Source organism: Bacillus litorisediminis, from assembly GCF_022808645.1.
Classification (GTDB): Bacteria; Bacillota; Bacilli; order Bacillales; family JC228; genus Bacillus_BF; species Bacillus_BF litorisediminis.
Window position 1 is genome coordinate 1 of sequence record NZ_JAKZKT010000020.1, and the last position, 57,671, is coordinate 57,671.

Sequence of the window (57,671 nt, forward strand, 5' to 3'; positions counted from 1 at the left end):
ACAAGAACTAAAGGATTTTTATCAACTGGTTGAGGCTTCTGAAATTCCAGAAATGAAAAAGGCCATTCAAACCATTCAAAACTGGCAAACCGAAATTCTTAATAGTTTTGCATATAACTTTTCCAATGGTTTTTTGGAAGGGATCAATAACTCAACCAAAGTATTAAAACGAAACGCATTTGGCTTTAGAAGCTTTAAACGCTTTAGAGCCAAAATATTACTTTCACATCAATATAAAGGAATTGGGGTTCACATTGGTTAAGGGTGACGACAATTAGTCATCACCCCAACATTTGACGGAGAACCATAATAATAGGGTCATCCTTCCATCTTTAAGCTCACTACCGGTTTTGCCTGTTTCGTCTTTGTTAAAGTAAAAAATGCAATCGACCCAAGAAATGAAGTAATAAATAGCGTTGCCCCCATCGGAACAGCCGTTGTCTCATCAAGACCAACTAGAGGAGCGACTAGGGAACCTAGTGATAAAGGGAGTAAACCTAACACAGCGCTAGCACTTCCAGCCCGATGCCCTTGGTTTTTCATCGCAAGCGTGAAAGAACTGGTGACAATCATTCCCATTGACGTCATATAAATAAAAATCAGGATGACAAGTGTGGCTAGCGGTCCTTTAATAATCGTCATGATCAGAAGGATAGAAGTTGCACTGACAGCAATTAGGACTGCTGTCCGAAGCAAGCTCCTTTCTTCAAAAATTCCGCTAAAACGACCAATGATGAAGCTTCCAGAAATAATAGCCAGACCGTTAATTCCAAATAGAATACTAAATACTTGAGGAGACACCTCATAAATACCTTGATATACGAAAGGAGTACCTGCTACATATGCAAAACTCCCTCCATGGATAAATCCTACCGTCAAGGCGTATCCCATAAAAGAACGATCCTTTAACAGACTTCCTATCGTACGAACAGAGTGCCCAAACGAGCTTGGAATCCGTTTTTCCGGAGGCAATGTTTCCTTTAATCTCATTGCAATATTGATCACGATAAGAAAACCAAGTGCACACAAAAAATAAAAAATCGTATGCCAGCTGGCAAATGGTAATAACAAAATGGCACCGCCAGTCATTGGCGCAATCATGGGAGCCGTTGCATTAATCACCATTAAAAGGGCAAAAAATTTGGTCAGTTCTTTTCCGCTGAACACATCACGCACTACAGCACGAGAGAGAACAATCCCTGCAGAAGCAGTAAATCCTTGCAAAAATCTTCCTATTATCAACATCGTTATATTCGGAGCCAGTGCACAAAAAAGTGATGATAGCGCAAATAAGAAAATCGATATTAATAATGGTTTTCTCCTTCCATGTGCATCACTGATTGGTCCAATAATTAGCTGACCGACTGCAAGGCCAACTAAACATGCAGTTAAACTAAGCTGTACAAGTGAAGCACTCGCCTCTAATTCAGCAGCAATATCGGGGAAGCTCGGTAAATACATGTCAATATTAAATGGACCTAAAATTCCCAGTGAGCTGAGTAGAAAAGCCAATGCCAGACGTTCTTTTCCTGTTGGGTTGTGAAGCATGAATCTCCATCACCTTTCTTCTACTAAACTCTTATCTTTACAATACCAACAAAACAGATTCTCACAGTATACCATAAGTAACATTTTTTTCATGCGAAATTTTTTCCTGAGTGAAAGAATAAAAGACAAACCCATTTGAGTTTGTCTTTCACTAAATCTAACTCTGATATATAATAGCCAACTTTTATATAAAGAAGTGTTATTTTACAAGACTTTCTTCTTGTTCTTCTACTTTTACACTCCAGCCAAATGGATCTGGTATATTTCCCCATTGAATGCCAGTTATTGTATGGTATAACTTCCGAGAAACTTCCCCGATTTTACCGCCATTTATAACAAGTTTCTCGTTGTTCCAATATAATTCCCCGACAGGAGAGATGACGGCAGCAGTACCCGTACCAAATGCTTCTTCCAGTAAGCCATCTTGATAGGCCTGGTAGATTTCTTCAATGGAAACTCTTTTTTCTTTCATCGGAAGGCCCCAATGTTTCACTAGCTCAATGACAGATTTTCTTGTGATTCCCTCCAAAATACTGCCATTGAGTTCAGGAGTTACTACTTCACCATTGATTTTGAAGAAGATATTCATACTTCCTACTTCTTCAATATATTTATGTTCTTTTCCGTCTAACCAAAGGACCTGGGAATACCCTGCTTTTTCTGCTTCTTCTTGGGCAATTAAGCTGGCTGCATAGTTACCTGCTGTTTTCGCATTACCAGTCCCGCCTTTAACGGCACGGACGTAGTGTTGTTCTACCGCAATTTTAACCGGATTGATGCCTTCTGCATAATAATTTCCAACAGGTGACATGATGATGATAAATTGATAGTTCTTAGATGCGGCCACTCCTAAATAAGGTTCAGTCGCAATAATAAACGGACGAATATATAGGGATGTCCCCTCTACATTTGGAACCCAATCACGATCTATTGCAACCAATTGCTTAAGGGCTGTTAAGGCAAGTTCTTCGTCAATTTGAGGGATGCATAATCGTTTGTTGGAGCGGTTCAAACGTTTCATATTCTCGTCCGGTCTAAATAAAAGTACTTCATTTTCTTTTGTTAAATAAGCTTTCATTCCTTCAAAAACCGTTTGACCGTAATGAAAAACGATAGCTGCCGGATCTAGTGTAAGAGGCTGATAAGGAACAATTCTAGCGTCATGCCAGCCTTTTCCTTCTGTGTAATCCATCACAAACATATGGTCAGTAAAATGCCTGCCGAATGGAAGGTTTGCAAAATCCGGTTTTTGCTTTTTAGCTGACGTTAATTCCATTTTAATTTGATTTGCGCTCATGTCCATTCTCCCTGTCTAACCATCATTTTTTCAGTCTGGGCAAAAGATGATTATTGATAATTTCTTAACAAAGACAGGATTATCGTGCCTGGATAGATCCTTTGATCTTTCAAAGCGATAAAACTTTTCCTTGTTAAAGTTTCATAATATTTTTAAATATTATGAACCTCTAATTGGAAAATGTCAATATGAACTAAGTAGGTATTCATACATTTATCAACAAAATAATGTCAGAGTAAATAAGAGTAGTAGCGAAACTTCTTATCCATTTTAAACCCTTGTTTTTCCCAAAAATGCCATGCTCTTTCATTGGTATGCTCTACTGACAGCTCTATACCTTTAGATTTTGTCAGCAATGCGAATTCTTTTACTTTGGCAAAAAGCTGTTTTCCAATACCTTTATTACGGTACCCTTCAGCAATGTAAAAGTCGTTTAATAACCAAACACGCTGTAAGCTTAATGAAGAAAAAATAGGAAACAGTTGGGCAAATCCAATAACTTTATCTTCCTGCTCAGCAATAAAAATGACCGATTGTAAGTTTTGAAATCTGTCAAATAAAAACTGCTCTGCTTTTACAGGATTTTTCGGTTGGTGAAAATACTCGCGGTATGAATCAAATAATGGAACTATTTTTGGTAAATCTTCAATAGCAGCTTGTCTAATCAGTAGTTCGTTACTCATGTATTTCCCTCATTTTCTAAAAAAGAATCTGATATATTTTCTAAATTCTATCATGATTGGCAATTTATTAACTGAGTTTTCTAAATAAAAATGCGTCTCTAGTTAAATAGAAACGCAAAAAATGTCCATCGGCTTACTCACTAAAGTTTACTGTAAATGTTTAGGCGGATTTTTTTTATGGGTTTGATTTTGAACCTCTGCAAAGATGTCCTCTTGGCTTTCTGGCTTATAAGGTTTATTTATCAAATTTAATATTTCATTGATCCGCGTAAGCTGTGTATTACTTGGGATTAAATTGACGATCGCTTGTTTAAATTCCTCAAAATCCTGTTTTGTAACGGGCTTAACTTCATCCTTTAATTCGTAGCCCAGCTGACCATTCGGTTCTAAGGTAGCCCATTTTACATCACTAATTTTTGAGACACTGTTTTGCCTGAGTTTCATTTCAAGCTGGTCAACCGATAACCGCATCTTTTTTAGATTTTTTTCATTTAATTGTCCGTTCTCAATCACAACCTTTGCTTTACCTGTAATCAGCTTTTCAAACCTGTCAGACTTCATCTGAATCAATTCTATGAAGAGTAAGGTTAAAACAAGAACTGCCCCTACCATAAAAGCAGTCCAAATATCCTGTCCCGATACTGGCTGTATAAGAAGAGTACCAATTGCAATCATAATCACGGTTTCTGCTAGCGTCATTTGTGAAATTGTTTTTCTGCCGGCAATCCGTAAAAGAACAGTTCCCGCAATAACAATTAAAATAGCTTTCCATATATAATTCCATTCCATTTTGATAACCACCCTTCACTAAAAAGAGTCATTGATATTTTTACCAATAATCTTTCCCATATCCTTCCGCTTTACTAAAAGGTTAAAAATAAGGGAGAAGGGAAAATTATACTTCAAAGATTTCGAAACTTACATTTTCTTATTGAAAGGTGAAGGACAGGACATGAAATGGGTCATTAAAACAGAACATGTAAACGATGAAAAAAGAGTAATTGGATTGGAAGTGGAAGATGAAGATGGGACTTTTGATGCTAATATAAGGTGGGACGGTTCGATGGAAATTCATATACGTTCCAAGACTGAAGAAGGCAATGAATTATGTGATACTATCCATACGTCAGACATTGATGGATTAATTGCGAAGCTGGAGGGATTAAAGCAGGTTTGCGTCGATTACTTTGATAACGGGAATCAGGGAAAATATTGAAAGGTCCGAAGCTTAGCTTTTTGATAAGCTTTGGACCTTTTCCATTATTCATATATTTCATCTGCGTTTTTGTAGCGCATTTTTTCCGCGTGGATTGTTCCCTCTTGATGATTTCCCCTATTTTGTTCGACAATATCTCTTTCTGTTGAGCCTTCCCTGCCATCTGTTGCTTTTTTCTGATTAAGATGATCATTTACAGTCATATTTCACCTCTTCATGATATTCCAATATTTTTTATTAGATTTCCCAGAGTATCAGCTTCTATCCGACTTAGAATGTATCAACCATTTTATGTGGGTTTATACACTTTTAATACAAAGTCCGAATACCCTAGGTAATGACACAGAAGATTTGATGTCAGAAAGAAGGGATCGATATGATTATGCTATCGGGAAATATTTTTCATAACAGTGGCTTATGGCCAGCTGGAAGTATAGAGAGTATCATCCTTCAGCGGATGCAGCAAGATATGAGGGTCTATCCCTTTCAATCGGTAAATGAATTACGGTTTGAACTGGAAATGCGAAAAAATATCATTTTAAGCGCTCGAGCCATGAGTCAGGGCCGTTCACAGTTTGTACCCTTTTCTAAGTCCTATTGTAACCCCCGTTATTGGCAATTAACACATATGGGCGGTTTTCGGCTGAAGCCTGGCGTCAGACCATCTGTTGCCATTGAGGATATCTTTAAAAACAGTTCTTCATACGGATTTGAATGTGCAACAGCGATCATGATTATTTTTTATCATGCTGTACTTAAAACGATTGGCAGGAATTTGTTTGATCGATATTTCGCAAACCTTTATTTGTACAGCTGGGTAGAAGATCAAGATCTCGGACTTCGAACCTATTATACTTATCATTTTATACCTGGAGATGTAGTTTACTTTGAGAACCCTGAATTCCATCCAGAAACCCCTTGGTGGAGAGGAGAGAGTGCAGTGGTTCTTGAAAATGGCACCTTTTTTGGGCATGGAGTAGGAATTGGAACTGCAGAACAAATGATAGAGCATCTTAATAAAGCAAGAGCACCATGGAGTACGATACCGCCTTTTTTAAGAAACTCTGTTTTAAGGCCATCCTTTAAACATTTGTATAGGATTGCGATGCAACGGCAAGGCTCAGCGGTATATAAAAAGCATCCGATTGTGATACACCATAACGAAAGCTCGATTTCCTATGAGCGCCATTTATTCCATTTAAAAAATGCATCCAGTCAAATACCTTTTTTTAGCCCAATTTATTAACAAAAAAGAGACTGTAAACAAAATTGTTCTCTAACAAATTTGCCTACAGTCTCTATTTTTCTATTTATTTCCCTGAAAAAATACCAATTAGCTCATTTATACCTAATACCGCGAATAGTACTAGACACCCAATTAATACGATATTAGCCATTGCTTTATTTCGGTAATCAGGCAGAACACTTTTTGAATTAAGCAACAGGAGCAATGAAAGGGCTAAGAACGGCATAAATAGTGCACCTAGAGCTCCATAAAGAATAACAAGTTCGACCGGTTTGCCTAAGAACAATAAGAGTATTGGCGGGAACGTTAGCCATGCAAGATAGAAACGGTAAGCCGGTTCTTTTTCAGAAACGTATTGAACCACACCCTCTTCTTTCTTCTTGCGAATGGTTTTAATAAAGTCCGCAAAAAGGTAAGGCACTCCGTTCCAAACACCTAATAGTGAGGTGTATGCTGCAGACCAGAATGCGATTAAAAACATCCAGCGCATAGGCTGACCGAAGTCTTCGCCTAGCATGTTGGACAAGTCAATCAAGCCTTGGTCACCACGGATGCTGACTCCGCTTCCTGCAAGATACTGAGCCCCAATAATTAGCCCAGCCATCGTAAAGATCGCTGTAAGTGTATAAGCTACTTTTGAGTCAAGTCTCATGGTAGTTACCCATTCTTTTCCTTTCCAGCCTTTTTCACTTAGCCAGTAGCCGTAAGAAGCCATTGTAATGGTTCCTCCAACACCGCCAATCAAACCAAGCATAAGGAAGAAGGAGCCTTCTGGAACACGCGGAACAAAACCGCTTGCAAAATCACCGAAGCTTGGGAGGAAAAGTAGAGCCGTACCGATAATCGTGATAAACATGACACCAATAAGAACAGACATTACTCGTTCAAATAATAGATAGCGTCCTGTCCAAACGAGCAAGAAGCCTACGACGGCATGAATGATTGCCCAAGCCCACAGCGGCATAATAGGGAACATCGCATGCATTGCCATTCCTGATGTGGAGGCTGCAGTCGCACCATAAACGAACCCCCAAATGATCGAATAGATTCCAAAATAACCCGTTGCCCATTTACCGAGCTTGTGCCAGCCATCTAACATCGTTTTACCTGTCGCCAGGTACCATCTTCCCACACCTTCATTAAGAAAATATTTAAGGATTGCACCAACTACAATGGCCCAGACAAATGTCATCCCAAAGGATGTTCCAATAACGAGTGACGTTACCAAATCTGCTGTGCCCACTCCTGTAGCCGCAACAACAAGTCCCGGACCCATATGCTTAAGCTTTTCTTTCCATGTCGTAGGGGGCAACTGTAACGGTTTTTGATTAAATTCTGTTTTCATTACTTGAACCTCCGTTCATAGATTGTTGATCATACTGATTCCAGCAAGATGGCCATTCCTTGACCGCCGCCAACACATAATGTCGCGATTCCAAATTGTACTTGTCTGCTGTTCATTTCATGCACCAATTTTGTTATAATAACGGATCCTGTTGCACCAAGCGGATGTCCCAGTGCGATTGCACCACCATTTACGTTAACTTTATCCGTGTCCATCTTCAATTCGCGAATAACTGCAAGTGATTGTGATGCAAACGCTTCATTTAGCTCGACTAATCCAATATCACTTACTAACAGTCCTGTCTTTTCTAATAATTTCGTAACGGCTGGCACAGGACCTATTCCCATATAACGAGGATCAACACCTGCGGTTGCCCAACTCTTAATTTTAACGAGCGGTTTAAGACCTAGCTGAAGAGCTTTTTCTTTTGTCATCATAACGACAGCACTTGCCCCGTCATTTCGTCCGCAGGCATTTCCAGCTGTAACCGTTCCATCTATTTTAAATACAGGTTTTAAGTTTGCCAGTTTCTCTAATGATGTTTCTCGCAAATGTTCATCTTTTGAAAAAACAACGGTTTCTTTTTTCGACTTCACTTCAACCGGTACAATTTGTGAGTCAAATTTCCCTGTTTCCCACGCATGTTTCGCTCGGCTTTGACTCTCATACGCAAAAGCATCCTGGTCACTGCGGGAGACCCCATATTTTTCAGCGACATTTTCAGCTGTCATTCCCATCCCTAAATCCTTGCCATACATTTCAAATGGCTGCTGTCCGTTTTCAAAGTTAGAGTCAACCAGGTAAGGATTTCCTTCTCCAAAACGGGAATTTCGCAGATATATAGGAGCCCTGCTCATATTTTCTGTACCGCCTGCAATCACAATTTCATCAGGATGAAAGGCTAAGTGCTGAACTCCAGAAACAATCGACTGCATTCCCGATGCACAAAGGCGATTGACCGTATAGGCCGCAGCCGTTTCAGAAATGCCAGCGCGCAAGGCTGCGACCCTAGCCACATTCGATGATTCAGTCGACTGCCGTACTTCGCCAAAAATGACTTCGTTTATCTGATCAACAGAAAGTCCGGTTTGCTGCAAAGCATCCTTTATGACTATTGCTGCCAAATCTCCAGAATTTAGATCCTTTAATGTTCCTCCAAAACGCCCGATGGGAGTCCTTCTGGCACTTACAATGACAAATTCATGCTCCATGAAGAACTTCTCCTTTCGATTCATCGATTTGGTATTTCGAAAGATTAGGTGAGACCGTATATTCAGCCGGTGTGATTTCTTTCAATTTTTCTAACGTCATATCTTCTGCTATTTCTTCAAGAACCATTTTGCCGTCAATAAAACGAAATACAGCATGTTCTGTAATAATGGTGCTAACCACATTCTTGGCTGTAATCGGGTAGTCACATCTTCTGACTAGTTTCGGATCACCATTTTTGGCACAATGTTGTGTAGTCACTATAACTTCTTTGGCACCGGCAACAAGATCCATCGCTCCTCCAACACCAAGAATATCTTTTCCCGGTACAGCCCAATTCGCAATATCGCCATTTTCAGCAACCTGCAAGGCACCCAAAATCGCAATATCAACATGCCCTCCCCGAATCATTCCAAATGATTCGGAAGAGGAGAAATAAGATGAACCTACATTGGCTGTAACAGGAAGTTTCCCGGCATTAATAATTTCCGGGTCTGCTTCCCCTTCAGCGGGACTTGGGCCAACACCAAGCAAGCCATTTTCAGAATGTAAAAATACTTCCTTATCACTTGGCAGGAAATCAGCTACTAATGTAGGGATCCCGATTCCTAAATTCACAATCGCCCCTTCTTTAATTTCCATCGCAGCACGGGCTGCAATTTTTTGCTTGCTATTCATTACTCATTCCCTCCTTTTACAATCAAATCAACAAATAAATGAGGGACCACAATATGTTCCGGATCTAATTCACCGACTTCAACAATATCTTCCGCTTCCACTATTGTCAGTTTGGCTGCCTTTGCCATATCAGGGTTAAAATTACGGGCTGTTTTTGAAAAGACTAGATTTCCGAGTTTATCAGCCTTCTTTGCTTTAATTAGAGCTACGTCCGGTATGAGCGGTAATTCAAAGATATACTCTTCACCGTTTAGGATCCGAGTTTCCTTATTTTCTGCCAGCAGGGTTCCGGCAGCCGTTTTTGTATAGAAACCGCCAATCCCTGCTCCGCCTGCACGAAGTCGCTCAGCCAGTGTTCCTTGGGGGACCAATTCAACTTCAAGCCTTCCTTCATTCACATAATGAACAGCATCAATATTACTGGTAAAGTACGATCCAATCGCTTTTGCAATTTTATTCTGAAGCAGGATCTTGCCCAGACCTCTTCCTCCAGGCTCACCCAGATTATTACTAATTACTGTTAAATCACGAACATTATGGTTTCCAAGAGCCTCTAGCAATCCGAGCGGGCAACCGACTAATCCAAATCCTCCGACTGCTATTGTTTGACCATCCTTTATATGAGAAATGGCTTCCTTTGCAGATACGATTTTATTCAACGTACATTCTCTCCTTCCTCATGTAAAGTAAGATACTATGACCTTGAAACCCCTTACATTTTTCTATAAAAAATATTGCACTCATTAAACGAAAGGTGTACACTATGCGTATAGTTATACGGATAATGAAATTGTGGTTTTATTATAATAGCAATCTTTTAAACAATCAACTTAATTGTGTTATTTTTTTGAAAATAATTAAAAGGAGAATGCATGAATGAAAAATGAGAGGGAATCAAATTATTTTGTCAATTCGGTTGCTAAGGGGTTTGAAGTGCTGAAGGCGTTCGATTCAAGCTCTTCCTATTTATCATTAAGTGATTTGGAGAGAAAAACAGGGATTAACAAAGCAACCGTCAGACGGTTTGCCTTAACCCTTGCCGATTTAGGATATTTAAGGGTACACCCTGACTATAAATTTTCATTGAGTCCAAAGGTATTGGATTTAGGTGCTAACTATCTCGAATCCTTATATCTTCCTGATCTGGCCCACCCCATCCTTGTAAAAATTGCATCAGAAGTAAAGGAATCCACCAATCTGGCGATTTTGGACCATGCAGATATTGTTTATATATCAAGGGTAAAAGCGGCAGAACGAATTATTGGTTCCAATTTACACATTGGTTCAAGACTTCCCTACTATGCGACTTCTTTAGGAAAAGCGCTGGTTGCTTGGCTCCCTAAAGAGGAGAGAAAACAGCTTTGGAATTCAGTAAAGGCAGAAGCATTTACTCCTAACACGATCACAGATTTCGATATGCTTGAGGAAGATTTTGAGAAATGCAGAATACGAGGTTATGCTGAAGGATGCGATGAGCTTGAAATTGGCCTTCGTTCGATTGCCGTTCCAATCTTCAACTGGAAAGGGGAACCAATCGCAGCGATGAATATATCGACCAACTCCATGAGATCATCAGAAGAGAAAATCAAAAACGTATACTTGCCTGCTCTATTGGAAGGTGCTGAGGAACTAAACAGACAGGTCGGGTTTCATAAGTTATAAAAAAACAGGTATAAAAACAAAAGCCCCTTATACCCGTTTTTCTTATCAATTAATTATTAAAGGTTCCCAATTTTAGCTGGAAAGGCCCAATTAAGCATGGAAATGAAGGATGAAGCTGACCAGCTGCAGCGATACCTCCCTCTGTCTGAAAAAAGTCACCAGCAATCAAAGCTATGTTGCTCGTATCAAAAAATGATATGGAACCGGGTGTACGTCCTGGGGTTGCCTATACAAGCAATCACTTAATCCGATCTCCCTCTCGGAGTAACTTATTTGCCTTTGTTTTTACAAGTTTAGGTATAGTTCCCCGGATTGAAGTTTGGGGTTCATGTGAATCTAAAGCTAGGTCTTTCGATAACAAACGGGATTCTCGACTAGTTCAAGGTCTTCCAGTACGAATGTCCGAGCTTCTTCGTGCTGGTCCCTAGACTCCGCATCCGAAAAGCCAGCTTGTGTAAGCCTGAGATTGGCTCCACTTTCGAGAGGCTGTATCTCAACCGTAACAACTGTTAATAGAAATAAACTAATTTCCATTTTGCTCCTCTCCAATAAATACAAAACACCCCACTTTGTTCAAAACAAAATGGAGTGTACCTTAAATCTACTCATTTACTTTTAGTTCAATTACTGCACAACCATACGCAAATCTTCTTTTTTTACCCATCCTATTACCTTCAAACCTTGATATAAGGCAAGGGAGATAATAATAGGAAGGATGACACCTACGGCTATATAAACTGAAAAGACCACGGCCCCTTGGTTCGCTAAAATATTGATTGGAGCAATTAAGGAATTCAGACCAAGCCCTGCCAATTGATATGGAACTTGGAGGTTAAATATCATCGTTGCAATCGGAGCACAAACCACGGCAGCAATAAAGGGCGGAATCACAAGACGCGGATTCTTGACGATATTCGGAAATTGAACCTTTGGCGTAATTAGGGACTGTGCGATATTCGCACCAATATCATTTTGTCTTAAAGACATCGCAGTGAATCCCGCAAATTGAGCGGTACATCCAATCAATGCAGCCGCACTTGATACAGGGTCAAGCTGCAAGGCAATTGCAATCGCGGCAGAGGATGCAGGTGACATCAGAAAAATACTCCAAACAAGCGAAATTACCATTGGTCCGATTAAAGGAGAACCTTCAACAGATGCTGTTATCTGAGCGCTTAGCCATTCGAGTAAAGGAGTCGTAATCATCGCTAAAAATACACCAGATACTCCACCTGCCAATACAGCTGCAAACGGAATTGCCATCATGTCCAGTTTCGTCTTTCCTGTTACACGCTTACCAACCCACGTCGCAATTAAGGCTGCCAAAACCGCACTAAGCGGCTGACCAGTTACTAAGGTCACGCCTCCATCCTCTGTAAGCCTGACAGCATTTGCCCCAATTGCACTGGATGCCATGGCACTGAAAACAACCAATGTATTCCCGCCAAGCTGATAGGCTATCCCCGCTCCGATTGCAGGAGCCAGCATCAGCTGCGTGGCTTTCCCTATCGTGTTAAATCCTTCCCAACCGGTAAAGGTTCCAAAAGATTCTATTAAAAGGCCGATTCCTAGGGTAACTAGAACCGCATTTGCAAGTCCCTGTGAAGCTTTATATGCACGATCGACCAAATATTCTTTTGTAGATTTTTTCATCATTCTGCTCCCCTCAAGATGCGTCCAAATTAGGCCAACTTTTCATTAAAAAAGTAATGATTCCAACATATACGATATGTAATATATCAGTATACAGAAAAATAAAAACCGACTCTTTTTTACGTGTCGAAAGCGTAATCTATTAATGAATAATGACCTTTTTGATTCTCTCTCTATCAAATTTTTTATAATAGTATAATTGTTTTCAGACAAAGTCAATAATTATTTCAATTCTGAAATATTTAAAACGCTTTCATTTTCGAGGTTCGGATTTCGGAATATTTTAACTTACTATTCTAGAAAGTTATTCTAGGAAAAGAAAAAGGAGATGCAGAGACAGTTTCCTCGTCCCATAAACAAGCACATATTCCCTGATACATAGTTGTTAAATTTTCGGGATGCCGGGCATGTATTAAACCCATCTATTGATTTAGCTTGAATAATAATAAAAGCAGACCTTTGTGTTTTTAGATAAAGGTCTGCTTCCATTTTAAGCCTGAAGATGTTGTATCAAAGTATTTGCTTGTCTTTTCTTTAGACTTAACATAAAGATAAAGGATACACAATATAGGACAGCCAGGTAGGTCATAGCCATGGTCATATCGTAGTTTTGCAGAATATAACCAACGAGGATAGGGGACAGACCTCCTAATGCTCGTCCGAAATTGAAAATCGTGTTCGTGGCCGTGCTTCTGATTTGCACAGGATAATAACTGCTGATTAGTGCCCCATAGCCTGCAAACATTCCATTTGAAAAGAAACCAACAATCGCACCGCCAATTAATACACCCGCACTGCCTTCTGCATAGGAATATAGAAATACTGCAGATGCTGAAGCCAGAAGGAATATCCCGTAAGAACATTTGGCCCCAAAGCGATCCATAAATTGTCCAAAAGTCAGCATTCCGATGATCATTCCAACCGCAGTACTGATAGTCCAAATCGCCGAACTTGAGACAGATAATCCTTGTGATTGCTGCAGCATAGACGGGAGCCAAATCATCAAACCGTTATATCCAGCTATTTGAACAGTGGCCATTACAGCTAAAGCCATTGTAGTAAAGGCTCTTCTAGGCGTATCAAACAATTGAATCAGTTTTGCTTTCTCCTGTTTGTCTGCAACGTTTTTCTCCTTCCGGCTTGCCAGCCATTCTGGAGATTCATCCAGGTTTTTCCGAACAATATAAGCAAAAATAACTGGAAGGATTCCAACAAAAAACAGGGCTCTCCATCCTAAAGTAGGCAGAAGAATAGCGCTAAGCAGGGCTGCAAGAATGACACCGAATTGGGCACCAATACTTACATATGAAGACGCTCTTCCTTGTTTATGCTTTGGCCACGCCTCTGCTACGAGGGCCATACCAATTCCATACTCTCCTCCAGCACCAAGACCTGCAATAAATCTGGATGCATACACCTGCTCAATACTAGTGGCAAATCCCGTTAATGCAGTACCTACTGCAAATAATATAATGGTATAAGTAAAAATCCGGACGCGACCGAACTTATCTGCTAATATCCCAAAGATGATTCCGCCCAGAAGCATTCCGATATTAGTAATAGAAGAAATCAGACCGCCTGTTGCCAAATCAATGTTAAAATGGGCAACAATCATCGACATGGCAAAGGAAATAAACATAATGTCCATGCCTTCCAAAGTTAAGCCTGCGACTGATGCAACAACTGTTTTATTACGATAATTCATCTTATGTTCCACCCTCCAATATGATCTTATGCGTCTCTTCTGTTTGGAAGGAATGGACCTAGAAACTGATTTCAGAATCAATCCATTCTCCTTTCAAGCCTCACCGGACTTGATTTAAAAGAGTTTTAGCCATAGTTTAGTTAAAAACTTTTAAACATAAAAAATACCCTCTTGTCCAGAGGACAAAAGGGCATAGATGCACATAAATATACAAAACAACATCCTATCATTCCGCCACCCTTTTCAGCCTCTCTGGACCGAATTAAAAGGTACTATTCTGTTGATACAATAGTAGCATGTTCAAAAATAGGTTTCAATACTCACTATACCGATTCATGGATAAATCATGCTTTAATAACTTTTGAGTAATGGTTGGTAAAAGGATTTCTACCGTGGTCCCCTTATCCAAAATACTATGAATGAGTATTTCCCCCTTGTGACTTTCAATAATTTTGTAGCATGTCATGAGTCCCAGACCCGTCCCTTTTTCCTTTGTTGTATAAAAAGGTTCTCCAAGTGTGGGAATGCGCTCTTCAGGGATACCCATTCCTTCATCCTCAATACTAATAGAAATTTTCCCATCCTTTTTTTCTTTTGCTCTAATATAAATATGTCCACCGTTTGGCATAGCCTCAATAGCATTTTTTATTAGATTAAGAAAAACCTGTTTAAGTTGATTTTTTTCACAACTGACCATAGGCAGATTACTATCAAAATCCACAAAAATTTGCACATTATTAAGCAGTAACTGGTTATTAACGAGAGTTACAATATCTTTAATCAAATCCCTAATATCCTGCTCTATAAAAACTGCAGTTGACGGTTTGGCTAGAACTAGAAACTCTTCAACGATTGCATTAATCCTTTCCAGCTCATCTAATACAATACTAAAGTACTCTTTCTCATTATAATGGGTATGTAATAACTGAATAAATCCTTTTACAGAAGTTAACGGGTTCCGTATTTCATGAGCAATCCCAGCAGCCATTTGCCCGAGCATCGCAAGTTTTTCAGACTTTTGGATCATTCGATCGATTTCTTCCTTCCTTTCAGTAATATCCTTACCGATGGAAAGTACCGCTTCTCCTCCACCAAATACGATATAAAGGGAAGATACTTCAAAGTAAAATGTAGATCCGTCCAAACGCTTTAATTTATGTTCAATGCAATTTAATGGCTTTTTCAATTTCTTTATCTGCTTAATTCTTTCCTCCATCCGGGGTTTATACTCATCCACACTAAAATCAAAAATAGACTTGCCGATTATTTCTTCCTTGCTGCGAGCTCTAACCATGGAAACAGTAGCATCATTTACATATAGAATTTTGTTGTGACTGTGAATAATAACCGATTCTGGCAATGAATTGAGTAATTGTTTATAGCTATTTTCACTAGCACGAGCTTTTTTGCCAAAGTGTCGTGCTCTATCATATTGCCACCCTACAAACCATGCAATAAGAGTGAACAGATAAAAATCAAATGTAAAAAATTTTTCACCATGTACGACTTTCTGGTAAAGGCTAAAAAGAATCGATAACATAACCAAGATAATTTGACCTAATTTATTCATGGGTATATGTCCTCATAAAAGGTAAATTTTTCTATATAATAGCACAGATGATGCCAACGATTCCTTCAAAATTAATAAATAATTATAAATTTTTATTTTAATAGCTCAAAAGTTTGTCTGGTTTGTTCTTTTAGCAAGAATTCAAATCATTTAAAGATTATATACGGAGATGAACAAGGGCTATTACAAGAGAAGATTATAAAGTTTGCTAAGCTCAGAATAGAATAATCGAGCACTTTGATTAAAAGAAAAGAAGTGAGATGGTTGGCTGGGTTGGTTATCTCCTATCTCACTTTTAGTTTGTTATCTGGGTTATGAATTCCGACTAAATGCAGCTAAACAATATTCCTAGCTCTTATTTATTTCTTCTTTCCATCACAGCCTCACAAACCACACTATACATACTCTCTACACCTTCATTCGAAGCTTCAAAGTTAAAGGCATCTTCCGGGGAAATGCCAAATCGGTCCGCTTCTTTGGCAGCATCCATATTGGCTCCCAAAAAAATAAATTCCCAATTGTATTTTTCCTGCTGATGCCGGATCAGTTCACTGACTTTAGTAAATGTAAATTCACGGCTTGCATTCTCATATCCATCCGTTGTAATAACGAATATCACTTTCCCGGGTCTCTGTTCTTCTTTGGTCTGTGACAACCTGTGCCCCACATCGATAATGGTTTTTCCTACGGCATCCAACAAAGCTGTCGACCCTCTAGTATAATATTCCTTCTCCGTTAGAACAGCCTGATTTGCCTGGATTCCATCCCATAACACCTCATACTGATCATCAAACAGAACCGTTGTAAGAATCGTGCCGCCTTTTAATTCACATTGCCTTTTTATAAAGGAATTAAATCCGGCAATCGTATCACTTTCCAATCCTGCCATCGACCCGCTCCGATCGAGCAAAAAAATAATCTCAGTTAGACTGTTATGCATATGACCTACCATCCTTTTCTATTTATCATGCTATAATCATAGCAACAATTATCTATGATTTGGTCGCCTGCAAAGCGACATTTTCGGAGGTCGACATATGCTTGATAAACAGCTTTTACTAGAAATTGAAGCTTATATAAACAACCATTTATCTTTACTCAAGTTAGATGATGCTATAGAACTCTACGCTCCCAATGAGAGCATCTATATTGACCTTAAAGAAACGGAGCTTGAAAATTTTATTAAAACGAAACGGAAACCTACATTTACGCAGGTCTTGTTCCAATTTATAGATCAGAACGAAATCAGTGATTCACAAGTTTATAAAAAAGCCGGTATGGACCGAAGGCATTTTTCTAAAATTCGCTCCAACTCAAACTACCATCCAAAGAAAAACACGGCGATCGCTCTGGCCCTTGCGTTAGAACTAACTCAAGCAGAAACAGACGAACTTTTAAGTGCAGCGGGGTATTCCCTTTCGGACAGTGAAACTACTGACTTGATCATTCAATTTTGTCTGGAGAAAAAAATGTATGATATTGACATAGTGAACCAGGCGTTGGAATATTTTAGTGAGAAACCGTTGATTTAAAAACTCATTTGTGAAATTTTTTTAATTTTCAAAACCGGACTTTTCCTCTCAATGAAAAAGTGATAAGATTTGCTTACTTTTACAATTTTCTTACTCGCCTAGGATTATAGGAGGAATAAATTACATGAATGACTTCCTTACATTTTTGTTGCTGTCTTTGTTTGTCGTGATGAGTCCAGGTATCGATACGGCATTAATAACAAAAAGAACAATCTCAGACGGGAAAAAGGATGGGTACAGAATTGCCTTAGGCATTACCGTGGGGTGTTTAGTTCATACGCTTGCAGCCGCATTTGGTCTTTCCGCGATTCTCCTCCAGTCTGCGGTTGCCTTTGAAATTGTGAAGTATGTCGGTGCCATCTATTTAATCTATCTCGGGATTTCTTCATTTATTACGCTTAAGAAGAAAAAACCCGATCAGCCAGAGCGAGATCAAGAAAAACTTGCGAAAAAATCTGCGTTTAAACAAGGATTCCTTTCCAATGTACTGAATCCGAAAGTGGCCATGTTTTTCCTTACGTTTTTACCGCAATTTGTGAGTACAAATTCTGAAGCGACTCTCCAGCTCATCTTTATGGGTGTCATCTATATGCTTTTATCGATTACATGGTTTTTTGTATTTGTCTTTTTCATCAACCATTTACGGAAATGGCTGATGTCAGCAAGAATCCAATCTGCAATGGATAAACTAACAGGAGCTGTCCTAATCGGATTCGGCTTGAAGCTGGCTTTAGAAAAACAGCATTAAAATGGGCTGTAAAAAGACCGGAAACAACTAATCTATCAGTTGTCTCCGGTTATTTTATTCCTTTCCTTAACAAGGCTGTGATTTCACCTCTAAAATTTCATCCTTTTCGTTTAGTAAAAAGAGGTGATCACAGTATTTTGGTATGATACTATCCAAAACATAAACAAATATCTTATCGCTAACTATTAAAAATCAATAGTGATTTGGTCTAATTATTTCCCTATTCTAGCATATTCCTTAAAGTACCAACCTTTTCAATCGTAACCTCGACAACATCTCCAGACTTTAACCATTGCTGCTGATCTTCAGGATACCCGAGGATCACACCCTCTGGAGTCCCCGTAAAAATAAGATCTCCCGGTTTTAGAGTCATATGTTTCGAAATATAACTGATAATCGCTGCACAATTAAAAATCATGTATTTCGTATTGGAAGATTGACGAACTTCTCCATTTACTTTTGTTTCGATATGTAAATGAGTTGGATCCACTTCATCTGCTGTTACCAGATACGGCCCAATCGGTGCAAAGCCATCTAGTGATTTTCCAAGCAGCCACTGGCTCGTTGTAAACTGCAGGTCTCTTGCTGAAAGATCATTTCCAGTACTATAGCCAAATACGTACGATAAGGCGTCTTCTTCGGAAACATCTTTCGCTTCTTTCCCCATTACCATGACTAACTCTGCTTCATAATCGATTTTCTTACAAACTTTAGGGAGTTTAATGATTTCGTTATGTGCCGCTAATGCATTCCCGTATTTACTAAATAGGACCGGGGTCTTTGGGATGTCTTGAATGTTCGCTTCCTCGACATGGCTCACATAATTTAACCCCACACAAATAATTTTCTCAGGTCTTATGACGCTTGGGAGAAACTCCATCTCTTCTTCATTTTCAAATAACGACTGATCCTCATTTTGGACACGGTCCACCAGCTGTTGAATACTAGTCAGATCATTTTGCTGAATAACATCAATCATTCTTGCGGGAATTTTTAGATCAAATTTTTGACCCGCTTTATTTAAATTTAAAATACCCTGTTCCGTATTTACCCCTAAAAAACGGTCCTGTCCCTTTTTAAAATTCACCAGTTTCATCTTTCTTCCCCTCTCACCGTCGTGCGTAATACGAATAATTTCTATGAACATCTGGATTTTCCTGCATCGATGATCAGAGATAAAGCAAAAAAGGCCTCAGGATAAGGAAATAGTCCTAAGCGCCCTCCATTATCTTATTCCAACAATCCTAATAAAATATATTCCCGTATCATAATCCCTCCGGTTATAGGTAATCGATTCTTTTTTTGAAACCTTTTTACAGCTTTTTGTGTTTCTTCATCATAAATGCCGTCCACTCTGCCATAATAAAAGCCCAGTCCCTTTAACCTTTCTTGTACAAGCACTACCAAATTCCCTTTAGACCCAAGGGATAAGTTTCTATATTCACCTTTTCCTCTGCCCGTTACAGGACCATATATTCGGACTACCGTCCCTTCCGGAATAATAGTAAACAAGTCTTCCACATCTTCGTTACGCATACGAATACAACCGCTGCTTACATTTTTGCCAATAAGCTGCGGTTTATTGGTTCCATGTATGCCATATTGACCCCAAGGAACATCTAATCCCAACCACCTTGTACCAAATCCGCCACCCCATGATTGAGATTTTTCAGTAACCTTGAAAATACCAATTGGAGTCGGATTTTCTTCGGTTCCAGAAGAAATAGGATAGCGGCGGATTACTTGATTATTTTGGATGACAAATAGCTCGTTCGACCAGAGATTCACCTTAATCTCAACCATTTCCCGTTTTTCTGCTGCTTGGAAGGATGTAGCATAAAATAACATGATCATCAAAAAAATAATACCTGCAGCAACTATTTTTATTTTCATCGGATCTTACACGTCCTTCTATCTTACTCATATCTTTTTGGGATAGATTTTCCGTTTCAAAAGTATGTAAGAAAGTCTTTCTTTACAAGAATCTGCTAAAACATTCAATTTAATTCGACTTTCTTTTACATATTTTTAAGCAAACAAGAACCAGTTTCATCCATCTAAAAAATAAAAAAGCAAGACCCATTAATTTTAAAAAGGTCTTACTTTTGTATCATCATCCTTTAAAAAACCTTTTATATAGAAATTAAAACCAAGCTGCACCTACAATAATAAGCAGGATAAACAGCACAACAATTAATACAAAGGTTCCGCCATAACCATGGCCTCCATAGCCGTACCCTCTATGACCAAAGCATCCCATATAGACCCCTCCTATTTAATTCATCATATGATCTGATTTTTAATAAAACCCATTACCTGCATATCCTGCGCCGACAATAATCAGCAAGATAAATAACACTACAATTAATGCAAATCCCCAACTGTTACCTGCACCACTCATATAAGAACACCTCCACTAGGACATTTCCTTAATAAACTATGCGAAATTAGACGATTTTGTTATGGACAAAATCCCAGATACCAGTAATTTAGGCGTACTTATTGAGTTTTTTATATACAGATGTAAGTGAGAACTACCTTATTTTTACTTAAAAAGGTTGCCTGACAAAAGCAACCTTTTGAAGCTCATAAGCCTCATGTTAACCCCAATAACCTCCAACAAAAGCAGCACCTACAATAATTAATAAGATAAACAAAACTACGAGTAAGGCAAAACCTCCCCCGTAATCAAATCCAGAATCTACAGCTGGTCCGCTCATATCTATGGGCACCTCCCTATCGATTTGTAAATAGTCTATGTAACACACATTTAAATCGAAATGAGGAAAATGCCTATTTCTAGATTCAATCTGTGCAAATTACAGGGATGGGTTTATGGGACAAATAATAGATCTTCGAAAAAAATATAACACCTACTTTTAAGGTAGGTGTTATAAAAAAGTGTCATGCTCAAAGGTGGTGTTGTGTATACTACAATTTAATTTATGGCGAAGACATCCTGTAAGTGAGACCAGTTAACAAAAATGTAAGTTCCCTTGACAGTAGATACAATTACTTATATTCATCTGGGAACATATGAAGATCAATCCCAAAAGCTAGCGGCATTAAAAAGTAGGCAGTTAGGGTTACTAAAATAATACCAACGATATTTAAGTAAAAACCTGCTTTCGCCATATCAGGAATTCGCAAGTAACCTGAACCGAATACCACAGCATTTGGCGGCGTTGCTACAGGCAGCATAAATGCACAAGATGCTGCCAGACCAGCTGCTGTCATTAATGCCAGCGGATGAACATCCAATGCAAAGGCAAGTGAAGCCATAATCGGATACATCATGGTTGCCGTTGCTGTATTGGATGTAATCTCAGTTAAGAAGATGACTAGAGTTGTAACAGCAATGACTACAACTAATAGTCCAACCCCTTGTAAAGCTGTTAGCTGAGTACCAATCCACTTTGATAAACCAGAGGAGGTAAATCCAGCAGCGATGGCGAGTCCGCCGCCAAACAGTAATAGAATCCCCCATGGCAGTTTGACCGCACTATCCCAATTTAATAGATGATCTCCTTTTACTGATCTTGTTGGAATCAGGAATAAAATAAGGGCTGCTAAGATGGCAATAATCGCATCATTCATTCCTGGAAGAATAGGATCTAGGATGAACGTTCGTGAAATCCAGGCTAAAGCTGCAATAATGAATATGGTTAATACTATTTTTTCTTCATGAGAAGCTGTACCTAATTTTTTCTTTTCTTCAGCAATAATTCCTCTTCCCCCAGGCAGTTCTTTATACTTCATCGGAAAAGCAACTTTTACGAGGTAGAACCAAGATACAAAGATAAATATCCAAGCAAACGGAACCCCAAAAATCATCCATTGTGCAAATGATATTTCAATCCCATACATCTCATTAATTGTTCCAGCTAATATCGCATTTGGCGGTGTTCCTATTAATGTAGCCATACCCCCGATAGAGGCAGAATAGGCAATCCCAAGCATTAAAGCTTTCCCAAAACCAAAGTTTTCTTTTGAAGTATCAGCATCCGGATTATGCTGTAACGCTTCCGAGACTTGATAAATAATGGCCATGCCAATCGGTACCATCATCATCGCAGTTGCCGTATTTGATATCCACATGGATAAAAAACCTGTTGCAGCCATAAAACCGAGGATAATCCGATCTGTGCTCGTTCCCATTATAGAGATTATACTGATTGCAATTCGTTTGTGGAGATTCCATCTTTCCATCGCTATCGCAATCATGAATCCTCCCATAAAGAGAAAGATGGTTTCATTTCCGTAAGACGAAGTGGTTAACCCAATGTCCATTCCGCCTGTTAATGGAAATAAAATTATGGGCAACAGTGCAGTGGCAGGGATTGGAATAGCCTCAGTCATCCACCATACCGCCATCCAAATTGTACTTGCTAAGATGGCAAGCCCTTCCTTTGAGAGTCCTTCAGGAGAGAAAAATAATAAGGTCAAGAGAAAAAAAACAGGTCCTAATATAAGACCGACGAGTTGTAATGGTGTATAACTTCTTTTATGATTGCCATCATTTCCATCGCTGCCTGTATTTGATAAATGTGAAGATTTCTTTCTATTCTCCCCGTCCTGTTCCTGGAATGGTTTCACAAAAAAACGAAACATGTCCTTTACTTGATCATGTTTCTCCCATAACCAATTCCATGTTTCGGTTAGCATAGATTAACCCCCTATTTGAAGCTCTTTTCTTTCTTCCTTCGTAAACACCCGTGATCTTGTCAAAAACCGTTTACCTTCTGGTCCTTCAAGGGAAAACATCCCGCCTCTTCCATCTACTACATCGATGATTAGCTGAGTATGCTTCCAGTATTCATACTGATCTTTAGACATATAAAACGGGGTATCTCCTATTTCTCCTAATAAAACATCTGATTCACCGATACGAAATTCATCACGCGGATAGCACATGGGAGAACTGCCATCGCAGCAGCCGCCAGATTGATGAAACATTAAAGGCCCATGAATGCCCTTTAATTTGTTAATAAGTGCAAGTGCCTCATCAGTCGCCGTTACACGTTCTACCATGGTATTCCTCCTTTTTTTCCATTTTAGAAAGGAGCTATCTCCTAGAGATAGCCCCTGATTTTAATACTGCAAGGCCTTATTCTTTAAAATAGCCCGGTTGGCTTATCGCTGTAACTGATCAGCAGGTTCTTGGTTTGCTGATAATGCTCCAGCATCATTAAATGTGTTTCTCTGCCGATTCCTGATTTTTTGTATCCGCCAAACGCAGCATGTGCCGGATACTGATGATAGCAATTGGTCCATACACGTCCAGCTTGAATTTCACGGCCAAAACGGTATGCTGTATTAATATCTCTTGTCCAGACACCTGCCCCTAATCCGTATAACGTATCGTTAGCGATTTCCAAGGCTTCTTCCTTATCCTTAAACGTCGTTACAGACAATACTGGTCCAAAGATTTCTTCTTGGAAGATTCGCATCTTGTTATGTCCCTTGAAGATGGTCGGCTGCACATAAAATCCGTTGGCCAGCTCTCCTTCGAGTTTATTGACGTTCCCGCCAATTAATACCTCTGCTCCTTCTTGCTTACCGATATCCAGGTAAGAAGTGATTTTTTCCATTTGTTCTTGAGAAGCTTGAGCACCCATCATCGTCTCGGTATCAAGCGGATGGCCAATTTTAATTTGTTTCACGCGTTCAATTGCACGGTCCATAAAGGCATCATAAATATCTTCATGGATCAAAGCCCGTGATGGACATGTACATACCTCACCCTGATTTAGGGCGAACATGACGAGTCCTTCAACCGCCTTATTTAAAAAGGCATCATCTTGTTCCATCACATCTTTAAAGAAAATATTCGGTGATTTTCCGCCAAGTTCTAACGTCACCGGAATAATGTTTTCAGATGCATATTGCATGATTAAACGGCCAGTCGTTGTTTCACCTGTAAAGGCAATTTTCGCAATGCCGCTATTTTGGGCGAGCGGCTTCCCTGCTTCAACACCAAATCCATTCACTACATTGACAACCCCTGGCGGCAATAAATCTTGAATTAATTCAAGTAACACATGAATGGATGCTGGAGTTTGTTCCGCTGGTTTTAATACGACACAGTTGCCGGCTGCAAGAGCTGGAGCAAGCTTCCACGTTGCCATTAATAATGGGAAGTTCCACGGGATAATTTGCCCGACTACTCCAAGTGGCTCATGGAAATGATACGCCACGGTATCATTGTCAATTTGACTGATACTGCCTTCTTGAGCCCGGATCACCCCAGCAAAATAACGGAAATGATCAATTGCAAGCGGTAAGTCTGCTGCAAGCGTTTCGCGGACTGGCTTTCCATTGTCCCAGGTTTCGGCTACGGCCAGCATTTCCAGGTTTTCTTCCATGCGGTCAGCAATTTTGTTTAAAATACGTGCACGTTCCGCTACAGACGTCTTCCCCCACGCGTCCTTAGCGGCATGGGCAGCGTCTACTGCCAGCTGAACATCTTCTTTTGTGCTTCTCGCAATCTCACAAAATACCTCGCCATTAACAGGGCTAATATTTTTAAAATACATGCCCTGAACAGGCGGACGATACTCCCCTCCAATAAAATTGTCATAGCGCTGTTTGAACGTTACGAGTGAACCTTCTGTGTTTGGATTTTTGTACCTCATCAATTTCTCCTCCTTTTATTGCAATCGCTTACAATAAAAATATGATGGAAAATCATGAAGTAGTCCTCTAATTGAAATTATACCCAAATATTCGTAATCATTCAAATAATCAGTTTTTGTATTAAGTGAGCTGATAGTAGGTTATAACCTGATCAGTGGCTCCGGGTGTCAGTTCTACTACAACCGGCCCTTTTATAAAGCGCTTATGATCAGATTCATCATTTAACATGATGAAATGTGTACATAAAATTTGATTATCTTTTTTTAACATATTCATAGGGTCATAGCCGCAAATTTGATAGCTGCCCTCTGTTTTGCTATGAGGTTTTTTAAAAAAGTCATCGAATGCATGGATTTTGCTGTTTAAATATTGCTGATATACTTCTTCGAGCTGCTGGTCAGCATTCATTTCCACATATGCCAAGTCGTGAGTTTCTATTTGTTTTTCAGCCAATTCAAACACAGTCTCTGTCGTTTCCCCAATGGGATGGACAAACAAGCTCCCCAAGTCATCTAGCACTAAACAGAGAACGGTTCCGGTATAATAGGACATTCTTCTAATATCAAAAAAAGTGACAGAAGGATTGGAAAGGATATTCAAATATTTTTCCATTCTTTCCTCAAATAACTCAGGTGCGAGGTAGCTAAGGGCCTTCGTTCCTACATATTCAGCCATACCCTCAGTGGTTTCGGTTAAATATTCACAGTGAATCATTTCACCGATTAGGGCTTCCCTCTTCTTCCGGATTGCGACAAACTTTTGAAAAAGCTCCGATTTTTTATGTTTGCCCTTTTCCTTGTATGCTTGAACAAGAATCTTATTTTCTTGAGATTTTAGTTGATAGTTTTCAAGGCTGTTCGGATAATCCAGCATGACTAAATTATTGGGAAAACGCGTTTCTTGGTTGTCATATTGGAAGGCATGGAACATTTCATGGACGATATTAGAAGCTAATATAAGGGGGTTTTCCTGTTCGGGGTGCTCAACTTTCCATATTGCAATGAATTCCCCATTATATAGGATACTCGTATTTCCTATGAAACTTGCATCATATGGAATTACTCGGTCCTCTAAATAAATCTCTTCGTCGTTGTATAAGGCAAATGTAAAACTTGAAAAGCCCGGCCATAATTCATTAAAGGAAATATTTTTTAATGCTTGAAAAACATTTTGATATAACTCTCTCATTGCGACTCTCCTTTCTATTTTTTATTCCAATTGATTTATTTTCTGGCTCTTTTCGTAAATGTTGTTGCTCAGCATAGTGGTGAATTCGGACTGGTTTGCTCATTTCAGAGTGAATCCTGTCCGAACCTTAGGCGTTTTCGGACTGGTTTGCTCTTTTCAGAGTGAATCCTGTCCGAACCTTAGGCGTTTTCGGACTGGTTTGCTCTTTTCAGAGTGAATCGTGTCCGAATCCTTGGCGTTTTCGGACTGGTTTGCTCTTTTCAGAGTGAATCGTGTCCGAATCCTTGGCGTTTTCGGACTGGTTTGCTTATTTCAGAGTGAATCGTGTCCGAATCCTAGGCGTTTTCGGACTGGTTTGCTCTTTTCAGAGTGAAACGTGTCCGAACCTTAGGCGTTTTCGGACTAGTTTACTCATTTCAGAGTGAATCCTGTCCGAATCCTAGGCGGTTTCGGACTTGTCTGCTCATTTCAGAGTAAATCCAGTCCGAATCCTAGGCGTTTTCGGACTGGTTTGCTCATTTCAGAGTGAATCCTGTCCGAATCCAGTGCGGTTTCGGACTGGTTTGCTCATTTTAGAGTCATTCTTGTCCGAATCAAATCTCTTTTCGGACTGGTTTGCTGATTCGCTTGGCCTTCCAGTAATTCCCTTTCTTATTCTCAAAAAAGCCATTCCAGACAAGCTTAATGTTCATATTGCTCCGCCTGACGGTTTGGAATCATGGACGTAACCAATAGACTGATAACACTAATCATCGCTGCTATTACAAACACAAAATGTAATCCTTCAGCCATCACAGCCGTTTCATTTGTCTGATCCATATTGTGCAAATGGATAACAAAATTCAAGGCAGCGCCAAAGATAGCCACACCAATTGTTTGACCTAATGTCCGCAGTAACGTGTTCAAGGAACCGGCTGAACCGCGATTATTTTTAGCTACTGAAGATTGGGTTACCACTGTAAAAATAGTCGAGGTAAAACCAAAGCCAAACCCGGTTATGAGTATGATTAAAGCAATTAACCATAACGAAGTTTCAGGTGTGATGAACGTTAATAAGAAAGAGCCAAGTGCGATTAGACTCCCTCCTAATAAGACCACAAATTTTGTTCCGAACCGCGGAATGAATCGCGAACACAGCATCGCCCCGACCGGCCACCCTAAGCTCAGTGGCATAATCGTAAATCCAGCTGAGGTGGCCCCCATTCCCAGCACATTTTGTGTCCATAATGGCAAATAAGCCGTTAAACCAATCAAAATCACACTCGTTAAAAAGGCACCTGCTGTTGATATCGATACATCCTTATTCTGGAATAACTTCAAAGGCATCATCGGCTCTGGATGCTTCCATTGGATCAAGAAAAACACTGAAAAGAAAACGAAAGCTGTCCCAAACAATGCAGCCAACTGTGCTTCACTGAATACGATACCTGTGCCTTCCTCTTTATTCATGGAAAGGAGGGCAAACAATAATGCTGTAATCGCAATTGTAAAAGTAACTGCTCCGCCATAATCGATTTGTCTCTTCTTTTTTTCCAGCGTCTCTTTAAAATGCTTGCCAATCATCCACATCGAAACCAGACCAAAGGGAAGATTGATAAAAAAGACCCAGTGCCAGCTGATAAAGTCGACAATAAATCCACCCACCAGCGGACCCAGAATACCAGCTATTCCCCACATTGAACTGACCAGACCCTGAACCTTCGCTCTCTGCTCAAAATTATAAACATCTGCAATAATCGTAAAGGTCACAGGGTTAATCGCTCCCGCTCCCAGTCCTTGAATAGCACGGAAAAAAATCAGCTGCCCCATGTTTTGGGAAAGACCGCAAGCAATCGACCCAATCAAAAATAACGTAACTCCAATCATAAAAACCTTTTTGCGCCCAAATAAATCCGATAGCTTCCCCCAAATCGGGGTTGATACTGCTGTGGTAAGTAAATAAATCGCAAAAACCCAGCTCATCAGCGAAAATCCGCCTAAGCTGTCAACAATTTGCGGCATGGCGGTACTGATGATGGTAACTTCAATTGCTGCTAAGAAAGTTGTGATTAATAAGGATAGTGTGATTTTACGTACGCTTGTTTGCATTGGTTTTTCTCCCTAATGTTCAACATTCATCCATTCCACTATGCCGTAAAAATCTTTCTACATCAATTCCTTTTTTAAATTCATTACTTGCCTGCCAATTATGTGTAATCCAATATAACCAAATCTCATGCAATAATAAAATACAAACTATTCGTGGATATTCATAAGAATATAAGACCCTATTTTCCTTTTGTGCATTCTCGTTGCATTCTTTAATTAAGTTAGCATAGGACTATCCTGATACGAGGATTAAGTGGTTTCACCGTATTTTCAGAATTAAATGGCCAAAATAAAACCAGCAGATCCCAGAACATTGGGATCTGCTATAAGCTACAATTATTTTTTATTAAGTAATTAATCTAATACTAAACTTCCCCAACCCGATCAATCATCTTCACCGACAAGAAAATGCTAACCGCTCCCAGCAAACAAAGGACACTTAAGACCAACTCATCATTCCATTGCAGGATATACGTAAAGTTTAGCACCTGCATAATGAAAATTCCGGCAATGACGGTTGTGACGGTTGCTCGGCGAATGATTCCAAAATAAAACATAGGAATTAATCCGACTAATATGGTGGTTGCAGAATAAAAGATTGCATTCATAAAGTACATATAGATCTGTTCGGCACTAGGTGAACCATTTATAATGTCAAAGGCCGCATCAATCGCATAGGTAGCAACGCCTGATATGATAAATGAGATCAATTCAACCGCAAACATCATGGCGGCAATGAAGAGAATTTTTCCCATAAAAAGTTTTTGCCGATTAATGGGATAGCTGAATGCAAGCGTAATGGTTTTGTTTTTATACTCCTCAATAATGACTTGGTTGATTAATGATGCTGCGAAGATGATATATGCCATTTGGGTTGAGAGATTAATAAATTCAAATGCCATGTCGTAGCTCTCACCAAAGGAAGGGTGGACTACTTTTATAAAGAAGACCGGTATTGCTGCCATTATCAGAAAATAAGTGGACACTTCACCGATGAAGCTCGTTCTTTTTAGCTTTCTCCATTCCAGTTGCATGAGTTTAAACAATGACTCCACCTCCATTTATCTGCTGATAAAAATAGTCTTCTAGTGAACTGCTATGCTTGTGGATTTCCTCGATATCGACACCACGTAAGATTAGTTCTTTCGAAATTTCGCTTGGTGATAATCGGAAATCATAGATCCGAATTCGGTTTTCATCGACTATTTTAAAATTCGTAATTTGCAGCTCTTGTTCCAGAACATAGACTGCCTGATTAATATGGCGGGTGACCAGCTCTATATAATCCGTCTTTTGCTTGTGAATATCCGCGATGGATACATCATTGATTAGTTTCCCTTCTTTAATTACTCCGATTCGATCCGCTATTTGTTCAATCTCACCTAAAATGTGGCTGGAGATCACCAAGGTAATTCCGTATTGCTTGTTCAGCATTTTAAATAAATCCCGAATTTCTTTGATACCAATTGGATCGAGTCCATTCGTTGGTTCATCTAAAATAATCAGCTCAGGCTTCGTAATGATCGCTCTGGCAATGCCGAGACGCTGTTTCATTCCGAGTGAAAAGCTTTTAACTGGCTTGCCTTCGATATTTTTTAAATGAACGAGGTCTAACGCATGATCAATTGCTGCTTCATCGTAAAAGCCGAGATATTCACAATGAAGCTGCATGTTCTCTTTTGCCGTTAAATGCTCATAAAAAATCGGGTATTCAATAATGCTTCCTACTCTTTTCAAAAGATCCTTTGTGTTTTCAGTCAGCTTTTTTCCGAACATCTCAATCTCCCCAGCGGTAGGCTTAATTAAAGTCGTCAACAACCTTAATATCGTTGTTTTCCCCGCTCCATTCTGCCCAAGAAAGCCGTATATCTCCCCCTTTTTAATATGGAGATTGATATCGGAAACCAGTTCTTTTCCCTTCACCCTTTTTGTTAAGTGATGGGTTCTCACGATATATTCCATTGATTTCACCCTTTCTTTGCTTATACGGGTAGTATATAAATCAAAGTTTGCTTTTTTCTTTCTTAAATCTTAAGAAATTCTTAAGTTGAAAAAGGCCGTCCTATCCAGACGACCTTAAAAAGAGATTTTTCTGAACCTGCAAGTAAAGACTGTTTTTATATACGGCTTGCTCTCAAGCTGAATGGTTCCTCTCATTGCTTCAACCAGGCGTTTGGTAATGCTGAGCCCAAGGCCGCTTCCCTGAAAGGCTTGGTTCCTCGCATCATCTAGCGTATAAAGCCGTTCAAATACCCGCTCCTGGTCAATTTCAGAGATGCCTTTCCCTTTGTCCCAAACTTCGACTACTATGTCTTTTTCGCCTTCTTGAAGAGTTATTCCCAATACTTGACCATCACTTCCATACGAAATAGCGTTAGAAATTAAATTGTTTAAAACCCGATTTAAGGCTTCTTCATTTCCGAAAATATATAATGGCTGTTCGGGAATATCGATTTCAACCTGAAGTTTTTTTGCTTGAAGCAGTCCGTAAAAATCGAGAACATTTTTACGGCAAATTTCATTAATATGGACACGATCTAGCGGCAAAAAGGAGTCTCCCGATTCTAACCTTACCAGGTCAAAAAATTGATTGATTAAAGAAATGACATTATTTGTTTTCCGGTGGAGATTGGCTACCGTCGCTTTCCGATCGTCCTCTGACATTGTCTCATAGATGGTGAGTTTCTCAACATACCCTAAAATCACTGTGAGTGGCGTCCTCAAGTCATGGGACATATTAGCGAGCATTTTTTGCAGTTCTAGCTTTGTTTTGGCATAGTCGGCAATGACCTTTTGATTGTAATCGAGCAGCCGGTTAATCTGTATCAGAAATTGCCGAATCACAGCCTCTTCGGTTTGAAAAAGCAGCTTCTCACTCGTACCCTGGTCAATAATGTCCGTCATCTTCTCCTGAATAACCAGAAGTTCCTTTTTCATTTTTCTCTTTGAATTGAATTGAACTAGTACTAGGCCTAATAAAATGATAATCATCAAAATAAGCAAAGGTTCCATTCTGTTAATCTCCTATTTTATATCCGATCCCCCATATCGTCTGAATATACTTGGGACTGGATGGGTCATCCTCTATTTTTTCGCGAAGCCTTCTGATATGAACGTTAATCACATTTTCATCGCCATAATATTCATCTTCCCAAATGAACATATAGATTTGTTCTTTTGTAAAGACTCGGCTCGGGTTGGTCATAAAAAGCTTTAAAATTTGGAATTCCTTTGCCGTCAGCTTTATCACTTTCCCATTTTTACTGGCTGTAAAGGTGTCTAAATCTAGGGTGATATCTTTAAAATGAAGAGTGTGTTCCGCCATTTTTTCAGACGGAGGAGTGTACTGTGTTGCCCGGCGAATCGCAGCACGAACCCTTGCCGTGAGTTCAATCATCGAAAATGGCTTACTGATATAATCATCCGCTCCAAATCCAAGCCCCAGGGCTTTATCCAATTCACTCGTTTTGGCCGAAATGATAAGCACCGGAACCACACTAGCTTCTCTCACAATCTTTAATAATTCCATTCCGTTCTGCTTCGGGAGCATGAGGTCAAGAAGAACTAAATCTACTTCTTCCCTTTTAAAAACAGCCTCCGCTTCTTCACCATCAGATGCAGTAAAAACGATGAAACCCTCCTGTTTTAAATGGTTATTCACGAGAGTCCGAATTTCCCCGTCGTCTTCTACAAGCAGTATTTTATGTTCCATGGGATCACTTCCTGTTTATATGTACATGTTTTTTCTATAAAAATAGGACTCTATTTTTATCTACAGCCATTCGAGGGGTTATCTTGGATGAGTTTACGATCTCTAATCACCATTTTATCTTAAAACAGAGGAAATTATTAACTATTCAGTAAAAAAAAGCACCTTTCATTGCAGGTGCTTACATTTACCTTTATGTTAATTATTTGTTGCCATCCGTCCAAGCGGTCCATTTTCATCAATGATATCACTTATATCATATACAGAAATCGGAAACATCGGGAAACCAAATACATAAGGAGTGATTTCGTATAGCTGGAAATAGATGACCAAAACTTTATCAGCAATGTAAAAGTCCTGATTTGGCCGGATCGAAGTAAAGCCAAAAAGGGTTTGGATGTTGCGCTGTTTGATTTGCAACTCAATGATCTCTGATAGTCGTTTGACAAAGTCACTTCCCGGCTTAAACAGGTCTTTCAGCTGATATAGTCTCGCAGTTTGGGTATCGAACGTTAAGGACTTAATATACGTCATTCCGTGTGCGGCTTGGTAGTGGTAGGTATAGTTAGAGAGTGACAAGCTTAACACGTTACGCTGGTTGTTTTTGACTTCATAGATCCCTAGCATTTCTTCTACTGTGGCTGGCATATTTCCGACTTGTTCATCTATCAGCGCTTGAGTTTGATTTACTATCGCCTGATTAATTGACCTTTGCGCTTGTTGATTTTGCATACCGACCACTCTGGGATAATAAACGGTTAAATTCGGTCCGCCGCTGATTCTCGCTGTTTCAATTCTGACTGGAAACGTATTGGGCATTTGAATCCATCCTCAAATACTTTTTAACTCATTGTATTCTTGGATAGAGGTATTGTGAGTTAAAATTAACGTTTCACTGTAGCCTGAGATTGGAATGATTATAGGCTCCGGCTTAGGAACATCTAGCAGATGAAATTGCAAATCCAATCCATATCCCCTATAGTGGTATTCTGTTTTATCTGATAGAGTTCCTTGTACTAGTACTGCCTCTGGTTAATATTAATTCGAACAAATGGAAGACTAATTGAAATATTCCTTGAAAGGAATCTTGATAATTTTATAAAATGGTCTTAGATATTAAGAAAGGAAGTGGCTTATGTTACTTAAAGACCGATCTGAATCGGATGATTTAATGATGATGCGATTTTTAAACACGCGAATGGAGTTATCTGAAAAGGAAAAGTTTTACTATTTAAACCTTGAAAAGGGCTATGAAGGGGAGGTAAAATTTGACCAACTGACAGAAAGTCTACAAGAAGAAAGGTATATCATAAATGACTTGCTCCTAGAAGTAAACAACTCCTATTTTCAAATAGATACAGTGATTATTTCACAGGGAGTTATTCACCTTTTGGATATTAAAAATTTTCAAGGTGATTGTTACTTAGAATCGGATAAACTATATGCCATGACGACGAGTCGCGAATATAAGAATCCTTTAGACCAGTTAAAAAGGAGTACGACTCTATTCCGCCAACTGCTCCAAAACCTCAAACAAAATTACCTTATTGAAGCCTCCGTTATCTTTATTAACCCTGAGTTCACCTTATTTCAAGCCCCAATAGACCAACCTATAATTTTACCAACCCAGGTAAATCGTTTTTTGAAAGATATAAATAAAACACCTTCTAAGTTAAATAATGGACACAAAAAACTAGCCCAAAAGCTACTATCATTACATCAAACTAAAAATCCATTTTCGATGGTGCCTAAATATCATTATAACCAGCTGCAAAAGGGAATTTATTGTAAAACATGTAACTCCTTTTTAGTTTCTAAAAAAAATGATGACTTTGAATGCGGAATATGTGGAGAACATGAAAAGATTGGACAAGCTATTTTACGGAATATAAAGGAATTCGAGTTGCTATTTCCTGAGCAAAAGATTACAACCCAACGCATCTATGAGTGGTGCAAGGTAAATTTAAGTAAAAGGACATTTAGTAGGATTTTAAAGAAAAACTACACCGCGTATGGAAATACAAGAGATACTTATTATAAATAGATTAATAATCTTTTTAGCTAGAATGATTTTATTGCTAGATAATGTGATCTTTCCGATCTTCTTCTTTTGTACGAATAAGCCTTGCTTTCTGACAGAGTCTGGCTTTTTCCTCCCTCTTCTGTCCGAATGAGCTTTGTATTCTGACAGGTTCGGGCTTTTTCCTCCTTCTCCTGTCCGAATGAGCTTTGTATTCTGACAGGTTCGGGCTTTTTCCTCCTTCTCCTGTCCGAATGAACTTTGTATTCTGACAGCTTCGTGGTTTTTCCTCCTTCTCCTGTCCGAATGAGCCTTGTATTCTGACAGGAGAGGGCTTTTTTGCACCTTCTCCTGTCAGAATATGGCTTGATTTCTGACAGCTTCGTGGTTTTTCCTCCTTCTCCTGCCCGAATGAGCCTTGTATTCTGACAGGTTCATGTTTTTTCCTCCCTCTCCTGTCCGAATGAGCTTTGTATTCTGACAGCTTCGTGGTTTTTCCTCCTTCTCCTGTCCAAATGAGCCTTGTATTCTGACAGGTTCATGTTTTTTCCTCCCTCTCCTGTCCGAATGAGCTTTGTATTCTGACAGCTTCGTGGTTTTTCCTCCTTCTCCTGTCCAAATGAGCCTTGTATTCTGACTGGAGAGGGCTTTTTTGCACCTTCTCCTGTCAGAATATGGCTTGATTTCTGACAGCTTCGTGGTTTTTCCTCCTTCTCCTGTCCAAATGAGCTTTGTATTCTGACAGGTTCATGTTTTTTCCTCCCTCTCCTGTCCGAATGAGCCTTGTATTCTGACAGCTTCGAGCTTTTTCCTCCTTCTCCTGTCCGAATGAGCCTTGTATTCAGACAGGTTCGTGGTTTTTCCTCCTTCTCCTGTCCAAATGAGCCTTGTATTCTGACAGGTTCGTGGTTTTTCCTCCCTCTCCTGTCCGAATAAGCCTCGCTTTCTGACAGAGTCTAGCTTTTTCCTCCCTCCCCTGTCCAAATAAAGCCAGTGTCCAGACTTGAACACACTTTTTCCACCTTCTTCTATCAGATTGACAACCACTTTCAAATACCAGCAAAAAGCTGAAGATATAGTTGTATTAAGGGCAATAACCAAATCTAATTTGTCAAACGGGTTTCCGTGATTAATCATTTGATTACCAAAAATTTAAATGAAACAAATTAACCATCCAACACTGGCTGATTCGTTACATCTTGTAAAAATTGTTTTGTTCTTAACTCTTTAGGATTACTAAATATTTCTTCTGCACTTCCTTCTTCTATGATTCGCCCTTCATCCATAAAAATAATCCGATCGGCAACATCCCTGGCAAAAGACATTTCATGGGTCACAACCATCATGGTCATTCCTTCTTTTGCTAAATCTTTCATAACTTGAAGTACCTCACGAACAAGCTCAGGGTCTAGCGCAGATGTCGGTTCGTCATACAGCATAACCATCGGTTCCATAGAGAGTGCCCGTGCAATAGCAACTCTTTGCTGCTGGCCGCCTGAAAGCTGGGAGGGATAATGGTCCAATCTATTCGCTAAACCTACCTTTGTCAGTAATTCGATTGCTTTCTTTCTTGCAAGTTCCTGCTCCATTTTTTTAATCACGATCGGTCCTTCCATCACGTTTTCCAGTGCCGTTTTATGCGGAAACAGGTTAAACTGCTGAAACACAAAACCTGTATTTTGGCGCAACTCCCTTATAGTACTTTTTCTTTTTTTATTTAAAGGAAGTCCCGCTTCCACTTTTTGTTCTCCCAGTTGTACGGTTCCGCTGTCTGGTTCTTCGAGAAACGTAATACATCGGAGTAAAGTGGACTTACCCGACCCACTTGGCCCCATAATGACAACAACTTCACTTTTATGAACGGTCATATCGATTCCTTTTAAAACTGTATTACCGTTGAAACTTTTCTTTACATTTGTTAGTTTTATAACTTCCAATATTCCAACCCCTTTCAGTACTTATAACTTAAGCTAAATGCCTTGACGTTCTTTTTTCTAATCGATCTAAAAGGACCGTGAAAAAGGTTATGATCACCCAATAAAGGGCTGCTGCTGTTAAGTATAGGGTTAGAGGTTCAAATGTTTTAGCAATGATGAGTGTAGACATTTGCAATAATTCCGTAACCGTAATGACGGAAACCAAGGATGTATCTTTTATAAGGATAATATAGGAATTGGATAAAGTAGGGATCGCTATTCTTATACTTTGCGGAAGTATGATTCTTCTCATTGCTTGTGCGTATGTCATTCCCATTGAAACTGCTGCTTCCATTTGACCTTTGTCTACAGCCAAAATGGATGCACGAAATGACTCAGAAAGATAGGCACCTGCATTTAAACTTAAAGCTAATATGCCAGAAGGAATCGGGTCTAATGTTATATGAATCTGCGGCAATCCGTAATAGATCACAAAAATCTGCACCAAAAGCGGAGTCCCCCGAATCATAGAGACATATACAGTTGCTATTATTTTTAATAGTTTTATTTTCGATATTCTGGCTAAGGCAGTAAAGAAACCAAGTATTAAAGCAATAATGATAGATACCACTGCTAAAGAAATAGTTACGATGGCAGCCTTTAGTAATAGCGGTAATGCATCTATGATGATTGTAAAGTCCATATAGCAGCTCCCCCCTTGTACATTTCAGATTGATAGTTTTACTTAAACCATTTTGTTATGTCATAGAATACTGAATCTGAATACCCTTTCCTTCTAACTCTTTTATAAATCCATTAAACCGGTTCCCGACGATAATCTCCTCAACCGGTACTACACCCGTTTCCGGTACTGTTCCGTTAAGAATCCAATTAGCCATTAGCATAGCCGGAATGGCCGTTGTTTTCGCCATAGAGGTGATCCCTCGTTCATGATCATAAAAATCTACCATTTCCCAGGTATGAGTAACTTTTCTTCCATTCTTTTTACCTTTAACGATGACTCTTACCACTGTAATATCTTCATGTGATTTCCCTCGTAATTGGGGTTCCAGTATTTTGGCTGTAAAATGTCTTGGGCTTATCTGGAATCCTTCTAACTCTATTACATTCTCATCTAAAAAACCAAGCTCAGAAAGAACAGACATCTTGCTCCAATGCCCTGAGTAGCGAACTGTTTTTTCATATAACTTTTTCACTTTGTCTTTCAATGTGTAGGCAGTGCTATGTGCGTCCGTAATGACAGCCTCACATTCGCCAACCGGTTCCGGAAATGTTATTTTTTCTAAACCGGATAATGGCGGCAGACTGATAATTTCGCCATTTTCAGCGGCTAAGGCTGGTCTTGTATAAAGCCCCAATACACTTTCTAATCGAAATACGATTTGATACCAAAGTGGCGGTAATGGATATCTTGGAATGCCGCCACATACCATCACGGCCTCATCAGCCTCATCTAATAGCTCTATTCCCTGAGCAGCTAGAAAGTTGGTGATGCCTGGAGCCACTCCGCAACCTGGGACAATAATAATACCTGCCTCTTTAGCCTTTTTCTCAAGCTTTTTCTTCTCATTAAATTGGGATCCGACTAAATCAACAAGATGACACTTGGCATCGATAGCCGCATTTATTGCCGGCAGGCTTAAAGCATGCGGCAAACAAGCGATGGCCACATCAGCATCTTTAATCACTTCATAAATATCCTTTTGATTTTGTAATCTTGCTACCTTACCACATACTTTTGAATTAGCAGAAATATCTACACACCGGTCCACACTTTCCTTTATTCCGTCTACAGCCGTAACTTTACTTACATGTGAATAGGCAGCAATTTCTCTTACAACCGTTGTGCCAATCATTCCTGTGCCTAAAACAACTACATGCATAATATTTTGTCCCTCCCCTAGCAGATAGATAGATTCAGTGAATCATTATTCTTTAATCAGCGGTTCTGAATCAAACCATTTTTTATAGATTTCCGTATACGTTCCATCTTCTTTCATCTTTTTTAATTCCTCATTGATTTTTTGTACAAAGTCTTTATTTCCTTTTTTAACAGCCATTCCAATTTCATCTTTATTTAAGATGTCGCTGACTATTTTTACAGGAAGATTTTCTTCTTTAATGTTATGGCTCATTAAAAGCTGATCATTAATGATGACGTCAAGCCTGCCATTAATCAGATCTTGCAGATAGTCATTGACAGATTGGTAGAGGTTCACATTAGCACCCTCAACACTTCTGGCTACCTCTTCAAAGGTGGTTCCGCCGCCAACTCCGACTTTTTTTCCTTTTATATCTTCTAAAACAGAAATATCATTTGTATCCTCACGAGTTATCAGCACTGATCCTGTAACAACATATGGATCCGTAAAATCCACACTTTTTTTCCGTTCTTCTGTTACAGTCATTTGGGCAATAATGATGTCAAATTTATCTGCTTTAAGGCCGCCGATAAGGCTATCCCACTTTGTTGCAACAAACTCAGTTTTAACGCCCAGCCTTTTAGCCAACTCATTTGCAATATCAACATCGAAGCCAGCATATTCATTGTCCTCACCCAAATAATTAAATGGACGGTAAGTCCCTTCAAAACCAACCCTTAAAACCTCGGTTTCCATAACTCTTTCAAGAGTACTTTTTTCGTAGTTTCTACTTGTTGCTTCACCTGATCCGCATGCTGTAACCACTACTAGCAAGAGTAAACCTGCAATACTTAAATAAAAGCCTTTCATTTGATTTACCTCCTTTTTTGATAGCGCTTACAATAAATCGAATACTTCCTCTGTGGTACAATATTGTAGTACAATTATATGTAGTTTATTACTGAATATTACGAATTATAAATAGATTCATGAAATTAATTCGATCTTTTGATAATAACTATGATCTTAAAGGGGGCCCATTTATGAAAGAAAAGCAATCCATAAAGGTGCATGTCTATAAGACATTAAGAGAAGCTATTTTGTCCAGGAAACTCCCTCCTGGAAAACAAATTATTGAAAATGTAATATCCAGCAAACTGAACGTGAGCAGAACACCAATAAGAAGCGCAATTATTCAGCTTGCAACGGAGGGACTAGTTGAAATCGTACCAAACAAAGGAGCCTTTGTTATTAATCCAACTTTAGACGAAATTCTTCAAGCCTATGATTTGAGAAAAGAACTGGAAATTATGGCAGTTGAACTGTCACTGAATCACTTAAAAGAAAGTAATCTTAAAGAAATGGAGAAAATTATCAAAAAAGAAAAAGAAGCACTGTATAAAAAGGATATGGAAAACTACGTAAAGGCAAATCAACATTTTCATATGGCACTAGCTAGCCAATGCGGGAACAAATTTTTAATAGAATTTATAGATAAACTTATTAATCAAACATCTATCTACCTCATTTTGTTTGATGTCTTCTTTGAAGAACAGTCACCGCAGCCATATGGATATAAAGAGCATCTTGAAATTATTGATTTGATCAGACAAAACGATCGCAAAAAAGTAAAAAATGCCTTAGCCAAACACTTTGATAATGCCATTAAAAGCTTAAACATTAAATCTGATTATAGTGATTTAGATAGAATATTTGAATGAAACAGAGGGACGGTTCTTGTGTTTCTTAATTGAAACACAAGAACCGTCCCCATGTTTATGTGATTTACCGGCAACGTTAATGGTTTCTATTATAAAAATTATCTATTAGAAAACAATTGTCTTGTTTTGATGAACAATAATCCGGTCTTCAATATGCCATTTCACAGCTCTTGCCAGTACGCTTCGTTCAATAGAAGCCCCCTTTTTCTTCAGTCTTTCGACATTATCGCGGTGATCAACTCGTGCGATATCCTGTTCAATAATCGGCCCTTCATCCAGATCATTGGTCACATAGTGAGAGGTGGCTCCGATTAACTTAACTCCCCTGTCGTAGGCCCGCTCATATGGTCTCGCTCCGACAAAGGCCGGCAGGAATGAATGGTGGATATTAATAATTTTATTCGGATGAGCTCCCACAAATTCCGGTGTTAGAATTTGCATATATCGGGCTAATACAATCACATCAATGTTATACTCTTTTAGCAGCTGCAGTTGCTTTTCTTCCACTTGCTTTCGGATATCTTTATTAGCCGGAATAAAATAAAACGGGATATCAAGCCCCTCCACATCAGCTCTCGCGTCTTCATGATTGCTGATGACAAGAGCTATCTCAGCCATTAGATCCCCGCTTTGCCATTCCCATAAAAGCTCCCGTAAACAGTGTAATTGTTTCGACACAAAAATCGCGATTCTTTTGACTTGATGTACATGAATGAGGTTCCATTCCATCGAAAACTTCTCAGCAACTTCAATAAACTCCTCTTTCATCTGTTTCCCTTTTTCTATAAGGGAAGGGCATTCAAATTCTATGCGTAAGAAAAAGATTCCGCCTTCCGGATTGGTTGAATACTGACTGGATTCAATGATATTGGCATCATGTAAAAACAAAAACTTGGAGATCGCTGCCACGATACCTGGTTGGTCCGGGCAGCTGACTAAAAGGCGTCCGCGATTCTGGTTGCGTTCTTGAAATAGTTCCAGTTTTTCCTTGATTGATTTGTTCATTATAATAACCTCTTATCTTTGATGAACAACATTATACATCATTTAACAGGAATGTTAACAACCTTCGGGAGGCCATCTATTACACTCATGATGAAGATAAAGTTAATGCGAAAACTTCTCCCTATTCAATTGGCGAATAATATGGATTATAAAGGTGATTATAAAGGATACGACCATAAAAGAAATAAAAAAGCGATTAGAAACATTTATATCAACGAGTGATGCTCCCATCTTTAAAGCAATAAACATAATCAAAACGTAAGCTGTTGTCTCGAGTTCCGGCACTTTATTCATCAGGACGATAAAAAAGGTAGCGACGCCGCGCATAAAAAGAATTCCTATCATTCCTCCAAGTAAAATGATCCAAACTTCATTCGAAACGGCCAAGGCTGTCAAAATACTGTCGATGGAAAAGGCTACATCTAACAGCTCCACGTAAATCACCGTTGTCCAAAAAACACCGAAGATTTTTACTAGACCCCGTTTTGGACGCTGGGCAGGCTCCCCATTACTTTCATCTTGTTTTTCCTCTTTATTTGTAAAAAATGCATAAGACAGCCATAGTAAATAGGTGGCACCAATCAGCTTGATAAACCACAATTTGATTAGTACAGTTCCCAGACCAATAAAAATAAAGCGGAAGATATAGGCTCCCCAAAGCCCATAGAGTAAGGCTTTCTTTTGTTGATATTCAGGCAGCGGTTTTACAAATGTAGATAAGACTAAAGCATTATCAGCTGATAACATACATTCCATTACAGCTAATGATAAAATCAGTCCCCATGCTTCTGCAGAAGTCAGAACCTCTGCCCACATATGCCAATCAAAGATAGAAGCATAGGTTGACAAAATTTGTTCCATCATCTTTATCATTTCTCCTTTGTTGTACAAACTATAGCCTTACCTAACTGTTATTTCACTTCCTACCTATTTATTACGAAAATTTAAATGAAAATAAAAAGGATGAAATCATATACAGATTTCACCCAGATGCAGTACTTTTGGAAATAATTCAGAACACAAATAAATACCCTCAAAATTTGAGGGCATTAAACATAAAAATTAACTTTCGGTTGGAAATACCCGGCGAATCGTTTGATTAAATTCATCAAATAATCCTTCTATTGGTTCACCTTCTCCAATTCTTCTTCCATAGTCTGTCATACGATCAACAAAATCCGGATTGGAAGATACATATACATTTTGAATATTACGATCGGCTTTTCTCACTTGATCAGCAATTCTGTTCTTAATCCGATCTGTCACTTCTCCTTCTGTATCGCCGTTTAAAACAACAGCTACATAGGCATTTCGATCTGTAACAATCACGTTTGCTGTTCTTACTTCCTCCAGTTGAGCTACCCGATCAGCTGCCCGGTCAGCTACTTCCATTTGGTTGTTATTGGCTCCGGCCTGATTATTAATATTATTATTATCTCCAGTCAGGTTATTATTATTATTCTGGTTTCGATCACCAAGAATATTAACGTCATTACCCTGTATGTAGCCCACATTTCTGACCCCATTGTTGTCCCCATTATCCATCGCCTGGTCATCTTGGTTTATGCCACAGCCTGAAAGTAATGTAATGAGTAAAATGGCGAAAGCCAAATACTTAAACATTTTCACTTCGTTCACTCCTTAAAATTGTTTATTTTTAACATGAGTAAACAGGTTATAAAATATGTATTTCTTTTTAAATTTTGGAAAAATGGACTTAAAATTTTATGAACGCCGGTTCCGTTATTTGTAATAAAAAGGGAAATTCCAGAATGTGCAGGAAAAAATGTGCGAAAAAAAGCTGAAACGACCTTACATCGTTTCAGCTTTTTCATTACTTTTTAGCAGCTAAAGCCCTTTGAAATTCTTCTTTTATTTGCTGAAGTAGTTCTGTGTCGGTTAATAAGCGGTATCCAGTTGCCGCAAGTGCTTTGGCTCCTGTAATAAGGGCATGATCGCCTTGTTCTGATTTCGCCGCTTCCCGGAATTCAACCGTATGACCTACAAGGTCATCTGGACCAATTTTGATATATCCATGTGCAGTTGGAACTTCATAACTGACATTGCCTGCATCAGTAGAGCCCTTGCCTTTTCGTTTTTCAGTATGCACCACTTCACCAAGAGCCTCAAGTTCTGCCCCTAAAGCTTCATCTAACACACGATTCAAAACGAAATCCTTGACTTCATTTTGGAATCGTTCGATTTTGACAGTTGCGCCTGTAGCAAGTGCAGCCCCTTCGGCGATACGGCGGACTTTATCTGACGTTTCCACCGTTTTACTCCATGTTTCAGCACGAATGAAAAAGCGAGCGGATGCGTATTCCGGAATAATATTCGGAGCATCACCACCGTGCGTAATAATTCCATGAATCCGCACATCGGATGGCAGCTGCTGACGAAGTGCATTAATGCCATTAAAAAGCTGAATAACCGCATCTAATGCATTAATTCCTTCTTCAGGAGCACCAGACGCATGGGCAGGCTTCCCATAAAAATGAAAGTCGAGCGGATCAACAGCTAGAGATTCACCGGTTAAAGCTGTTTTTCCGCTTGGGTGTAGCATAAGGGCTACATCAACATCTTTCAAAAACCCATGTTTGACAAAGCTTCCTTTCGCACTGCCGTTTGGTCCGCCTTCTTCTGCAGGAGTCCCGAGGACAACAACACGCCCGCCCGTTTCTGGGAGTAATTCGGCTAACGCAATTCCGGCAGCCACACTGGTAGTGCCGATAATATTATGACCGCATGCATGACCAATCCCAGGAAGTGCATCATACTCGGCAAGGTAGGCCACTGTCGGACCCTCTTTACCGCTATCCTTTACGGCATAAAAGGAAGTTTCATGTCCCGCAACAGCGGTTTTCACCTCAAAACCGGCATTTCTTAAGGTTTCCACATGACGGCTGCTTGCATAAAATTCCTGATTTCCGATTTCAGGTCTTTCATGGATATCGTGACTGATTTGAATATATAAATCTTTGTTTTGATCTACAGATTGAAATAGGACATCTTTCACGTTTTGAACAAGGCTCATTTCGGATTCCCCCTATTTATTTTGTTCTTTTAAATCCTCAAACACTTTTTCGATTTCTTCCTGTGATAATTTGACAAGGTAAGAACCGCCATTGGTATCGTCTAAAATGGCCTGTTCAATGTCTTCTTCCTGGTATAACTCAACAATTCGTTTATACACTTCGTTATCTTTATCTTCAGCTCTTGCTGCAATCAGGTTGACATATGGGTAAATATTCACGTCATCCCCGGATTCCTTAAAGATTGGGTCTTCAGCTGGCGAAAACCCTGCCTGGCCTGCAATCCCGTTATTAATAATAGACGCAGCAACATCTGGCAATACACGCGGTGTTTGTTGAGCTTGCATTGGGATAATTTCAAGATTTAATGGGTTTTCAGCAATTTTACTTGGGTCTCCAAATAAACCAAAATCATCTGTAAGTGTAATTAAACCAGCACTTTCAAGCAGACGAAGTGCACGTGCCTGGTTAGACGGATCATCTGGAATCGCGATTTTATCGCCTTCTTTAATTTCAGAAACATCCTTAATCTTCTCTGAATAGATACCTAGCGGTGCAAACACAGTGGAACCAATTGGTACAAGATCTTCGCCGCTTTCATTTACATATTGAGCCAAGAAGGAAAAGTGCTGGAATGCATTCAAATCTACTTCTCCTTGTGCAAGAGCATTGTTTGGCAATGTGTAGTCCTGAAATTCAATTAATTCAATTTCAATTCCTTCTTTAGCTGCTTTTTCTTTTAGAATTGGCCATTGGGCTCCATCAGAGCCGTTCACTCCAATTTTGACTTTGACTGTTTCTCCGTCGGCATTGCTCGCATCACTGCTGCCACAAGCAGAAAGAAGGGCAACAGTTAAAATAGTGAAACATAAAATCCATAGTTTTTTCATTGTTTCTGTTCTCCTTTATGTTTAAAAATTTGTGTATGGTAAAACATTTCTAGCGTCTCATGATTTTTCTTGAAAGCGTATTGCCCAGCCACTGAGCGAGCTGCACCATCACGATTAAGATAATGACGGTCACAACCATCACGCTCGTATCAAAACGCTGGTAGCCATAAGTCATGGCAACATGGCCAAGTCCTCCGCCTCCGACTGTTCCGGCAACTGCCGAGAAGTCAATCAGACTCACTGATACAAATGTTAGCCCTAGAACGAGCGGACCCAGAGCTTCTGGAATCAAAACGGTGAAAATAATCTTAAACGGACTTGCTCCCATTGCTTGTGCCGCTTCAATCACACCTGGGTCAATACTTACCAGGTTATTCTCAACAACCCGGGCAATCGTGAAGCTTGCGACAATCGTCATTGGGAAAATCGCTGCCATCGTTCCAATGGTGGTTCCCATTACAAATCTCGTAAGTGGTGAAATGGCTACTAAAAAGATGATAAATGGAACGGGCCGAATAATATTGATAATGACATTCAAAATTTGATAAACGAATTTGTTTTCTAAAATATTATTTTTTCTTGTTACAAAGATTAATAGGCCCATAGTGATGCCAATTATGGAACCAAACAATAAAGTCAATGCAACCATAAGCAATGTTTCACCGGTAGATTCGACAATGCGCGGCCAAAATGTCGTCCAATCCACATTCATTATTTGGTCACCTCCTCTATTTCCACAATTGTTCTAAGCTCATTTAGGACATTTTGAACCGAATCCGGATGACCAATAAATGAGACTATTAAATTCCCAATCAACTTTTCCTGTAATTCCTTCACGGAGCCGTATACGATATTAAAATCAACTCCGTGTTTCCTGGAAACGGTTGAGAGAACCGGATCATTCGCTACTCCGCCTTTAAAAATGACTCTGTACAAGGTTCCCCCGCCGTTTCCGTGCCACTCATTTAAAAGTGTTTCGGAAGGCATATCCTGCTGAACGGAACGGATGAACCGCTGCGTTGTCTTATGCTGCGGATTGGTGAATATGTCGAATACCTCACCCGATTCAATCACTTCCCCATTCTCCATAACCGCCACTTTGTCACAAATCGATTGAATCACATGCATTTCGTGAGTAATCAATAAAATCGTAATCCCTAATTCACGGTTTACTTTTTTTAATAAACGTAAGATGTCTGCTGTTGTCTCAGGATCGAGAGCTGAAGTTGCTTCATCACAAATCAGGATATCGGGCGAAGTCGCAAGTGCCCGCGCAATTCCTACACGCTGCTTTTGTCCGCCTGACAATTGATCGGGGTAATCCTTTGCTTTATCGCTTAATCCCACGAAACTCAATAATTCTGCCACCCGTTCATTGATTTCCTTTTTAGAAGCACCAGCCAGCTTCATCGGGTACGCAATATTACCGGCAACGGTACGGGAATTGAATAAGTTAAAGTTTTGAAAGATCATACCGATATTGCGGCGGCGCGTTCGCAAATCCTTTGGCGATAATTTGCTTACGTCAATGCCTTGGATCCATACAGATCCAGAGGTCGGTCTTTCCAGCATGTTCACCAAACGGAGGAGTGTGCTTTTTCCTGCACCGCTAAAGCCAATAATTCCGAATATTTCTCCTTCCTCAATCGTAAGCGAAACATTCTTGACTGCGTGTACCTCCCGCTTTCCAAGACTGAATGTCTTGGATACATTTTTGAATTCAATCATGTTGAAGACCTCCCTTGAAAACTAAAAACTAGGCTAAAATGAGTCTGGTTTTTAACAAAAAATCCTTCTTTCTCTTGGAAGACAAGAAAAAGAAGGATTCTATTAAAGAAACCATCTCCTTCTCATCTTCCAAATGTCACAACATTTGCGGGAATTGGCACAGTATTCTACATTAGAATCCGCTGCCGAGACTTCATCGGGCCCGTCCCTCGATCTCTCTTGATAAGAAAGCGGTTAAAGCTATTTAGTTTGCAATGTGATAGCCATTCATAGCTGTTTTAGAAGGAATATTTATCTAACGAAAAATCCCTCCTTTTCCGACAAGAAAAAGAGGGATTCTATGTAAAGAAACCATCTCCTTCTCATCTTCCAAATGTCGCAACATTTGCAGGAATTGGCACAGTATTCATTACGAATCTGCTGCCGAGATGTCATCGGGCCTGTCCCTCGATCTCTCTTGATAAGAAAGTGGTTATTGCTATTCATTTTGTTAAAAACAATAAGCTAATAATAGATTCAAAATCATGAAAAGTCAATAGTCTTTTTTGAGGAAAAATTTTCGTGGCGAAGCAGCCATTCTTTTCTCCACAACCCGCCTGCGTATCCTGTTAATGTCCCATTTGAACCGATAATACGGTGACATGGTATCACAATACTCAGCTTATTTCTTCCATTGGCACTGCCAACTGCTCGAATAGCTTTTTCATTGCCAATTGAAACGGCAATATCCTTATAGGACCCTGTCTCACCGTACTGGATTTTTGTTAAAGCCGACCAAACTGATTTTTGAAAATCTGTCCCTTCCATCCGATAGGGGAATGAAAATTCACGGCGGGTTCCTTTAAAATATTCATCCAGCTGATGATAACAATCTGCCAGTACTCTAGGCGTACTTTCATTTATTTTATTTTCAGCGGTTTCGGCATCGGAAAATAGAATCGAGATAACGGCATTTTCAGTTCCGGTTATTTCTATTACACCAATCGGTGACTCGTAGTCGATTTTACTTATTTGACTCATATAGGGACCTCCATAGATAAAAGGTAGCATAGGCACGCCAATTTTCCCAGTTGGCTGCTATAACATTTATTTCCTCAATAGCTGGTTTTTGTTTAAGTCCTAATTGCAGTTTTAATGCCTGATGAAGACCGGCATCGGCAATTGGAAAAGCATCCGGAATTTGCAGGCATTTCATCATAACATAATCGGCCGTCCAGGCACCTACTCCTCTTATCGCCATTAAAGATTTTTTGATAGGCTGGTACTCTTTTTGCTGGAGCAGGCTTGCTTTGGTCAGCTTGCCATTTGCCATGGCTCTAGCAACTCCAATTATATATTCGGCTTTTCTTCTCGTAAATTGGAGCCCCCTTAACTCTTCAACCCGGATTTGTGCAATTTTTTCATAGCTTGGATAAAGCCAATACGTATCACCTTCGAAGGTTAGGCTCTCTCCAAATTGTTCCACAAACCGTTTTTTCAATGTATAGGCAAATCCTAAATTGATTTGCTGACCGATAATGGCCCAGGTTAACGCTTCGAACAGATCAGGTATTCCAATAACTCGTAAGCCTTTATATTTTGCAATTAAACTTTGCAACATCTCATCTTTACTTGCTGCCTGGTAAAAACCATTGAGGTCCTGATCGAAATCAAACCATTCCCATATATACTCTGCTATTTCCTCATAGGTGTTTGAAGATGGAAACTGAATTGGGAACTCTATCAAAATCGAAGGTGAAGAACCGGAAATTTTTAATAAAATCGTTTCATCTTTGATTTTTAATAGTTTATATACAGATCCAGCTTTAATTTGGTGAAGAACTTCTTGGCTGGATCGTCCCAAAAACACGAGACATTCTTTAAAATCGAACTCCTTTGGAGGTAAAATCTCCAAATAGGATTCATGCCTCTTCCATTTCATCACCGCAACTCCTTTTCTTGAAGGGCACGGTATTCACTGGGTGAGCATTTTTTCAATCGGCGAAATGCTTTATAAAAATTTGAAGGGCTTTGAAACCCGACATCATAGCAAATTTCAAGATTCGTCCAATTCGTTCTTTTAAGAAGATGCGCTGCTTTATCCACTCTTATTTTTTCCAAATAGGTACGGGGAGTTTCTGCCGTTTCCTGCTTGAACACACGCTCTAGATAAAATGCGCTAACACCCACATGATTCGCTATATCTTGCAGTACCAGCTTTTGTTTATAAGACTTCAGCAAAAAGGCTATGACATTTTTCACGAGTCCGACCTGAGGGGAATGTTCGACTTCCGGCTGACATCTTTTGCATGGGCGATAACCTGCTTTTTCAACTTCCTGGATATCAAAGTAAAATTCAACATTTACTTTTTTCGGCTTTCGTGATCTGCACGATGGCCTGCAGTATATTTTTGTGGTTTTTACTGCCGTAAAAAAAAGCCCATCATAATTTGGATCACAAGCTATTATTTTTTCCCACATTTCATCAAATGAAAGATTAATTTGATCAGCCATTATAATCACCTGCCCTTTTAACTCAATTCTCATATAAAAAAGAAGTATCCTTTACCTCTATTAATCGAGCCGCATTCTTTTCCAAAAACGCAATGACCTGATCAGACAATGCATTTCCAAAGCTTAAACGTCTTACCCTAATTCTTTTAACTCATTACAGCGACCCCGACGTCTGCGGACCGTAATACATTCTCAACAATCGTCTCGGCATCTTCGCCATATCCTGCTTCAATATCTACGGATACCGGTATTTTTACATGTTCGGTAATGATTTTAATGATTCCTAAATGTCTTTCGAAGTCTATTAATTCTCCATCTTTATATCCAAGCGAATTAGCGATTCCCCAGCTTGTTGTTCCAATTGCTTTAAATCCTGCCTTCTCAAGAATCAAGGCAGATAGAAGATCCCAGGCATTTCCTAAAAATAAGATTTCCTGTGATGAATGCAGCTCATTGAATTCCCGAATTTTTGACATTGCAAAATCCTCCAATTGTTCGTGGTATACCGATTTTAGCAATTCAGCTGCATTCATTTCGTCCTCAATCTTGCTCTTATGGTCTGTATAAAAAATAAAAGTGAGTTGAGAAGCTTTTATCTGCACCTCATTTAAATAGTTTTGCTTAGATATTCTCTCCGCATAATCCTTACATTTTCTTTATGACTCTTTTACAGTAAATGCCGATAGAAAACGGAATTCACCTTCCAGCTTTTTAATTAAAACCTCATTCCCAGTTATAACCGCTGTTTTTAAACGCTCTAGATAGTCTGTAGCCATCGTTATTCTTCTTTCCATCTCATCATGACTTTTGGTGTACTGACCGTGTCCGGGGACTAGAATATTAATTTTGTAATCATCAATTATTTTCTTTGCTTTTTGCAGAGTTTGTTTATATGCTTTTGCACTATGATCAATAAATGGCAATTCAAAATCTGAAAGATAATCACCTGTCAAAAATAGTCCGAGTGAGTTTACGATTGTAAATAATCCATCTTCTGTATGACCGGGAGCTTTATAAAAGGTTAGGGTAGTCGAACCTATCGTAACCTCTTGTCCATCATGGTCGATGACGATATCAATTTTCGGAAACTCTACTTTATAATCACGGGTTATATAATAATTGGCGTCAAAGTCATGAATAGCTTGAATTATAGCCTCTTTTTTCGGGTGGTTTAACAGTTCTATGCTTCCAATCGTCTTTGCTCCTGGAAATGCATGATATCCAATAATGTGGTCATAATCACTATGTGTAAACAAAATATAACATGCTTTATTTGCTTGAATCGATTTCACATAGGATTGTATTTCATGAATTTCGTTAGGAAGCCATGTGGGGTCAACGATTAATATAAAATCCTCTAAGTTAATGACTGTAGAGGTCGTTTGAAATAAAGCACTTTGGAAAATCGTAACAGACTCGTCGGTATATTGAATCATAAAGTTGCTCTCCTTTTTTATCCTTTTTACAAATGGTTGTTTACTTTTGATCATATAACCGTTATGTGTATTTGCCTACTGAAGTACATATTGTTAATTTGACTACCAATCAATAATGCCCATTATTTTCCACCCATCCTCCTGCTATAAATGATAAACTGCGGGAAAATCTAAAATGAATAGTTTAACTTGCTTAGTTTAGAAAAATATGAAAAAGGAGCGGCTATGCGTGAAAATAGTGGTAACAGGAGCAGCAGGAAAAATCGGTCGATGGACCGTAAGAACTCTTTTAGAAGCAGGTCATGAGGTGATCGCAACAGATAAAAAATTAAGAGAGGAATCTGCTTCGAAAAGCTTTATTCAAGCTGAATTGCGTGATTATGGACAGGTCTGTCAGCTATTAAATGGTTGTGATGCAGTGGTCCACCTCGGGAATATTCCTACTGATGTAAGGAACACACCCCAGGCCATTTTTGAAAATAATATGCTCGTCAATTTTAATATCCTCGAGGCTTGCAAGGATTTTAAAATCTCTAAGGTTGTATGGGCATCCAGTGAAACGGTATTGGGATATCCTTTTGTAGAAGATCAGCTTAGTTACTTCCCTCTCGATGAAGAACATCCAACTACCATAAAATCCACCTACGCGATGGCAAAGATATTAACGGAGCACCTTTCTGAATTGTATCACAATCTTACGGATGGACAGATCGTTGCCCTTCGCTTTGCCAATATTTATGAGCCAGATGAATATGAAAAAATTCCAGCCATGCATTGGAATGATCAGCAAAAGGATATTCAACGGAAAAATGCCTGGGCTTATTGCGATGTTAGGGATGCAGCGATGGCGTGTCTTCTTGCCATTGAAAAGGATAATTTGGGGTATCAAATATTCCATATAACAGCCCCAGATACGATTATGCCGGATCTCAGTCAGGACTTGGTAAATAAGTATTTCCCAAAGATACCTTTAAAAAGGCCGATAAACGGTCATGAAACCCTCATGGCAATAGATAAGGCCCGCCAAATTCTTGGGTATGAACCCCGTTATTCATGGCGCACTGCTCTCAATAACGATGGCTCTCTTAAGGCACTGCCCCCCGATCAACTGGCATTAACAAATAAGGAAATATGAAACAGGGGGACGGTTCTTTTGTTTCATTTATAAGAACTAACCTCTTTTACATAGCAGGGTCAGACCCATTTTAGTTAAGCCATTGGATTGTTCACCTTAAGATACAGTCCATCACCAGCCGACCAGCTGGCATTGCAAGATAGGAAATATAAAAATTGTTTAGCCCGCACTACCCCATAAAAAAATGATACTTTAAATTTCTTGGAGGCATATTGTGATGACAAAAAAAGTTTTAATAGTTGTAACAAATCATACCACGATTACAGACGATCATAAAACGGGTCTTTGGTTAGAGGAGTTTGCAGTACCTTATTTAGTTTTTAAAGAAAAGGGCTATGATGTCAAAGTGACAAGTATATCTGGCGGAGAAGTTGCGTTAGATCCAAATAGTATCGAAGAGAAACCAGAATGGAAAGAAGCTGAAGCAGAATTAAAAAATACAGAAAAACTAACAAAAGAGCATGCAATTGGATATGATGCTGTATTCTTGCCTGGCGGTCATGGCACTATGTTTGATTTTCCAAATAGCGAAACACTACAATATGTTTTGCAGCAATTTGCGGAAGCAAACAGAGTGATTGGCGCTGTCTGTCATGGTCCGGCCGGTCTTGTCAATGTAACTTATAACGATGGCACTCCTTTCGTGAAAGGAAAAAAAGTAACAGCCTTTACTGACGATGAAGAAAGAGAAATGCAGCTAGATATACATATGCCTTTCTTATTAGAGTCAAAGCTTCGTGAAAAGGGTGCTATCTTTGAAGGCAAAGAAAAATGGACAGATCATTCGATAAGAGACGGAAACTTGGTAACCGGACAAAATCCTCAATCGAGTAAAAGTACGGCGGAAAAGGTCGTAGAAGCTTTAGAAGGATAGGTTTAAAAAATCGGTGCCTGCCTCCCCGCGTACTAAGCGATTACTTCACTGGGGAGCAGGCACCTATTATTTTTCTCGCATCACAATCCCGTTACGGACGAACGGATCTTGAAAATCAATAAAATGAGCAAATCCTTTATCCCGAATCTCTTTTACTCTAGCACCAGCGGAAGTCAAATTTTCAACTAACTTCTGAACATTTGATTATATGTATAAACATTTACAATACTCCATTAGATGATCCCTCAGGGCTTGGTGCAGTTGTATTTTTCTGCTTTATTGTCATGGGATTTTTTATTTTAGTTGGCTCTTTGATAGAATATGGGGTATATCGGTGTAAAAAATGATTAAATAAAATGGCCTGATTCCCAGTATTGATGTGTGGGGGTCAGGCCAAAGTTATGTAAGCCATATCAAGTGTTTGCATGGTATTAGCTATCCTGACATTTTGGATATCACCGCGGATATATTTTTACATTTTAAGTTAAAAAAGTGACTGACGCGAATCAGTCACTTAGATTTTATTCAAAGCTTACACTAACTCATTTCATTATTTTGTTAAAACGTTCTCTTCCAAGACAGCAAATTTATCTCCATATACTTTGGTAATATGGTTTTCTCCCCATGAACAGAGAGCATCTAAAATGCTTTTCAAGCTCCACCCATACTCACTTAGCTCATACTCCACTTTGGGCGGAACCTGATTATAAACAATTCTGTTAATAACTCCGTCTTCCTCTAGTTCACGTAATTGTTGGGTTAACATTTTTTGCGTAATATCTGGCATGAGCCGTTTTAATTCACTTGTTCGTTTTTTTCCATGTGTCAGGTGGCACAGAATTACAACTTTCCACTTTCCTCCAATGACTTCCAAAGTTGCTTCTACAGCTATATTGTATTTCTTTTTCTTCAAATTGATCTCCTCCAACTATATAGGTACTAAAAAGTGCCTATGGTACTTCGAAGTATCTATATTACTTTAAAGTACGTACTTCTCATAATCTCTCATATATCCCATAATAGCATTTGCCGGCTCAAATATATAGTGTGGATTGATTACTAGATTAAGTTCATTTATACAATTACACCATTTATTAGGAGGAGAAATACATGCCTTTAGAAAAAAAGCCAAGTACATTAGCACTGCTTGCTTTGGCAGTAAGTGCATTTGCTATTGGAACTACAGAATTTATTAGTGTTGGGCTATTGCCTCTAATCGCAGAGGATTTACAAATATCTGTTACAGCAGCCGGTTTAACCGTTTCTTTATACGCGTTAGGTGTTACATTTGGAGCACCGATTCTGACATCACTTACCTCAACGATATCACGTAAAGCTTTACTGCTTTGGATTATGGTTGTTTTTATCATTGGGAATAGTATCGCAGCGGCAGCTTTCAGTATTGAGATTTTACTAGCAGCACGTGTCATTTCTGCATTTTCACATGGTGTTTTCATGTCAATCGGCTCAACTATTGCTGCAGATTTAGTACCAGAAAATCGACGGGCTAGTGCGATTTCGATTATGTTTACCGGACTTACTGTCGCTACTGTAACTGGGGTTCCATTCGGAACATTTATAGGTCAGCAATTTGGCTGGAGAATTGCTTTTCTTGTCATTGTAGCTGTCGGTTTAATTGCATTAATCGCCAATAGTGTCCTTGTTCCATCTGATCTTCGCAAAGGAAATCAAACAACATTTCGGGATCAATTTAAAATAGTTACAAACGGCCGTTTACTCTTACTTTTTATCATTACGGCGTTAGGCTATGGCGGAACATTTGTGGTCTTTACCTTTTTATCACCATTACTGCAGAATATTACAGGATTTAAACCAGGAACTGTTGCGGTGATTTTGCTGCTATACGGTATTGCGATTGCGGTTGGCAACATGATAGGCGGAAAGCTGTCCAACCAAAATCCAATAAAGGCATTATTCTATATGTTTATCGTACAAGCCATAGTCCTATTTATCTTGTTCTTTACGGTACCATTTAAACTTGCCGGATTGATTACTATCTTCCTAATGGGGCTTATGGCCTTTATGAATGTGCCGGGATTACAGGTTTATGTAGTCATGTTAGCAGAACGTTTTGTGCCGGCGGCTGTAGATGTTGCATCAGCCATTAATATTGCAGCGTTCAACGCAGGAATTGCAATCGGATCCTATTTGGGCGGTATCATTACAGACTCTATTGGACTCATTCATACTACCTGGGCAGGAGGGCTAATGGTGCTTATTGCCGTCATATTAACAGGCTGGAGCAGAAATCTTGAAAAAAGAAAAATAAAGGAGGTGAATGATTAACAAACAAACAAGTGCAGATTAACTTTCTTCTTAAAACAACAATTGGAGGTTTATTGATATGATAAAAAGCTTACAAGATACAACTACTTTGCATAATGGTGTTAAAATGCCACTGCTTGGTATCGGCGTATTTAAAGTTGAACAAGGTCCGGAATTAGTTGAAGCAGTTAAAATTGCCATTAAACATGGGTATCGCAGTATTGATACAGCCGCGATTTATGAAAATGAAGAAGGTGTTGGCCAGGCTATCCGTAAGGGGCTAAGTGAAGCAGGGATCATTAGAGAAGACCTATTTGTCACATCCAAGGTGTGGAACTCCGATTTAGGGTACGACTCTACCATTCAAGCGTATGAAACAAGCTTAAAGAAACTAGGTCTTGATTATTTGGATTTATACCTGATTCACTGGCCAGTAAAAGGTAAATACAAAGAAGCTTGGCGAGCTTTAGAGACTCTTTATAAGGAAGGCAAAGTAAAAGCTATTGGTGTAAGTAATTTTCAAATCCATCACCTTGAAGACTTAATGAAGGATGCAGAGATTAAACCTATGGTTAATCAAGTAGAATACCATCCTCGCTTAACTCAGAAAGAAGTCCATTCCTTTTGCCAGGAGAATGGCATTCAGCTAGAAGCTTGGTCGCCTTTAATGCAGGGTCAGCTATTGGATCACCCGGTACTGAAAGAAATAGCAAATACCTATAATAAAACCATTGCGCAAATTATTATAAGATGGGATCTGCAAAACGGAGTTGTAACCATTCCAAAATCTACGAAAGCACATCGAATTGTGGAGAACGCTTCTGTCTTTGATTTTGAACTGACGAAAGAAGACATGATGCGAATTGATCAACTAAATCAAAATCTTCGGGTAGGACCCGACCCTGACAACTTTGACTTCTAATCACACGGATAAAAATAAAGGTGATTTTTATGGGATGATATCCTGTGGAATAGCAACCTACCGAGAGATTGTCCAGCTGAAAAAATTATATATATATAGATCCATTTGCAGATCAAGAAGGCAATCCTGTCTTTGCTCTCAGGATATAGACGGTATCTGGGTAGTCCTTTATATAGATCAAAGTGCAGTCGGTCAATAAGTAAAGAAACTTTTCATTTTGTTATGAACTGCTAATAGCTGCCCTCCAAAAGTTTTATAACTTTGTTGGAGGGCAGTTAAATTTGTAACGTGCATCACTCTGGCAAATTTCCTGATCTCTCCCCTACCTCATAGGAAGGAAGTACATTGTCATACATCAGATGCAAGATCATACCTGTCGCCGCATGGTCGAGGTTATGACAGTGGTCCATCCACATGCCGGGATTATCTGCGATAAATACTACTTCATACGTTTCCCCTGGAAGAACGTTTAACGTATCTGTCAGCCATGGCGTCTCTACTTTTTTACCGTTCTTCTTTAATACGGTCATATGATGCCCGTGAAGATGCATGGGGTGTTCACCAAGACTTCTGTTTACAAAGGTTGTCTTTACCAACAAAAACCCTATGCCCGAATCACAATTAAAGATAACGGAATCGGGATCTCTAAAGAGGTTCTGCCCCATATTTTTAACCGCTTTTACAGGGCAGACCATTCACGGACACGCCCGAATGGCGGAACCGGTCTCGGCCTCGCTATTGCAAAGCAAAACATAGCCGTACATCATGGATTGATTGAAGTAGAAAGTAAAGAAGGTCAAGGCACATCGTTCACAGTCTATCTGCCAATTGAACCGGTTTAATTCAAAAAGGGATTTTCGGTAAATAGCCCTCCATGCCTAGTTGCAGCACCAGCAGATGAATGAAAATTGGTTAGTTTCAGCCCCGGTTGGACCTATTTTCAGGGTAACGGAATGAGGATCCATTAAATGAGTTTGGCGGATCCTCATTCCGTTATTAGAACGAAAACCTGTACTTCAGGGGCTGATGCGGATTCTGATTCCGCTATTCGCAAAAAATCAATCAAATTTGAGAGAAAAATAGGCAAATAACGGAACCAGGAACCGAAACCATGCTCCGAACAAAGATTTTTGAATAAATAGCGGAATGAGGATTCATTAAATAAGTCTGGCGGATCCTCATTCCGTTATTAGTACCTGCACTTCAGGGGCTGAAGCGGATTCTGATTCCGCTATTCGTACAAATTCAATCAAATTTGAGAGAAAAATAGGCAAATAACGGAACCAGGAACCGAAACCATGCTCCGAACAAAGATTTTTGAATAAATAGCGGAATGAGGATTCATTAAATAAGTCTGGCGGATCCTCATTCCGTTATTCGAACGAAAACCTGCACTTCAGGGACTGAAGCGGATTCTGATTCCGCTATTCGTACAAAATCAATCAAATTTGAGAGAAAAATAGGCAAATAACGGAACCAGGAACCGAAACCATGCTCCGAACAAAGATTTTTGAATAAATAGCGGAATGAGGATCCATTAAATAAGTTTGACGGCTAAAAAAGGATTAATTTTCAGGGTAGCGAATCGTGTGTCCTATAAAATCATCAAAGCAGGGTTTTTACTAAAATAAAAGATCTTCTGTCCTCTTAAATAGCAATTAAACTTTATAACTGCGAAATTTGAGCTTTTAATGGCTTTATTTTGCAGTTCTCCTAAACCCCATGACACCTAGGATCAACAACAAGGCAAAGATCCCCCCTGCCAGTGAAAGTGTAAAATAGCTGGACTGAGCGACTACAATACCTGATATAGCCCCTCCAGTTGCCCCTGACAAAGCAACTAACACATCTACCGACCCTTGCGTTTTCGCACGTGTAGAAGCAGTCGTTGCATCCACGAGCATGGCTGTCCCGCTGATCAATCCGAAATTCCAGCCGAGTCCCAATAAGGCGAGAGCTATTGTTATATACAGGATAGAAGAAGTAGGTGCCAATGCAGCTAGTGCTCCAGCAGCTAGTAAAGTAATACCTGAGGCAACCGCCATTGCGTTCCGTCCGAGTTTATCGACCAGGACACCTGTGACAAGAGATGGCAGATACATACATGCAACATGAATCCCTATTATTAATCCAACCTCGCGCAGCCCATGCCCATGGTGCCCTATATGAACCGGTGTCATGGTCATAATCGCTACCATTACAATTTGGGTCGTAACCATTAATGTCGCTGCTTTCACGATTCCTCGTTTATTTTCGGCTAAAGTTTCGATCCCTATTTCCGATTGATTGCTATTATTGTTCTTTCTGGCCGCAATTGCATCCGCAATAATAAGAGGGTCTGGGCGAAGAAAAAGCAATAACACCGAACCCGCCAGGATGAAGGCGGTTGCTGCAAGAATAAATGGACCAGCCAGAGCAGGTATTCCTATTGATAAAGCGAATTCTCCCATTGGCTCAACTAGGTTAGGACCAGCAACCGCTCCGAAAGTAGTAGATACCAACGCAATACTCACCGCCTTTGCACGTTGCGTCGGATTCGCTAAGTCCGTCCCGGCATAGCGTGCTTGCAGATTTGTAGCTGAACCTGCCCCATAAATAAAAAGTGAGACAAATAGCA

General features: G+C 39.4%; 60 protein-coding genes, 3 pseudogenes and 2 riboswitches (1 of these 65 running past the window's edge). Of the genes and pseudogenes, 13 read left to right on the forward strand and 50 right to left on the reverse strand.

Features of this window, described 5'->3' with window-relative positions; translation table 11 throughout:
- Window positions 1-262, forward strand: a 262-nt coding sequence (locus MLE14_RS11685) for a transposase (RefSeq protein WP_243298557.1), incomplete at its 5' end; no start/stop codon positions are given.
- Window positions 263-318: 56 nt separating this feature from the next.
- Here MLE14_RS11685 and MLE14_RS11690 read toward each other — a convergent pair.
- From MLE14_RS11690 to MLE14_RS11705, 4 genes are all read right to left on the reverse strand, one after another.
- A complete protein-coding gene (locus MLE14_RS11690) occupies window positions 319-1,548 on the reverse strand; it encodes a Bcr/CflA family efflux MFS transporter (RefSeq protein WP_243298558.1) in 1,230 nt (409 codons plus the stop codon).
- Between the two features lie 199 nt (window positions 1,549-1,747).
- Window positions 1,748-2,845, reverse strand: coding sequence for a branched-chain amino acid aminotransferase (locus tag MLE14_RS11695; RefSeq protein ID WP_243298559.1), 1,098 nt, complete (start codon window positions 2,843-2,845; stop codon window positions 1,748-1,750).
- A 230-nt stretch (window positions 2,846-3,075) separates the two neighbouring features.
- On the reverse strand, window positions 3,076-3,528 hold the full coding sequence (locus MLE14_RS11700) for a GNAT family N-acetyltransferase (RefSeq protein WP_243298560.1): 453 nt from the start codon (window positions 3,526-3,528) through the stop codon (window positions 3,076-3,078).
- Window positions 3,529-3,675: 147 nt separating this feature from the next.
- Window positions 3,676-4,317 carry a DUF421 domain-containing protein gene (locus MLE14_RS11705; protein WP_243298561.1) on the reverse strand — a complete coding sequence of 214 codons (642 nt, stop codon included), beginning with the start codon at window positions 4,315-4,317 and terminating at the stop codon, window positions 3,676-3,678.
- 163 nt (window positions 4,318-4,480) lie between these two features.
- Between MLE14_RS11705 and MLE14_RS11710 the strand changes: the two genes are divergently transcribed.
- Window positions 4,481-4,744, forward strand: a complete 264-nt coding sequence (locus tag MLE14_RS11710) for a hypothetical protein (protein ID WP_243298562.1) — start codon at window positions 4,481-4,483, stop codon at window positions 4,742-4,744.
- A gap of 44 nt (window positions 4,745-4,788) precedes the next feature.
- Here the strand turns inward: MLE14_RS11710 and MLE14_RS11715 are convergent, their stop codons facing one another.
- Window positions 4,789-4,947, reverse strand: a complete 159-nt coding sequence (locus tag MLE14_RS11715) for a hypothetical protein (protein ID WP_243298563.1) — start codon at window positions 4,945-4,947, stop codon at window positions 4,789-4,791.
- Between the two features lie 173 nt (window positions 4,948-5,120).
- Between MLE14_RS11715 and MLE14_RS11720 the strand changes: the two genes are divergently transcribed.
- Window positions 5,121-5,990, forward strand: coding sequence for a protein-glutamine gamma-glutamyltransferase (locus tag MLE14_RS11720; RefSeq protein WP_243298564.1), 870 nt, complete (start codon window positions 5,121-5,123; stop codon window positions 5,988-5,990).
- Window positions 5,991-6,054: 64 nt separating this feature from the next.
- On the opposite strand, the gene MLE14_RS11725 is transcribed toward MLE14_RS11720, so the two are convergent.
- From MLE14_RS11725 to MLE14_RS11740, 4 genes are read right to left on the reverse strand one after another with little or no spacing between them, the layout of a single operon-like run.
- On the reverse strand, window positions 6,055-7,335 hold the full coding sequence (locus tag MLE14_RS11725) for an Nramp family divalent metal transporter (RefSeq protein WP_243298565.1): 1,281 nt from the start codon (window positions 7,333-7,335) through the stop codon (window positions 6,055-6,057).
- A gap of 29 nt (window positions 7,336-7,364) precedes the next feature.
- Complete coding sequence (locus tag MLE14_RS11730; protein WP_243298566.1) at window positions 7,365-8,546, reverse strand: thiolase family protein; 1,182 nt, start codon at window positions 8,544-8,546, stop codon at window positions 7,365-7,367.
- Window positions 8,536-9,222 (reverse strand): 3-oxoacid CoA-transferase subunit B, encoded by a 687-nt coding sequence (locus MLE14_RS11735; protein ID WP_243298567.1) that lies wholly within the window; start codon window positions 9,220-9,222, stop codon window positions 8,536-8,538. The genes MLE14_RS11730 and MLE14_RS11735 overlap by 11 nt, the downstream gene beginning before the upstream one ends.
- A complete protein-coding gene (locus tag MLE14_RS11740; RefSeq protein WP_243298568.1) occupies window positions 9,222-9,881 on the reverse strand; it encodes a CoA transferase subunit A in 660 nt (219 codons plus the stop codon). Before MLE14_RS11740 ends, MLE14_RS11735 begins: the two co-directional genes overlap by 1 nt.
- Window positions 9,882-10,098: 217 nt before the next feature.
- Between MLE14_RS11740 and MLE14_RS11745 the strand changes: the two genes are divergently transcribed.
- Window positions 10,099-10,884, forward strand: a complete 786-nt coding sequence (locus MLE14_RS11745) for an IclR family transcriptional regulator domain-containing protein (RefSeq protein ID WP_243298569.1) — start codon at window positions 10,099-10,101, stop codon at window positions 10,882-10,884.
- Between the two features lie 342 nt (window positions 10,885-11,226).
- Here MLE14_RS11745 and MLE14_RS11750 read toward each other — a convergent pair whose 3' ends face one another.
- The 5 genes from MLE14_RS11750 to MLE14_RS11770 all read right to left on the reverse strand — a co-directional run bounded on the left by MLE14_RS11750 (window position 11,227) and on the right by MLE14_RS11770 (window position 16,752).
- Window positions 11,227-11,418, reverse strand: coding sequence for a hypothetical protein (locus MLE14_RS11750; protein ID WP_243298570.1), 192 nt, complete (start codon window positions 11,416-11,418; stop codon window positions 11,227-11,229).
- Between the two features lie 90 nt (window positions 11,419-11,508).
- On the reverse strand, window positions 11,509-12,537 hold the full coding sequence (locus MLE14_RS11755; RefSeq protein ID WP_243298571.1) for a PTS transporter subunit IIC: 1,029 nt from the start codon (window positions 12,535-12,537) through the stop codon (window positions 11,509-11,511).
- A 490-nt stretch (window positions 12,538-13,027) separates the two neighbouring features.
- Complete coding sequence (locus MLE14_RS11760; protein ID WP_243298572.1) at window positions 13,028-14,242, reverse strand: MFS transporter; 1,215 nt, start codon at window positions 14,240-14,242, stop codon at window positions 13,028-13,030.
- Window positions 14,243-14,555: 313 nt separating this feature from the next.
- Entirely contained in the window at window positions 14,556-15,812 is a 1,257-nt protein-coding gene (locus tag MLE14_RS11765) for an ATP-binding protein (protein ID WP_243298573.1), read from the reverse strand.
- Window positions 15,813-16,167: 355 nt separating this feature from the next.
- Window positions 16,168-16,752, reverse strand: coding sequence for a vWA domain-containing protein (locus tag MLE14_RS11770; protein WP_243298574.1), 585 nt, complete (start codon window positions 16,750-16,752; stop codon window positions 16,168-16,170).
- 97 nt (window positions 16,753-16,849) lie between these two features.
- On the opposite strand from MLE14_RS11770, the gene MLE14_RS11775 reads away from it, so the two are divergent.
- Window positions 16,850-17,344 (forward strand): hypothetical protein, encoded by a 495-nt coding sequence (locus tag MLE14_RS11775; protein ID WP_243298575.1) that lies wholly within the window; start codon window positions 16,850-16,852, stop codon window positions 17,342-17,344.
- A gap of 124 nt (window positions 17,345-17,468) precedes the next feature.
- A complete protein-coding gene (locus tag MLE14_RS11780; RefSeq protein ID WP_243298576.1) occupies window positions 17,469-18,092 on the forward strand; it encodes a LysE family translocator in 624 nt (207 codons plus the stop codon).
- 220 nt (window positions 18,093-18,312) lie between these two features.
- On the opposite strand, the gene MLE14_RS11785 is transcribed toward MLE14_RS11780, so the two are convergent.
- The 16 genes from MLE14_RS11785 to MLE14_RS22480 form a co-directional block, all read right to left on the reverse strand.
- The gene (locus MLE14_RS11785) at window positions 18,313-19,188 is read right to left on the reverse strand and encodes a fumarylacetoacetate hydrolase family protein (RefSeq protein WP_243298577.1); all 876 of its coding nucleotides are present in this window, start codon (window positions 19,186-19,188) and stop codon (window positions 18,313-18,315) included.
- 134 nt (window positions 19,189-19,322) lie between these two features.
- Window positions 19,323-19,985: a L,D-transpeptidase family protein gene (locus tag MLE14_RS11790; RefSeq protein ID WP_243298578.1), complete on the reverse strand. Its 663-nt coding sequence runs from the start codon at window positions 19,983-19,985 to the stop codon at window positions 19,323-19,325.
- Between the two features lie 250 nt (window positions 19,986-20,235).
- The gene (locus MLE14_RS11795) at window positions 20,236-20,352 is read right to left on the reverse strand and encodes a YjcZ family sporulation protein (RefSeq protein ID WP_243298579.1); all 117 of its coding nucleotides are present in this window, start codon (window positions 20,350-20,352) and stop codon (window positions 20,236-20,238) included.
- Window positions 20,353-20,391: 39 nt separating this feature from the next.
- Window positions 20,392-20,493, reverse strand: coding sequence for a YjcZ family sporulation protein (locus MLE14_RS11800; protein ID WP_243298580.1), 102 nt, complete (start codon window positions 20,491-20,493; stop codon window positions 20,392-20,394).
- Window positions 20,494-20,692: 199 nt separating this feature from the next.
- A complete protein-coding gene (locus MLE14_RS11805; RefSeq protein WP_243298581.1) occupies window positions 20,693-20,812 on the reverse strand; it encodes a YjcZ family sporulation protein in 120 nt (39 codons plus the stop codon).
- A 292-nt stretch (window positions 20,813-21,104) separates the two neighbouring features.
- Entirely contained in the window at window positions 21,105-22,757 is a 1,653-nt protein-coding gene (locus tag MLE14_RS11810) for an SLC13 family permease (RefSeq protein WP_243298582.1), read from the reverse strand.
- Between the two features lie 3 nt (window positions 22,758-22,760).
- Window positions 22,761-23,123, reverse strand: coding sequence for a DUF779 domain-containing protein (locus tag MLE14_RS11815; RefSeq protein ID WP_243298583.1), 363 nt, complete (start codon window positions 23,121-23,123; stop codon window positions 22,761-22,763).
- 83 nt (window positions 23,124-23,206) lie between these two features.
- A complete protein-coding gene (gene adh, locus MLE14_RS11820; RefSeq protein ID WP_243298584.1) occupies window positions 23,207-24,727 on the reverse strand; it encodes an aldehyde dehydrogenase in 1,521 nt (506 codons plus the stop codon).
- A gap of 121 nt (window positions 24,728-24,848) precedes the next feature.
- Entirely contained in the window at window positions 24,849-25,916 is a 1,068-nt protein-coding gene (locus MLE14_RS11825) for a hypothetical protein (RefSeq protein ID WP_243298585.1), read from the reverse strand.
- Window positions 25,917-26,597: 681 nt separating this feature from the next.
- Window positions 26,598-28,004, reverse strand: coding sequence for an MDR family MFS transporter (locus tag MLE14_RS11830; RefSeq protein WP_243298586.1), 1,407 nt, complete (start codon window positions 28,002-28,004; stop codon window positions 26,598-26,600).
- Window positions 28,005-28,369: 365 nt separating this feature from the next.
- Window positions 28,370-29,050, reverse strand: coding sequence for an ABC transporter permease (locus MLE14_RS11835; RefSeq protein WP_243298587.1), 681 nt, complete (start codon window positions 29,048-29,050; stop codon window positions 28,370-28,372).
- The gene (locus tag MLE14_RS11840; RefSeq protein ID WP_243298588.1) at window positions 29,043-29,966 is read right to left on the reverse strand and encodes an ATP-binding cassette domain-containing protein; all 924 of its coding nucleotides are present in this window, start codon (window positions 29,964-29,966) and stop codon (window positions 29,043-29,045) included. Before MLE14_RS11840 ends, MLE14_RS11835 begins: the two co-directional genes overlap by 8 nt.
- Window positions 29,967-30,080: 114 nt before the next feature.
- Window positions 30,081-31,016, reverse strand: coding sequence for a sensor histidine kinase (locus MLE14_RS11845; RefSeq protein ID WP_243298589.1), 936 nt, complete (start codon window positions 31,014-31,016; stop codon window positions 30,081-30,083).
- 4 nt (window positions 31,017-31,020) lie between these two features.
- Window positions 31,021-31,716, reverse strand: coding sequence for a response regulator transcription factor (locus tag MLE14_RS11850; protein ID WP_279326824.1), 696 nt, complete (start codon window positions 31,714-31,716; stop codon window positions 31,021-31,023).
- A gap of 195 nt (window positions 31,717-31,911) precedes the next feature.
- Window positions 31,912-32,532 (reverse strand): DUF3298 and DUF4163 domain-containing protein, encoded by a 621-nt coding sequence (locus MLE14_RS11855; protein WP_243298590.1) that lies wholly within the window; start codon window positions 32,530-32,532, stop codon window positions 31,912-31,914.
- Between the two features lie 12 nt (window positions 32,533-32,544).
- Window positions 32,545-32,679, reverse strand: a complete 135-nt coding sequence (locus MLE14_RS22480) for a hypothetical protein (RefSeq protein ID WP_279326825.1) — start codon at window positions 32,677-32,679, stop codon at window positions 32,545-32,547.
- 169 nt (window positions 32,680-32,848) lie between these two features.
- Between MLE14_RS22480 and MLE14_RS11860 the strand changes: the two genes are divergently transcribed.
- Window positions 32,849-33,757, forward strand: a complete 909-nt coding sequence (locus MLE14_RS11860) for a nuclease-related domain-containing protein (RefSeq protein ID WP_243298591.1) — start codon at window positions 32,849-32,851, stop codon at window positions 33,755-33,757.
- 723 nt (window positions 33,758-34,480) lie between these two features.
- On the opposite strand, the gene MLE14_RS11865 is transcribed toward MLE14_RS11860, so the two are convergent.
- From MLE14_RS11865 to MLE14_RS11885, 5 genes are all read right to left on the reverse strand, one after another.
- Complete coding sequence (locus MLE14_RS11865; protein WP_243298592.1) at window positions 34,481-34,744, reverse strand: hypothetical protein; 264 nt, start codon at window positions 34,742-34,744, stop codon at window positions 34,481-34,483.
- A gap of 155 nt (window positions 34,745-34,899) precedes the next feature.
- Window positions 34,900-35,670: an amino acid ABC transporter ATP-binding protein gene (locus tag MLE14_RS11870; protein WP_243298593.1), complete on the reverse strand. Its 771-nt coding sequence runs from the start codon at window positions 35,668-35,670 to the stop codon at window positions 34,900-34,902.
- 28 nt (window positions 35,671-35,698) lie between these two features.
- A complete protein-coding gene (locus MLE14_RS11875) occupies window positions 35,699-36,352 on the reverse strand; it encodes an amino acid ABC transporter permease (RefSeq protein WP_243298594.1) in 654 nt (217 codons plus the stop codon).
- A 55-nt stretch (window positions 36,353-36,407) separates the two neighbouring features.
- Window positions 36,408-37,553, reverse strand: coding sequence for a saccharopine dehydrogenase family protein (locus tag MLE14_RS11880; RefSeq protein ID WP_243298595.1), 1,146 nt, complete (start codon window positions 37,551-37,553; stop codon window positions 36,408-36,410).
- Between the two features lie 45 nt (window positions 37,554-37,598).
- Complete coding sequence (locus tag MLE14_RS11885) at window positions 37,599-38,288, reverse strand: transporter substrate-binding domain-containing protein (protein WP_390628754.1); 690 nt, start codon at window positions 38,286-38,288, stop codon at window positions 37,599-37,601.
- Window positions 38,289-38,575: 287 nt separating this feature from the next.
- On the opposite strand from MLE14_RS11885, the gene MLE14_RS11890 reads away from it, so the two are divergent.
- Window positions 38,576-39,253 (forward strand): GntR family transcriptional regulator, encoded by a 678-nt coding sequence (locus MLE14_RS11890; protein ID WP_243298597.1) that lies wholly within the window; start codon window positions 38,576-38,578, stop codon window positions 39,251-39,253.
- A gap of 105 nt (window positions 39,254-39,358) precedes the next feature.
- Here MLE14_RS11890 and purU read toward each other — a convergent pair whose 3' ends face one another.
- From purU to MLE14_RS11950, 12 genes and pseudogenes are all read right to left on the reverse strand, one after another.
- On the reverse strand, window positions 39,359-40,258 hold the full coding sequence (gene purU, locus MLE14_RS11895; protein WP_243298598.1) for a formyltetrahydrofolate deformylase: 900 nt from the start codon (window positions 40,256-40,258) through the stop codon (window positions 39,359-39,361).
- 102 nt (window positions 40,259-40,360) lie between these two features.
- Entirely contained in the window at window positions 40,361-41,128 is a 768-nt protein-coding gene (locus MLE14_RS11900; RefSeq protein WP_243298634.1) for a TerC family protein, read from the reverse strand.
- Between the two features lie 192 nt (window positions 41,129-41,320).
- Entirely contained in the window at window positions 41,321-41,881 is a 561-nt protein-coding gene (locus tag MLE14_RS11905; RefSeq protein ID WP_243298635.1) for a YhcN/YlaJ family sporulation lipoprotein, read from the reverse strand.
- 211 nt (window positions 41,882-42,092) lie between these two features.
- Window positions 42,093-43,292 (reverse strand): M20 family metallopeptidase, encoded by a 1,200-nt coding sequence (locus MLE14_RS11910; RefSeq protein ID WP_243298599.1) that lies wholly within the window; start codon window positions 43,290-43,292, stop codon window positions 42,093-42,095.
- A 12-nt stretch (window positions 43,293-43,304) separates the two neighbouring features.
- Window positions 43,305-44,180 carry a MetQ/NlpA family ABC transporter substrate-binding protein gene (locus MLE14_RS11915; RefSeq protein WP_243298600.1) on the reverse strand — a complete coding sequence of 292 codons (876 nt, stop codon included), beginning with the start codon at window positions 44,178-44,180 and terminating at the stop codon, window positions 43,305-43,307.
- 49 nt (window positions 44,181-44,229) lie between these two features.
- A complete protein-coding gene (locus MLE14_RS11920; protein ID WP_243298601.1) occupies window positions 44,230-44,892 on the reverse strand; it encodes a methionine ABC transporter permease in 663 nt (220 codons plus the stop codon).
- Window positions 44,892-45,908 (reverse strand): methionine ABC transporter ATP-binding protein, encoded by a 1,017-nt coding sequence (locus tag MLE14_RS11925; protein ID WP_243298602.1) that lies wholly within the window; start codon window positions 45,906-45,908, stop codon window positions 44,892-44,894. The genes MLE14_RS11920 and MLE14_RS11925 overlap by 1 nt, the downstream gene beginning before the upstream one ends.
- Window positions 45,909-46,027: 119 nt before the next feature.
- Window positions 46,028-46,137, reverse strand: a riboswitch (SAM riboswitch).
- Between the two features lie 130 nt (window positions 46,138-46,267).
- Window positions 46,268-46,375, reverse strand: a riboswitch (SAM riboswitch).
- Window positions 46,376-46,430: 55 nt separating this feature from the next.
- Complete coding sequence (locus tag MLE14_RS11930; protein ID WP_243298603.1) at window positions 46,431-46,928, reverse strand: methylated-DNA--[protein]-cysteine S-methyltransferase; 498 nt, start codon at window positions 46,926-46,928, stop codon at window positions 46,431-46,433.
- On the reverse strand, window positions 46,912-47,829 hold the full coding sequence (locus MLE14_RS11935; protein ID WP_243298604.1) for a DNA-3-methyladenine glycosylase family protein: 918 nt from the start codon (window positions 47,827-47,829) through the stop codon (window positions 46,912-46,914). The genes MLE14_RS11930 and MLE14_RS11935 overlap by 17 nt, the downstream gene beginning before the upstream one ends.
- Entirely contained in the window at window positions 47,829-48,401 is a 573-nt protein-coding gene (locus MLE14_RS11940) for a bifunctional transcriptional activator/DNA repair enzyme AdaA (protein WP_243298605.1), read from the reverse strand. The genes MLE14_RS11935 and MLE14_RS11940 overlap by 1 nt, the downstream gene beginning before the upstream one ends.
- Before the next feature lie 158 nt (window positions 48,402-48,559).
- Window positions 48,560-48,877 (reverse strand): annotated as a pseudogene (locus MLE14_RS11945) (isocitrate lyase/phosphoenolpyruvate mutase family protein); the annotation flags it as partial.
- 180 nt (window positions 48,878-49,057) lie between these two features.
- A complete protein-coding gene (locus MLE14_RS11950) occupies window positions 49,058-49,837 on the reverse strand; it encodes an MBL fold metallo-hydrolase (protein WP_243298606.1) in 780 nt (259 codons plus the stop codon).
- Between the two features lie 229 nt (window positions 49,838-50,066).
- On the opposite strand from MLE14_RS11950, the gene MLE14_RS11955 reads away from it, so the two are divergent.
- Window positions 50,067-50,972 (forward strand): NAD-dependent epimerase/dehydratase family protein, encoded by a 906-nt coding sequence (locus tag MLE14_RS11955; RefSeq protein ID WP_243298607.1) that lies wholly within the window; start codon window positions 50,067-50,069, stop codon window positions 50,970-50,972.
- A 217-nt stretch (window positions 50,973-51,189) separates the two neighbouring features.
- Window positions 51,190-51,846 (forward strand): type 1 glutamine amidotransferase domain-containing protein, encoded by a 657-nt coding sequence (locus MLE14_RS11960; protein ID WP_243298608.1) that lies wholly within the window; start codon window positions 51,190-51,192, stop codon window positions 51,844-51,846.
- A 550-nt stretch (window positions 51,847-52,396) separates the two neighbouring features.
- Here the strand turns inward: MLE14_RS11960 and MLE14_RS11965 are convergent.
- On the reverse strand, window positions 52,397-52,759 hold the full coding sequence (locus tag MLE14_RS11965) for a winged helix-turn-helix transcriptional regulator (RefSeq protein WP_243298609.1): 363 nt from the start codon (window positions 52,757-52,759) through the stop codon (window positions 52,397-52,399).
- 197 nt (window positions 52,760-52,956) lie between these two features.
- Here MLE14_RS11965 and MLE14_RS11970 point away from each other — a divergent pair, with 197 nt between their 5' ends.
- Together MLE14_RS11970 and MLE14_RS11975 are read left to right on the forward strand one after the other, a co-directional pair.
- Window positions 52,957-54,153 carry an MFS transporter gene (locus MLE14_RS11970; protein WP_243298610.1) on the forward strand — a complete coding sequence of 399 codons (1,197 nt, stop codon included), beginning with the start codon at window positions 52,957-52,959 and terminating at the stop codon, window positions 54,151-54,153.
- A gap of 58 nt (window positions 54,154-54,211) precedes the next feature.
- Entirely contained in the window at window positions 54,212-55,054 is an 843-nt protein-coding gene (locus MLE14_RS11975) for an aldo/keto reductase (RefSeq protein ID WP_243298611.1), read from the forward strand.
- Between the two features lie 293 nt (window positions 55,055-55,347).
- Here MLE14_RS11975 and MLE14_RS11980 read toward each other — a convergent pair.
- Window positions 55,348-55,647: pseudogene (locus tag MLE14_RS11980) on the reverse strand (multicopper oxidase domain-containing protein); the annotation flags it as partial.
- Here MLE14_RS11980 and MLE14_RS11985 point away from each other — a divergent pair.
- Window positions 55,648-55,896: pseudogene (locus MLE14_RS11985) on the forward strand (sensor histidine kinase); the annotation flags it as partial. It lies immediately after the preceding pseudogene.
- Window positions 55,897-56,751: 855 nt separating this feature from the next.
- On the opposite strand, the gene MLE14_RS11990 reads toward MLE14_RS11985, so the two are convergent.
- On the reverse strand, window positions 56,752-57,671 hold the 3' portion of the coding sequence (locus tag MLE14_RS11990; RefSeq protein WP_243298612.1) for an MFS transporter. 379 nt of this gene lie beyond the right edge of the window; only the last 920 of its 1,299 coding nucleotides appear in the window; the start codon falls outside the window, past its right edge; the stop codon is at window positions 56,752-56,754.

What these genes read in the sequence shown, in the direction of transcription:
- MLE14_RS11690 (WP_243298558.1), bottom strand. Translation starts at nt 1,548, where the DNA reads ATGCTTCACAACCCAACAGGAAAAGAACGTCTGGCATTGGCTTTTCTA.
- MLE14_RS11695 (WP_243298559.1), bottom strand. Translation starts at nt 2,845, where the DNA reads ATGAGCGCAAATCAAATTAAAATGGAATTAACGTCAGCTAAAAAGCAA.
- MLE14_RS11700 (WP_243298560.1), bottom strand. Translation starts at nt 3,528, where the DNA reads ATGAGTAACGAACTACTGATTAGACAAGCTGCTATTGAAGATTTACCA.
- MLE14_RS11705 (WP_243298561.1), bottom strand. Translation starts at nt 4,317, where the DNA reads ATGGAATGGAATTATATATGGAAAGCTATTTTAATTGTTATTGCGGGA.
- MLE14_RS11710 (WP_243298562.1), top strand. Translation starts at nt 4,481, where the DNA reads ATGAAATGGGTCATTAAAACAGAACATGTAAACGATGAAAAAAGAGTA.
- MLE14_RS11715 (WP_243298563.1), bottom strand. Translation starts at nt 4,947, where the DNA reads ATGACTGTAAATGATCATCTTAATCAGAAAAAAGCAACAGATGGCAGG.
- MLE14_RS11720 (WP_243298564.1), top strand. Translation starts at nt 5,121, where the DNA reads ATGATTATGCTATCGGGAAATATTTTTCATAACAGTGGCTTATGGCCA.
- MLE14_RS11725 (WP_243298565.1), bottom strand. Translation starts at nt 7,335, where the DNA reads ATGAAAACAGAATTTAATCAAAAACCGTTACAGTTGCCCCCTACGACA.
- MLE14_RS11730 (WP_243298566.1), bottom strand. Translation starts at nt 8,546, where the DNA reads ATGGAGCATGAATTTGTCATTGTAAGTGCCAGAAGGACTCCCATCGGG.
- MLE14_RS11735 (WP_243298567.1), bottom strand. Translation starts at nt 9,222, where the DNA reads ATGAATAGCAAGCAAAAAATTGCAGCCCGTGCTGCGATGGAAATTAAA.
- MLE14_RS11745 (WP_243298569.1), top strand. Translation starts at nt 10,099, where the DNA reads ATGAAAAATGAGAGGGAATCAAATTATTTTGTCAATTCGGTTGCTAAG.
- MLE14_RS11750 (WP_243298570.1), bottom strand. Translation starts at nt 11,418, where the DNA reads ATGGAAATTAGTTTATTTCTATTAACAGTTGTTACGGTTGAGATACAG.
- MLE14_RS11755 (WP_243298571.1), bottom strand. Translation starts at nt 12,537, where the DNA reads ATGAAAAAATCTACAAAAGAATATTTGGTCGATCGTGCATATAAAGCT.
- MLE14_RS11760 (WP_243298572.1), bottom strand. Translation starts at nt 14,242, where the DNA reads ATGAATTATCGTAATAAAACAGTTGTTGCATCAGTCGCAGGCTTAACT.
- MLE14_RS11765 (WP_243298573.1), bottom strand. Translation starts at nt 15,812, where the DNA reads ATGAATAAATTAGGTCAAATTATCTTGGTTATGTTATCGATTCTTTTT.
- MLE14_RS11770 (WP_243298574.1), bottom strand. Translation starts at nt 16,752, where the DNA reads ATGCATAACAGTCTAACTGAGATTATTTTTTTGCTCGATCGGAGCGGG.
- MLE14_RS11775 (WP_243298575.1), top strand. Translation starts at nt 16,850, where the DNA reads ATGCTTGATAAACAGCTTTTACTAGAAATTGAAGCTTATATAAACAAC.
- MLE14_RS11780 (WP_243298576.1), top strand. Translation starts at nt 17,469, where the DNA reads ATGAATGACTTCCTTACATTTTTGTTGCTGTCTTTGTTTGTCGTGATG.
- MLE14_RS11785 (WP_243298577.1), bottom strand. Translation starts at nt 19,188, where the DNA reads ATGAAACTGGTGAATTTTAAAAAGGGACAGGACCGTTTTTTAGGGGTA.
- MLE14_RS11790 (WP_243298578.1), bottom strand. Translation starts at nt 19,985, where the DNA reads ATGAAAATAAAAATAGTTGCTGCAGGTATTATTTTTTTGATGATCATG.
- MLE14_RS11795 (WP_243298579.1), bottom strand. Translation starts at nt 20,352, where the DNA reads ATGGGATGCTTTGGTCATAGAGGGTACGGCTATGGAGGCCATGGTTAT.
- MLE14_RS11800 (WP_243298580.1), bottom strand. Translation starts at nt 20,493, where the DNA reads ATGAGTGGTGCAGGTAACAGTTGGGGATTTGCATTAATTGTAGTGTTA.
- MLE14_RS11805 (WP_243298581.1), bottom strand. Translation starts at nt 20,812, where the DNA reads ATGAGCGGACCAGCTGTAGATTCTGGATTTGATTACGGGGGAGGTTTT.
- MLE14_RS11810 (WP_243298582.1), bottom strand. Translation starts at nt 22,757, where the DNA reads ATGCTAACCGAAACATGGAATTGGTTATGGGAGAAACATGATCAAGTA.
- MLE14_RS11815 (WP_243298583.1), bottom strand. Translation starts at nt 23,123, where the DNA reads ATGGTAGAACGTGTAACGGCGACTGATGAGGCACTTGCACTTATTAAC.
- adh (WP_243298584.1), bottom strand. Translation starts at nt 24,727, where the DNA reads ATGAGGTACAAAAATCCAAACACAGAAGGTTCACTCGTAACGTTCAAA.
- MLE14_RS11825 (WP_243298585.1), bottom strand. Translation starts at nt 25,916, where the DNA reads ATGAGAGAGTTATATCAAAATGTTTTTCAAGCATTAAAAAATATTTCC.
- MLE14_RS11830 (WP_243298586.1), bottom strand. Translation starts at nt 28,004, where the DNA reads ATGCAAACAAGCGTACGTAAAATCACACTATCCTTATTAATCACAACT.
- MLE14_RS11840 (WP_243298588.1), bottom strand. Translation starts at nt 29,966, where the DNA reads ATGGAATATATCGTGAGAACCCATCACTTAACAAAAAGGGTGAAGGGA.
- MLE14_RS11845 (WP_243298589.1), bottom strand. Translation starts at nt 31,016, where the DNA reads ATGGAACCTTTGCTTATTTTGATGATTATCATTTTATTAGGCCTAGTA.
- MLE14_RS11850 (WP_279326824.1), bottom strand. Translation starts at nt 31,716, where the DNA reads ATGGAACATAAAATACTGCTTGTAGAAGACGACGGGGAAATTCGGACT.
- MLE14_RS11855 (WP_243298590.1), bottom strand. Translation starts at nt 32,532, where the DNA reads ATGCCCAATACGTTTCCAGTCAGAATTGAAACAGCGAGAATCAGCGGC.
- MLE14_RS11860 (WP_243298591.1), top strand. Translation starts at nt 32,849, where the DNA reads ATGTTACTTAAAGACCGATCTGAATCGGATGATTTAATGATGATGCGA.
- MLE14_RS11875 (WP_243298594.1), bottom strand. Translation starts at nt 36,352, where the DNA reads ATGGACTTTACAATCATCATAGATGCATTACCGCTATTACTAAAGGCT.
- MLE14_RS11880 (WP_243298595.1), bottom strand. Translation starts at nt 37,553, where the DNA reads ATGCATGTAGTTGTTTTAGGCACAGGAATGATTGGCACAACGGTTGTA.
- MLE14_RS11885 (WP_390628754.1), bottom strand. Translation starts at nt 38,288, where the DNA reads ATGGAAACCGAGGTTTTAAGGGTTGGTTTTGAAGGGACTTACCGTCCA.
- MLE14_RS11890 (WP_243298597.1), top strand. Translation starts at nt 38,576, where the DNA reads ATGAAAGAAAAGCAATCCATAAAGGTGCATGTCTATAAGACATTAAGA.
- purU (WP_243298598.1), bottom strand. Translation starts at nt 40,258, where the DNA reads ATGAACAAATCAATCAAGGAAAAACTGGAACTATTTCAAGAACGCAAC.
- MLE14_RS11905 (WP_243298635.1), bottom strand. Translation starts at nt 41,881, where the DNA reads ATGTTTAAGTATTTGGCTTTCGCCATTTTACTCATTACATTACTTTCA.
- MLE14_RS11910 (WP_243298599.1), bottom strand. Translation starts at nt 43,292, where the DNA reads ATGAGCCTTGTTCAAAACGTGAAAGATGTCCTATTTCAATCTGTAGAT.
- MLE14_RS11915 (WP_243298600.1), bottom strand. Translation starts at nt 44,180, where the DNA reads ATGAAAAAACTATGGATTTTATGTTTCACTATTTTAACTGTTGCCCTT.
- MLE14_RS11920 (WP_243298601.1), bottom strand. Translation starts at nt 44,892, where the DNA reads ATGAATGTGGATTGGACGACATTTTGGCCGCGCATTGTCGAATCTACC.
- MLE14_RS11925 (WP_243298602.1), bottom strand. Translation starts at nt 45,908, where the DNA reads ATGATTGAATTCAAAAATGTATCCAAGACATTCAGTCTTGGAAAGCGG.
- MLE14_RS11930 (WP_243298603.1), bottom strand. Translation starts at nt 46,928, where the DNA reads ATGAGTCAAATAAGTAAAATCGACTACGAGTCACCGATTGGTGTAATA.
- MLE14_RS11935 (WP_243298604.1), bottom strand. Translation starts at nt 47,829, where the DNA reads ATGAAATGGAAGAGGCATGAATCCTATTTGGAGATTTTACCTCCAAAG.
- MLE14_RS11940 (WP_243298605.1), bottom strand. Translation starts at nt 48,401, where the DNA reads ATGGCTGATCAAATTAATCTTTCATTTGATGAAATGTGGGAAAAAATA.
- MLE14_RS11950 (WP_243298606.1), bottom strand. Translation starts at nt 49,837, where the DNA reads ATGATTCAATATACCGACGAGTCTGTTACGATTTTCCAAAGTGCTTTA.
- MLE14_RS11960 (WP_243298608.1), top strand. Translation starts at nt 51,190, where the DNA reads ATGACAAAAAAAGTTTTAATAGTTGTAACAAATCATACCACGATTACA.
- MLE14_RS11970 (WP_243298610.1), top strand. Translation starts at nt 52,957, where the DNA reads ATGCCTTTAGAAAAAAAGCCAAGTACATTAGCACTGCTTGCTTTGGCA.
- MLE14_RS11975 (WP_243298611.1), top strand. Translation starts at nt 54,212, where the DNA reads ATGATAAAAAGCTTACAAGATACAACTACTTTGCATAATGGTGTTAAA.